The organism is Arthrobacter sp. 01T428, assembly GCF_056398685.1.
Map to the genome: position 1 here is coordinate 1 of NZ_JBFTPW010000018.1, position 53,997 is coordinate 53,997.

General features: G+C 64.4%; 56 protein-coding genes, 1 pseudogene and 3 riboswitches (1 of these 60 only partly in view). Of the genes and pseudogenes, 27 read left to right on the forward strand and 30 right to left on the reverse strand.

Annotation, left to right across the window (positions count from 1 at the left end; translation table 11 throughout):
* Both AC1DJB_RS17500 and trmB read right to left on the reverse strand, forming a co-directional pair.
* Window positions 1-150, reverse strand: a pseudogene (locus tag AC1DJB_RS17500) (lipoyl synthase); the annotation flags it as partial.
* Between the two features lie 49 nt (window positions 151-199).
* Window positions 200-303: riboswitch (glycine riboswitch) on the reverse strand.
* Window position 304: 1 nt separating this feature from the next.
* Window positions 305-403: riboswitch (glycine riboswitch) on the reverse strand.
* Between the two features lie 86 nt (window positions 404-489).
* On the reverse strand, window positions 490-1,413 hold the full coding sequence (gene trmB / locus AC1DJB_RS17505) for a tRNA (guanosine(46)-N7)-methyltransferase TrmB (RefSeq protein ID WP_284991880.1): 924 nt from the start codon (window positions 1,411-1,413) through the stop codon (window positions 490-492).
* A 102-nt stretch (window positions 1,414-1,515) separates the two neighbouring features.
* On the opposite strand from trmB, the gene AC1DJB_RS17510 reads away from it, so the two are divergent.
* Window positions 1,516-2,802, forward strand: coding sequence for an MFS transporter (locus AC1DJB_RS17510; RefSeq protein WP_441433506.1), 1,287 nt, complete (start codon window positions 1,516-1,518; stop codon window positions 2,800-2,802).
* A gap of 81 nt (window positions 2,803-2,883) precedes the next feature.
* Here AC1DJB_RS17510 and AC1DJB_RS17515 read toward each other — a convergent pair whose 3' ends face one another.
* Both AC1DJB_RS17515 and AC1DJB_RS17520 read right to left on the reverse strand, forming a co-directional pair.
* Entirely contained in the window at window positions 2,884-4,176 is a 1,293-nt protein-coding gene (locus AC1DJB_RS17515; protein WP_307055425.1) for an MFS transporter, read from the reverse strand.
* A 28-nt stretch (window positions 4,177-4,204) separates the two neighbouring features.
* Window positions 4,205-5,425, reverse strand: a complete 1,221-nt coding sequence (locus tag AC1DJB_RS17520) for a M20 metallopeptidase family protein (RefSeq protein WP_441433507.1) — start codon at window positions 5,423-5,425, stop codon at window positions 4,205-4,207.
* A 143-nt stretch (window positions 5,426-5,568) separates the two neighbouring features.
* On the opposite strand from AC1DJB_RS17520, the gene AC1DJB_RS17525 reads away from it, so the two are divergent.
* On the forward strand, window positions 5,569-6,597 hold the full coding sequence (locus AC1DJB_RS17525; RefSeq protein ID WP_476910599.1) for an Lrp/AsnC family transcriptional regulator: 1,029 nt from the start codon (window positions 5,569-5,571) through the stop codon (window positions 6,595-6,597).
* On the opposite strand, the gene AC1DJB_RS17530 is transcribed toward AC1DJB_RS17525, so the two are convergent.
* Both AC1DJB_RS17530 and AC1DJB_RS17535 read right to left on the reverse strand, forming a co-directional pair.
* On the reverse strand, window positions 6,594-7,745 hold the full coding sequence (locus AC1DJB_RS17530) for an alkaline phosphatase family protein (RefSeq protein WP_441433508.1): 1,152 nt from the start codon (window positions 7,743-7,745) through the stop codon (window positions 6,594-6,596). The genes AC1DJB_RS17525 and AC1DJB_RS17530 overlap by 4 nt on opposite strands.
* A complete protein-coding gene (locus AC1DJB_RS17535; RefSeq protein WP_441433509.1) occupies window positions 7,742-9,007 on the reverse strand; it encodes an alkaline phosphatase family protein in 1,266 nt (421 codons plus the stop codon). The genes AC1DJB_RS17530 and AC1DJB_RS17535 overlap by 4 nt, the downstream gene beginning before the upstream one ends.
* A gap of 152 nt (window positions 9,008-9,159) precedes the next feature.
* Between AC1DJB_RS17535 and AC1DJB_RS17540 the strand changes: the two genes are divergently transcribed.
* The gene (locus AC1DJB_RS17540; protein WP_476910600.1) at window positions 9,160-10,644 is read left to right on the forward strand and encodes an MFS transporter; all 1,485 of its coding nucleotides are present in this window, start codon (window positions 9,160-9,162) and stop codon (window positions 10,642-10,644) included.
* Here the strand turns inward: AC1DJB_RS17540 and AC1DJB_RS17545 are convergent.
* Window positions 10,641-11,363 (reverse strand): SAM-dependent methyltransferase, encoded by a 723-nt coding sequence (locus tag AC1DJB_RS17545; RefSeq protein WP_476910601.1) that lies wholly within the window; start codon window positions 11,361-11,363, stop codon window positions 10,641-10,643. The two genes, AC1DJB_RS17540 and AC1DJB_RS17545, sit on opposite strands and share 4 nt — an antisense overlap.
* Window positions 11,364-11,778: 415 nt before the next feature.
* On the opposite strand from AC1DJB_RS17545, the gene AC1DJB_RS17550 reads away from it, so the two are divergent.
* Window positions 11,779-13,512 (forward strand): DEAD/DEAH box helicase, encoded by a 1,734-nt coding sequence (locus AC1DJB_RS17550; RefSeq protein ID WP_476910602.1) that lies wholly within the window; start codon window positions 11,779-11,781, stop codon window positions 13,510-13,512.
* Between the two features lie 37 nt (window positions 13,513-13,549).
* Here AC1DJB_RS17550 and AC1DJB_RS17555 read toward each other — a convergent pair whose 3' ends face one another.
* The 5 genes from AC1DJB_RS17555 to AC1DJB_RS17575 all read right to left on the reverse strand — a co-directional run bounded on the left by AC1DJB_RS17555 (window position 13,550) and on the right by AC1DJB_RS17575 (window position 16,810).
* On the reverse strand, window positions 13,550-14,200 hold the full coding sequence (locus AC1DJB_RS17555) for an MBL fold metallo-hydrolase (protein ID WP_476910603.1): 651 nt from the start codon (window positions 14,198-14,200) through the stop codon (window positions 13,550-13,552).
* A 36-nt stretch (window positions 14,201-14,236) separates the two neighbouring features.
* Window positions 14,237-15,256, reverse strand: coding sequence for an aldo/keto reductase (locus AC1DJB_RS17560; protein ID WP_476910604.1), 1,020 nt, complete (start codon window positions 15,254-15,256; stop codon window positions 14,237-14,239).
* Window positions 15,257-15,325: 69 nt separating this feature from the next.
* On the reverse strand, window positions 15,326-15,691 hold the full coding sequence (locus tag AC1DJB_RS17565) for a DMT family transporter (RefSeq protein WP_059389909.1): 366 nt from the start codon (window positions 15,689-15,691) through the stop codon (window positions 15,326-15,328).
* A gap of 2 nt (window positions 15,692-15,693) precedes the next feature.
* The gene (locus AC1DJB_RS17570; protein WP_059389910.1) at window positions 15,694-16,008 is read right to left on the reverse strand and encodes a DMT family transporter; all 315 of its coding nucleotides are present in this window, start codon (window positions 16,006-16,008) and stop codon (window positions 15,694-15,696) included.
* Between the two features lie 9 nt (window positions 16,009-16,017).
* Window positions 16,018-16,083: riboswitch (guanidine-III (ykkC-III) riboswitch) on the reverse strand.
* Window positions 16,084-16,159: 76 nt separating this feature from the next.
* Window positions 16,160-16,810: a HutD/Ves family protein gene (locus AC1DJB_RS17575; protein WP_059389911.1), complete on the reverse strand. Its 651-nt coding sequence runs from the start codon at window positions 16,808-16,810 to the stop codon at window positions 16,160-16,162.
* A gap of 133 nt (window positions 16,811-16,943) precedes the next feature.
* Here AC1DJB_RS17575 and AC1DJB_RS17580 point away from each other — a divergent pair, with 133 nt between their 5' ends.
* The 7 genes from AC1DJB_RS17580 (at window position 16,944) to poxB (ending at window position 22,613) form a co-directional block, all read left to right on the forward strand.
* Complete coding sequence (locus AC1DJB_RS17580) at window positions 16,944-17,540, forward strand: phosphoribosylanthranilate isomerase (protein ID WP_476910605.1); 597 nt, start codon at window positions 16,944-16,946, stop codon at window positions 17,538-17,540.
* Window positions 17,541-17,733: 193 nt separating this feature from the next.
* Window positions 17,734-18,084, forward strand: coding sequence for an ArsR/SmtB family transcription factor (locus AC1DJB_RS17585; protein WP_059389912.1), 351 nt, complete (start codon window positions 17,734-17,736; stop codon window positions 18,082-18,084).
* Complete coding sequence (locus tag AC1DJB_RS17590; protein ID WP_059389913.1) at window positions 18,081-18,542, forward strand: SRPBCC family protein; 462 nt, start codon at window positions 18,081-18,083, stop codon at window positions 18,540-18,542. Before AC1DJB_RS17585 ends, AC1DJB_RS17590 begins: the two co-directional genes overlap by 4 nt.
* 138 nt (window positions 18,543-18,680) lie before the next feature.
* Entirely contained in the window at window positions 18,681-19,157 is a 477-nt protein-coding gene (locus AC1DJB_RS17595; RefSeq protein WP_306962060.1) for a hypothetical protein, read from the forward strand.
* Between the two features lie 65 nt (window positions 19,158-19,222).
* Window positions 19,223-20,299 (forward strand): ATP-dependent DNA ligase, encoded by a 1,077-nt coding sequence (locus AC1DJB_RS17600; protein ID WP_441433516.1) that lies wholly within the window; start codon window positions 19,223-19,225, stop codon window positions 20,297-20,299.
* A gap of 65 nt (window positions 20,300-20,364) precedes the next feature.
* Window positions 20,365-20,766 carry a YccF domain-containing protein gene (locus AC1DJB_RS17605; protein ID WP_059389916.1) on the forward strand — a complete coding sequence of 134 codons (402 nt, stop codon included), beginning with the start codon at window positions 20,365-20,367 and terminating at the stop codon, window positions 20,764-20,766.
* Window positions 20,767-20,876: 110 nt separating this feature from the next.
* A complete protein-coding gene (poxB, locus tag AC1DJB_RS17610) occupies window positions 20,877-22,613 on the forward strand; it encodes a ubiquinone-dependent pyruvate dehydrogenase (protein ID WP_332602932.1) in 1,737 nt (578 codons plus the stop codon).
* 22 nt (window positions 22,614-22,635) lie between these two features.
* Here poxB and AC1DJB_RS17615 read toward each other — a convergent pair whose 3' ends face one another.
* The 9 genes from AC1DJB_RS17615 to AC1DJB_RS17655 all read right to left on the reverse strand — a co-directional run bounded on the left by AC1DJB_RS17615 (window position 22,636) and on the right by AC1DJB_RS17655 (window position 29,362).
* Complete coding sequence (locus AC1DJB_RS17615; RefSeq protein ID WP_441433517.1) at window positions 22,636-24,378, reverse strand: sialidase family protein; 1,743 nt, start codon at window positions 24,376-24,378, stop codon at window positions 22,636-22,638.
* 41 nt (window positions 24,379-24,419) lie between these two features.
* A complete protein-coding gene (locus AC1DJB_RS17620; protein WP_284991899.1) occupies window positions 24,420-25,181 on the reverse strand; it encodes an ABC transporter permease in 762 nt (253 codons plus the stop codon).
* Complete coding sequence (locus AC1DJB_RS17625; protein WP_441433518.1) at window positions 25,178-25,978, reverse strand: ABC transporter ATP-binding protein; 801 nt, start codon at window positions 25,976-25,978, stop codon at window positions 25,178-25,180. Before AC1DJB_RS17625 ends, AC1DJB_RS17620 begins: the two co-directional genes overlap by 4 nt.
* Window positions 25,975-26,355 carry a DUF1048 domain-containing protein gene (locus AC1DJB_RS17630; RefSeq protein WP_284991900.1) on the reverse strand — a complete coding sequence of 127 codons (381 nt, stop codon included), beginning with the start codon at window positions 26,353-26,355 and terminating at the stop codon, window positions 25,975-25,977. Before AC1DJB_RS17630 ends, AC1DJB_RS17625 begins: the two co-directional genes overlap by 4 nt.
* 2 nt (window positions 26,356-26,357) lie before the next feature.
* A complete protein-coding gene (locus AC1DJB_RS17635) occupies window positions 26,358-26,687 on the reverse strand; it encodes a PadR family transcriptional regulator (protein ID WP_059389920.1) in 330 nt (109 codons plus the stop codon).
* Between the two features lie 100 nt (window positions 26,688-26,787).
* On the reverse strand, window positions 26,788-27,567 hold the full coding sequence (locus AC1DJB_RS17640) for a 2-phosphosulfolactate phosphatase (protein ID WP_441438015.1): 780 nt from the start codon (window positions 27,565-27,567) through the stop codon (window positions 26,788-26,790).
* A complete protein-coding gene (locus tag AC1DJB_RS17645; RefSeq protein WP_441433520.1) occupies window positions 27,564-28,433 on the reverse strand; it encodes a DUF4031 domain-containing protein in 870 nt (289 codons plus the stop codon). The genes AC1DJB_RS17640 and AC1DJB_RS17645 overlap by 4 nt, the downstream gene beginning before the upstream one ends.
* A gap of 16 nt (window positions 28,434-28,449) precedes the next feature.
* Complete coding sequence (locus tag AC1DJB_RS17650) at window positions 28,450-28,917, reverse strand: SRPBCC family protein (RefSeq protein WP_441433521.1); 468 nt, start codon at window positions 28,915-28,917, stop codon at window positions 28,450-28,452.
* 106 nt (window positions 28,918-29,023) lie between these two features.
* Entirely contained in the window at window positions 29,024-29,362 is a 339-nt protein-coding gene (locus tag AC1DJB_RS17655; protein WP_441433522.1) for a YciI family protein, read from the reverse strand.
* Between the two features lie 228 nt (window positions 29,363-29,590).
* Between AC1DJB_RS17655 and clpB the strand changes: the two genes are divergently transcribed.
* Window positions 29,591-32,260, forward strand: coding sequence for an ATP-dependent chaperone ClpB (gene clpB, locus AC1DJB_RS17660; protein ID WP_476910606.1), 2,670 nt, complete (start codon window positions 29,591-29,593; stop codon window positions 32,258-32,260).
* On the opposite strand, the gene AC1DJB_RS17665 is transcribed toward clpB, so the two are convergent.
* Complete coding sequence (locus AC1DJB_RS17665; RefSeq protein ID WP_307055462.1) at window positions 32,261-32,977, reverse strand: septum formation family protein; 717 nt, start codon at window positions 32,975-32,977, stop codon at window positions 32,261-32,263. It lies immediately after the preceding gene.
* Window positions 32,978-33,198: 221 nt separating this feature from the next.
* Here AC1DJB_RS17665 and AC1DJB_RS17670 point away from each other — a divergent pair, with 221 nt between their 5' ends.
* Window positions 33,199-33,432, forward strand: a complete 234-nt coding sequence (locus tag AC1DJB_RS17670; RefSeq protein WP_028265518.1) for a DUF3073 domain-containing protein — start codon at window positions 33,199-33,201, stop codon at window positions 33,430-33,432.
* A gap of 156 nt (window positions 33,433-33,588) precedes the next feature.
* Here the strand turns inward: AC1DJB_RS17670 and AC1DJB_RS17675 are convergent, their stop codons facing one another.
* On the reverse strand, window positions 33,589-34,215 hold the full coding sequence (locus AC1DJB_RS17675; protein ID WP_059389925.1) for a GntR family transcriptional regulator: 627 nt from the start codon (window positions 34,213-34,215) through the stop codon (window positions 33,589-33,591).
* A 112-nt stretch (window positions 34,216-34,327) separates the two neighbouring features.
* Here AC1DJB_RS17675 and AC1DJB_RS17680 point away from each other — a divergent pair, with 112 nt between their 5' ends.
* The 7 genes from AC1DJB_RS17680 to AC1DJB_RS17710 are packed head-to-tail and all read left to right on the forward strand — an operon-like array spanning window position 34,328 to window position 40,229.
* Window positions 34,328-35,362: a succinylglutamate desuccinylase/aspartoacylase family protein gene (locus AC1DJB_RS17680; RefSeq protein ID WP_476910607.1), complete on the forward strand. Its 1,035-nt coding sequence runs from the start codon at window positions 34,328-34,330 to the stop codon at window positions 35,360-35,362.
* On the forward strand, window positions 35,349-36,293 hold the full coding sequence (locus tag AC1DJB_RS17685; RefSeq protein ID WP_441433526.1) for an ABC transporter substrate-binding protein: 945 nt from the start codon (window positions 35,349-35,351) through the stop codon (window positions 36,291-36,293). Before AC1DJB_RS17680 ends, AC1DJB_RS17685 begins: the two co-directional genes overlap by 14 nt.
* On the forward strand, window positions 36,290-37,246 hold the full coding sequence (locus AC1DJB_RS17690; RefSeq protein WP_441433527.1) for an amino acid ABC transporter permease: 957 nt from the start codon (window positions 36,290-36,292) through the stop codon (window positions 37,244-37,246). Before AC1DJB_RS17685 ends, AC1DJB_RS17690 begins: the two co-directional genes overlap by 4 nt.
* Complete coding sequence (locus AC1DJB_RS17695; protein ID WP_476910608.1) at window positions 37,243-38,043, forward strand: amino acid ABC transporter ATP-binding protein; 801 nt, start codon at window positions 37,243-37,245, stop codon at window positions 38,041-38,043. Before AC1DJB_RS17690 ends, AC1DJB_RS17695 begins: the two co-directional genes overlap by 4 nt.
* 46 nt (window positions 38,044-38,089) lie before the next feature.
* Window positions 38,090-38,437, forward strand: coding sequence for an ArsR/SmtB family transcription factor (locus AC1DJB_RS17700; RefSeq protein ID WP_476910609.1), 348 nt, complete (start codon window positions 38,090-38,092; stop codon window positions 38,435-38,437).
* Complete coding sequence (locus AC1DJB_RS17705) at window positions 38,434-39,414, forward strand: TIGR03086 family metal-binding protein (RefSeq protein WP_332602944.1); 981 nt, start codon at window positions 38,434-38,436, stop codon at window positions 39,412-39,414. The genes AC1DJB_RS17700 and AC1DJB_RS17705 overlap by 4 nt, the downstream gene beginning before the upstream one ends.
* Window positions 39,415-39,443: 29 nt before the next feature.
* Complete coding sequence (locus AC1DJB_RS17710; RefSeq protein ID WP_332602945.1) at window positions 39,444-40,229, forward strand: VOC family protein; 786 nt, start codon at window positions 39,444-39,446, stop codon at window positions 40,227-40,229.
* A 70-nt stretch (window positions 40,230-40,299) separates the two neighbouring features.
* Here the strand turns inward: AC1DJB_RS17710 and purM are convergent, their stop codons facing one another.
* From purM to AC1DJB_RS17725, 3 genes are all read right to left on the reverse strand, one after another.
* Entirely contained in the window at window positions 40,300-41,460 is a 1,161-nt protein-coding gene (gene purM, locus AC1DJB_RS17715) for a phosphoribosylformylglycinamidine cyclo-ligase (protein ID WP_236813108.1), read from the reverse strand.
* Window positions 41,457-43,076 (reverse strand): amidophosphoribosyltransferase, encoded by a 1,620-nt coding sequence (gene purF / locus AC1DJB_RS17720; protein WP_284991916.1) that lies wholly within the window; start codon window positions 43,074-43,076, stop codon window positions 41,457-41,459. The genes purM and purF overlap by 4 nt, the downstream gene beginning before the upstream one ends.
* A gap of 62 nt (window positions 43,077-43,138) precedes the next feature.
* Window positions 43,139-43,522 (reverse strand): hypothetical protein, encoded by a 384-nt coding sequence (locus tag AC1DJB_RS17725; protein WP_306962021.1) that lies wholly within the window; start codon window positions 43,520-43,522, stop codon window positions 43,139-43,141.
* A gap of 136 nt (window positions 43,523-43,658) precedes the next feature.
* On the opposite strand from AC1DJB_RS17725, the gene AC1DJB_RS17730 reads away from it, so the two are divergent.
* From AC1DJB_RS17730 to AC1DJB_RS17755, 6 genes are read left to right on the forward strand one after another with little or no spacing between them, the layout of a single operon-like run.
* Window positions 43,659-45,203 carry an amino acid permease gene (locus AC1DJB_RS17730; RefSeq protein ID WP_306962019.1) on the forward strand — a complete coding sequence of 515 codons (1,545 nt, stop codon included), beginning with the start codon at window positions 43,659-43,661 and terminating at the stop codon, window positions 45,201-45,203.
* A gap of 58 nt (window positions 45,204-45,261) precedes the next feature.
* Window positions 45,262-45,996, forward strand: coding sequence for a FadR/GntR family transcriptional regulator (locus AC1DJB_RS17735; RefSeq protein WP_284752949.1), 735 nt, complete (start codon window positions 45,262-45,264; stop codon window positions 45,994-45,996).
* Window positions 45,993-47,405, forward strand: coding sequence for a glutamine synthetase family protein (locus AC1DJB_RS17740; RefSeq protein ID WP_441433532.1), 1,413 nt, complete (start codon window positions 45,993-45,995; stop codon window positions 47,403-47,405). The genes AC1DJB_RS17735 and AC1DJB_RS17740 overlap by 4 nt, the downstream gene beginning before the upstream one ends.
* A gap of 3 nt (window positions 47,406-47,408) precedes the next feature.
* A complete protein-coding gene (locus AC1DJB_RS17745; protein WP_059389935.1) occupies window positions 47,409-48,209 on the forward strand; it encodes a gamma-glutamyl-gamma-aminobutyrate hydrolase family protein in 801 nt (266 codons plus the stop codon).
* Window positions 48,206-49,570: an aldehyde dehydrogenase family protein gene (locus AC1DJB_RS17750; protein WP_441433533.1), complete on the forward strand. Its 1,365-nt coding sequence runs from the start codon at window positions 48,206-48,208 to the stop codon at window positions 49,568-49,570. The genes AC1DJB_RS17745 and AC1DJB_RS17750 overlap by 4 nt, the downstream gene beginning before the upstream one ends.
* 43 nt (window positions 49,571-49,613) lie before the next feature.
* Window positions 49,614-50,396: a 3-oxoacyl-ACP reductase gene (locus tag AC1DJB_RS17755; RefSeq protein ID WP_171983479.1), complete on the forward strand. Its 783-nt coding sequence runs from the start codon at window positions 49,614-49,616 to the stop codon at window positions 50,394-50,396.
* 53 nt (window positions 50,397-50,449) lie between these two features.
* Here AC1DJB_RS17755 and uraH read toward each other — a convergent pair whose 3' ends face one another.
* Together uraH and uraD are read right to left on the reverse strand one after the other, a co-directional pair.
* Window positions 50,450-50,791, reverse strand: coding sequence for a hydroxyisourate hydrolase (uraH, locus tag AC1DJB_RS17760; RefSeq protein ID WP_265979873.1), 342 nt, complete (start codon window positions 50,789-50,791; stop codon window positions 50,450-50,452).
* Complete coding sequence (gene uraD / locus AC1DJB_RS17765; protein ID WP_284991923.1) at window positions 50,788-51,318, reverse strand: 2-oxo-4-hydroxy-4-carboxy-5-ureidoimidazoline decarboxylase; 531 nt, start codon at window positions 51,316-51,318, stop codon at window positions 50,788-50,790. The genes uraH and uraD overlap by 4 nt, the downstream gene beginning before the upstream one ends.
* A 343-nt stretch (window positions 51,319-51,661) precedes the next feature.
* On the opposite strand from uraD, the gene AC1DJB_RS17770 reads away from it, so the two are divergent.
* Window positions 51,662-52,756, forward strand: coding sequence for a pyridoxal-phosphate-dependent aminotransferase family protein (locus AC1DJB_RS17770; protein WP_441433534.1), 1,095 nt, complete (start codon window positions 51,662-51,664; stop codon window positions 52,754-52,756).
* Between the two features lie 223 nt (window positions 52,757-52,979).
* Here the strand turns inward: AC1DJB_RS17770 and bcp are convergent, their stop codons facing one another.
* On the reverse strand, window positions 52,980-53,447 hold the full coding sequence (gene bcp, locus AC1DJB_RS17775) for a thioredoxin-dependent thiol peroxidase (RefSeq protein WP_306962004.1): 468 nt from the start codon (window positions 53,445-53,447) through the stop codon (window positions 52,980-52,982).
* Between the two features lie 67 nt (window positions 53,448-53,514).
* Window positions 53,515-53,997, reverse strand: the 3' portion of a protein-coding gene (locus AC1DJB_RS17780) for a winged helix-turn-helix domain-containing protein (RefSeq protein WP_332602951.1). Its footprint extends 234 nt past the window's final position; 483 of the gene's 717 nt are visible here — the last part of the coding sequence; its start codon lies beyond the right edge, outside the window — the gene reads right to left on this strand; its stop codon occupies window positions 53,515-53,517.

Below are 53,997 nucleotides of genomic sequence, written 5' to 3' on the forward strand. Positions count from 1 at the left end.
GCCTTCTTTTTTCACGAGGTTCTTCAGGCCCACGAATTCCGGGCCCATCTGGACCTTGGCCTTGATCCACTCGGGCTTGCGTTCGACCGGGACGGCTTTGTTGCGCTGTTCAACGCGCAGCAGCTTACGGCCTTCAGGTGCCAGGGTCATGAGGAACTCCATAATTCAGGTGGCGCGGACGCACCACGATGATTCGGTTCCTCCCCGCTCTGTATTGGACCTGAGAGTTTCCGCGTCCCTGCCTTGCGGCTGGACGCTTGCACCGTCGGTGAGTCCGGTTGCCCGGGCTGCTTTCCAGAGTTGCCTTGCCGCGGCGGTACATGGGCCTGAGAGATTCCTGGGGAGGATTTGCTCCTACGGCGCCTGCTGAAACGTACCGGCAGGGCTCTCCCGCCGCAGATCATAAGCGTGTGCCGCCTTCCGGTGACACGTCTCACATGGTATCCGGTGCCTGTGCGGCACGCAAAGGGCACGTGAGCATTCGTGAAGCTAAATCCTGCGGTAACTAAGGTCGAAGATCATGCGCCCGGCCTCGTGGGCCTTGTTTTCGAAGCTGGTGCGGATGCGGCCATCGAAGCGCGGAGCCCATCCGCCTACGTGGTCCACTCCCTCGTTGGGGCCGGTGTGCTCGGTGCTGACCGGTGCCCGGCCTTCCTTGACGGGGGCCCCGCCCACCATGGATTCGACTCCGGATTCCCACACTTGGGTGAGGGGGCTGTCCGCGCCGGCCCGCTCGCCGTCGTGCAGGTTTTCAAACTCGGTTGAGCCGGCCAGGACCTCGCGGACGTGGACGGCGTAGTTGGACCAGTCGGTGGCGATCCGCCACAGGCCACCCTTCTTGAGGGACCGCGCAGCGAGTTCGGCGAACGCGGGCTGGATGAGGCGGCGTTTGTGGTGCCGGGACTTGTGCCAGGGGTCGGGGAAGAAGACCCAGAGCTCGCTCACCGAACCGGCAGGAAGCATGGTAGCCAGGACCTCGGGCGCGTTGGCTTCGACCACCCGGACGTTGCTGAGCCCGCGGCTGTTGATCTTGATCATGGTGTTGGCCAGGCCCGGGGTGTAGACCTCCACGGCGAGGAAGTCCTTGTCCGGGTTCTCCTCCGCAGCGTGGCATACGGCATCGCCGAGTCCCGAACCGATTTCAACGATCAGCGGTGCCTTGCGCCCGAACTCCGCTTCGGCGTCGAACACGTAGTCCGGGTGCACCGAGGTGTTGGCGACATGCCGCGGGACCTGGATGGCCCAGCGGTCCGAGTGCTCTTCCCACGCTGCCTGGCGGCGGCCCTGGAGGCGCGTCCCGCGGCGCACGAAACTGACCGGCCGGCCGCCGTAGGTGCCGAAGGAGGCCTGGCTCCCTGGGGTCACGGGGCGCGAAGACTGCGGTGTTTCAGGGGATTCTGGGGTTTCACTCATCCCCTCCAGAATACCGTTGCAGGACCAAACGCCCGCGGCGGAACCTGCGCACTCTCCCGTCACGAGGCGCCCGCCCACGGGAGTGACTGCCAGAATGGGTTGGTGACCCCCGCTTCAAGCGCCCCCAAGAACACCAAGCCACACTCCGGCGTCGCCGAGGTACTTGTCGACGCCGAGATCGACGAGCTCCCCGCCGCCGAGCCCACCCAGGTCAAGACGCGCGGCGGACTCGTCTTCCTGGGGATCTGCCTGGTGCTCATAGGGCTGAACCTGCGGACGGTCTTCTCGAGCTTTTCGGCTGTCCTTCCGGAAGTCACCGCCGACGCCGGTCTGCCGGGCTGGGCGGTGGTTGTCCTCACCACCGTGCCGGTGACCTTGCTGGGTGTCTTCGCTCCGCTGGCGCCCATCCTGGCCCGCCGTTTCGGTGCCGAGAGGGTGCTGCTCGGCGCGATGGCCGTGCTGACAGCGGGGCTGCTGATCCGACCCGTGGACCTCGCCGGAGCGGGGCACTTGCCCGCACTGCTCACCGGAACCGCGGCGTGCGGCGCCGCGATCGCCCTGTGCAACGTGCTGCTGCCCGGCGTGGTCAAGCGCGACTTCCCGCATCGGCTCGGACTCATGGGCGGTCTGTATACGACGGCGATTTGCGCGTCTGCCGCGCTTGGTGCCGGTTTCACCTACCCCGTCTTCACGGCGGCCGGGCACTGGACCTCGGCGCTGTGGTTCTGGGCGCTGCCCGCCGCCGTCGTACTTTTGCTTTTCCTGCCGCTGGCGATCCGCCAGCACCCCGTCCGCCACAACGCGGCCGACGGCGGTGCGAACGTCTGGCGTTCCGCCGTCGCCTGGCAGGTCACCGCCTTCATGGTGTTGCAGGCGATGATGTCCTTCAGCGTGTTCGCCTGGTTGGCGCCGATCCTGCGTGATCGCGGGATCGACGGCGGGACGGCCGGCTTGATCGTGTCCGTGTCGATTGTCCTGCAGATGCTTGGTTCGTTCGTTGCTCCGGGGCTAGCGGCCCGGTTCAAGGATCAGCGCGTCATCAACACCGTGGTGGCGCTCATGACCGGGGGTGGCTTTGCCTTGAGCATTTTCGGCCCCACGGACCTGATCTGGGTGTGGACCGGACTGTTGGGCCTTGGCCAGGGGAGCCTCACGGCCGTGGCGTTGACCATGATCATGCTGCGTACCCGCGATTCGCACACCGCCGCGCACCTTTCGGGCATGATGCAGGGCGTCGGCTATGGCTTGGGCTCCACGGGAACACTGATGGTCGGCCAGTTGCACCAAGCGACCGGTGGCTTCGCCGCAGCCGGCATCCTGTTCCTCGTGGTGGGGTCCCTGGCGGCCTTCTTCGGGTTCCGCGCCGGTCGGAACCGCTACGTCGGCTAGCCCGACTGACTCGCAGTTGTTGTCGTTTTCAGGGCTCAAAACGACGTTAACTGCGAGTCAGTTGGGTCCGAAAGGGGGAGGTTAGTGCGTCAGGTCCTTGCCCTTGGTTTCCGGGATCATGAAGGCGAACGCGATACCGATGGCCAACAGGATCACGGCGTAGACGTTGAACATGTTGGCTTGGCCGATGCTGCCGAGCCACGTCTGCAGGTACGGGGCCGTCCCGCCGAAGACCGCAACGCAGATGGAGTACGGGACGCCGACGCCGACGGTGCGGATCTTGGTCGGGAACAGTTCGGCGTACACGGCCGGGACAATCGAGGCGCTGCCGGCAATGAAAAACAACATCACGGACATCGAAACGGCAAGCTGCCAAGGGGAGTCCTTCAGGAGCCACGTCATGGGGAAGTGCAGCAACGCCGCCCCGGCGGAACTCACGATCAGCACGGGCTTGCGGCCGATGCGGTCGGACAGCTTGCCCCAGAACGGCAGCGACGCGATGAACGCGACGTTGCCGATGACGCCGGCCCACAAGGCTGCGCCACGATCCATCTTGAGGCTGCTGGCCGCGTAGCTCGGCGCCACGACGCCCCAGATGTAGTAGACAACGGTGAGGCCGACGGTCAGCCCGATAACCTGCAGGGCCTGCTTGCGGTATTTGACGATCTGCGGCCACATGGGCTCGCGCTTTTCCTTCGGAGCTTCGGCTTGGAACGCCTCGGTCTCCTTCATTTTGGCCCGCATGACCAAGGCGTAGATGCCCAGGGCGCCGCCCACCAGGAACGGCACGCGCCAGCCCCAGGCGTTCATGTCGGCCTTGCTCAGCACACCGGTCAGGATGGCGCCCAGCAGCGTCCCGGCAAGGATGCCGGCTGTGCCGGAGGTGTAGATGAGGGTCGCCCAGAAGCCGCGCTTTTCCTTGGGCGCCATTTCGGACAAATACGTTTGCGACGACGGCAGCTCGCCACCGTGGGCGAGGCCCTGGATGAGGCGGGCCACCAGGAGCATGACGGATGCCAGGGCCCCAACGGCCTGGAATGTCGGGGCGATACCGATCAACAGGCTGCCGACAGCCGCGAGGCCGACGGCGATGGTCATGGACGTCTTGCGGCCGATCCGGTCGCCGATCCAGCCGAAGACGAAGCCGCCGAACGGCCGGGCCACGAATCCGACGGCGAAGATCGCCAAGGTGGAGAGGACCGCGGACGTGGGGTCGGCGCTGCTGAAGAGCGCGCTGGCGATGAAGGGCGAGAACGTGGCGTAAATGGCCCAGTCGTACCATTCGACGGCGTTGCCGATGCCGGTGCCGATGAGGGTTCGCAGATGGGACTTGTGAACCTGGGCTGTGGCTGAAGCGCCTACGGTTGCGGTCATGTCTTGCTCCAAGGTCTGGGGGTGGTGGTTAGTTGCCGGCGGCGAGGGTGGCGATACGAGAGACCGCGAGCTCTGCGTAGAGCGCCGCACCATCGGACAGGACGCCGTCGTCGAACGTGGCGTAGGGAGAGTGGTTGAACGGTGAGGTGGTGTGGTCCACGCCCCGCGGCACGGCGCTGAGGCCCACGAAGGTTCCCGGAACTTCGGCCAGGACCCGGGAGAAATCCTCCGAGCCACCGATCGGCGTGGCCCAGCGGGAGAGCCGGGAATCGCCGAACATTCCCGAGATGACGTCCTCGGCGGTGTGCGTCTCGTCCTCGTCAGTGACGGTCATGGGGTATTCGCCGCGGTAGTCGACGTCCACCTCAAGGCCGTGCGCGGAGGCAATGCCCTTGAGGAGCTGCGGAATCGCAGTCATCATCCGCTCGCGGGAGGCTTCCGAGAATGTGCGGATGGTGGCTTCGAAACGCGCGGATTCGGGGATGACGTTGCGTTTGGTACCCGCCTGCAGCACCCCCACGGTCAGGACTACGGGATCGAACATGTTGAACTGCCGGGTGATCATGACCTGCAGCGCCGTCACCATTTCCGCGGCCGCGGTCACGGGGTCCTTGGCCGAATGCGGCGCCGAGCCATGGCCGCCGGCGCCCAGGACCGTGACGAAGAGTCCGTCCGAGGCGCTCATCATCACGCCAGCTTTGGTGCAGAACTGGCCGTGAGGTTCCAGTGAGGAGAAGACATGCATGCCGTAGGCGGCGTCAACACGGCGGCCTGCGGCGTCCAGGACGCCTTCGCGGATCATGTGGCCCGCGCCGTCGAAGCCTTCCTCGCCGGGCTGGAACATGAGGACGACGTCGCCGGCCAATTGATCGCGCCGCTCGGCCAAGAGGGTTGCGGCTCCGGCGAGCATGGACGTGTGGAGGTCGTGGCCGCAGGCGTGCATGGCGCCGTCGATCTTCGAGGAGAACTCGACGCCGGTGCGCTCCTGGACGGGGAGTCCGTCCATGTCGGCACGGAGCAACACAGCCGGCTTCTGCGCTGAGGCGTGCGCCGCCCCGCCCCGCAGGACTGCGGTGACCGACGTCGTGCTCTCGCCAAGGGTGATTTCGTACGGGAGTCCGTCGAGCGCCTTGAGCACCTTTTCCTGGGTGCGCGGGAGGTCCAGGCCGATTTCCGGTTCCTGGTGGAGCTCGTGGCGGAACCGGGCGATTTCTCCCTGCATCTCTTGGGCGTCTGAGGCGATCGACATCTGTTCTCCTGTTTCCTGAACGATTGGTAGGTATCCATAGCCATTGTGGAGTGACTAGCCTCACATTCTTCCAAAGCCCTGTAAAAATTCAGGAACATGCCAGAATTAACAAGAATCGCGCATCGACAAGGAGAGGATCGCTGATGGAACTCAGTGAAGAGGACCTCCGGCTGATCAATGCCCTCCAGATCTCGCCGCGGATCAGTTGGTCCGACGCCGCGGAGGTCCTGGGCGTCCATGCCACCACGTTGGCCTCCCGATGGGACCGCCTGCGGGAATCCGGAGCCGCTTGGACCACGGCGCACCTCATGGGCGACCCCAAGCATGCCTGCCTTGCCCTGTTGGACGTGGACTGCGAAATGCACCTCAGGCCAGAGGTAACGGCCGCGCTCGCGGCGATTCCGGAGATCATCACGGTCGAGGAGGCCGCCAGCAACCGGGACCTCATGCTGACCGTCATCACGCAGGACCTGGGCGAGTTCAGCAGCCGGCTATTGCCCCAGCTCAAGGAAATCCGGGGGCTCACCAAGTACCGGACCTCGCTCTGCACCCGGATCCACACGAGCGGCTATGCGTGGCGGCTCAACGTCCTGAGCCGGGCGGAGCAGCAGGCCCTGCGCGCCCTCGCCGGGCCGGAAGCGCTCAATCCGTCCGCCCCTTATGCGCAGGTCACCCCGTTGCCGGCGAGCCATATGGAGCTCTTTCCCTTCCTCGCCCGGGACGGACGGGCTTCGGCCGCGGAAATCGCACGCGCACTGGGGCGGCACCCTGCAACGGTGCAACGGCAGCTCGGCCGGGTGCTAGCAAGCCGGATGCTGTCCTTCCGCTGCGAAATCGCCCAGCAATTCTCCGGCTATCCCATGACGTGCCAGTGGTTCGCGAATGTTCCAGCAGGCCAGCACGAGGCCGCGGCCGCCGAGTTGCGGGCCGTGAGGAACGTCAGGTTCACGGCCTCCACCACCGGCAGCACCAACTTTGTGATCATCATGTGGCTGCGCTCGCTGGCCGAGGTCATGGAGATGGAACTCGCCATCCAGCAACGCATTCCCGGGATCGAACTCGTCGAAAGCGTCGTGATGCTCAGCACGGCCAAGCGGGTCGGCTGGATGCTGAACCCGGACTCGACGGCGACCAGCGCCGTAGTGCCGACCGCCGCCGTCGGCTTGGCTTAGAGGGCGGCGTTGTAGACGTCTAGTCCGAAGCGGTTCAGCCCAGGGGTGCCTGCGTAGCCGAGATACGGGAGGCCGAAGGTGTCTTCAATGCTGGCCAGCAGACTGTAGTGGTTGTACGGCGTGGTGGACCAGGTGCCGCCCTTGGTGAAGGGGGAGATGACCAAAGCGCCGACCCGGCCGCCGCCCTGTCCGACAATCCCGGGAAGCGGGGAGTTGGGCCCGGGGCCCTCGCCGCAACACGCTGAAGCGTCTGATTGGGGGCTGTCGGATTCGTCGAAGGTGATCATCAGGACGCCGTCCTGGCGGAAGGCGGGAGACGAGGTGATCAGCGGAACGTACTGCTTCAGCCAGGCATCGGCGCTGGTCAGGCCGCCGGGCTGTCCGTCAACGCAGGGGGAGTCGTGTCCGTCATGGCAAAGGTTCGGCGTGATCATGGACAGGTTGGGCGTGGTGGAGACCGAAGCGAGATCGGTCTTCAGGTCTCCGAGGTCCACGTTGTTCTTCGCACAGTCCGGCGACCCCGTGATCCCCGCGAAGTAGACAAAGGGGTTGTGGCGGGCCGCGTACTGGTCCCCGACCCTTGCTTTCTGGGTGTCATCGGGTGCGCCGAGGGCCGGGTGGCGGCACGGTGTGCCCATGTCCTCCATGTAGCCCTTCCAGGTCTTCCCGGCTGCCGTCAACTGGCCCGCCACCGTGGGCACATCGGCGGGGAAAACGCAGCCGTCCCCAACGGCCTGGCCGGGATCTGCTGTTCCGGTCTTCGCGAACGGGGAGTACGTCTGGCAATCGGCCTGCATCTGCGGGTTGGGTCCTTGACCGGAAATCTGGGCGACGTAGTTCGGCTGCGAATTGTGTGCCGTGCCGAAATACTGGTTCAGCAGGACGCCTTGGTTGCGCAGTGTGGTGGAAAGGTACGGTGCCGCCGAACCCGGTCCCCATGTGGTGTCGTACCCCTTGTTCTCGAGGTTGATCACGAACACGTGCTTGGCTCCCGGGAGGTACCCGGAGCTCTGGACGGTTTGGGGTTCGCTCGCTTGTGCCTCGGTCTGCTGCAATCCGAAGGCGATGCAGGAGGCGCCCAGCAGGACGACCAGCAGCGCAGCGAATCCGAGCCGCATCTTGGAAATGGCGAAGTTCTTGAAGGTCATGGCAGGGTCCATCCGTCCGCAAGTGCTTTCTGTTTCAGGCCGGCCCACTCTTCCTCCGCCGGCGGCCCGACAGGCGAGCAGGCCGGTCCGGCGGCATAAGGCGGCACGAGGTACGTGGGAGCGGTCAAATTGGGTGCTGATTGGAAATCAAGCACTTCGGCGATGTTGCGCGCGGCATTGTCCCGAGGCGTCAGGGCTTGAAGCCCCCAGCGCCACTCGATGGCCTTCAGGATTGAGGTGTGGTCGTAGGTATCGTGCGCCACGTATTGCCTGCGGGCGCGCGGAGAAATGACCATGGACGGGACGCGGAAGCCGCGCCGTGCGGTATCCGGATTGCTGTCCGGTGCCGTTTCCGGTGGCACGTGGTCGTAGAACCCGCCCCATTCGTCGTAGTTGACCACCAGCATGGTGTTCGCCCAGTTGGGGCTTTTGGTCACGGCGTTGTAGACCTCCGCCAGGAAGAGCTCGCCGGAGCGGATGTCCGCATGCGGGTGGTCATCGCCTGAGGTTCCGCTGGACTCATCCGTGAAGCGCGGATCCACGAAGGACACCGAGGAGAGCTTGCCGGAACTGCAGTCGCTGAGGAACTCGGCGTAGGGCCTGGAGATGCCGAGGTACTTTGTTCCCCAGAGGGCGGTAAAGGGAACGTCGCCGTAGTAGTACTTTCCCTGAACGCCGGCGGCTGCCAAGCGGTCCCAGATCGTGGGCAGGGTGCTGGTGACGGTCGAGTTATGGAGCCTGTCCGTGGCAGCAGAGTGCTGGTAGAAGCGGTTCGGATACGTTTCGGCGAGGGTGGCTGCGAAATAGCGGTCGCAGACGGTCCAGTCGGGACCCGCTTGGCGCCAGAAGTCGAGGTCGCTCGAATCGTAGTATCCCACGGCGAATTCATCGTTCTCGCCTGCCCGCAGCCAGCCGTCGTTCTTGCCGTTGTTGAACTGGATCCTGCCGCCCTCGTAGGAATGGTCAGGGTCCGGATGCCCACAGCCCTGGAAATCCGTCAGGTGGTGGGTTGTATGCGGAATGCCGTAGCGGTCAACGAACGTCAGTCCGGCCTGTTTTCCGTCCGCGCCAGGCATCCAGCCAAGGAAATGGTCGAACGAGCGGTTTTCCATCATCACCACGATGATGTGGTCGATGCCTGAGGAACCGGGCTGTGGGAGTGCGGTTGCGGCGGGCACGGTCCTCACGGTGGCGCCGCTGACAAGCGTCGCAGCCGTGGCAGATCCGGCAACGGACAGGAAGTTGCGTCTTGTGAAGTTCACGCCAAGCAGTGCATCACGGAATGATTACGGGAACAACCGATAGTCGGCTATTTAGTACAGAGTTTGCCCAGAGTTAATTTCAGGTGAATATTAATCACTTGAATGGATTTTGAAGGTGGCCCCAAACTCGTTTGGGCTTCTAGGCTGGGATGATGACAAGCCACGACGCAACAGCCGGCATACTGCAACGCCCCTATCTCCTGGCGACGGCGGGTGCCTGGGCGTTGGTCTTCCTGGCAGCGTTCGAATCCATGGCCGTCACTACCATCATGCCGCTCGTGAGCCGCGATCTGGACGGTGCCGGACTCTATGCGTTGGCCTTCGCCGGTCCGCTCGCCACGGGCGTGATCGGCATGGTGGCCGCAGGAAACTGGGCGGACAGGCGTGGGCCGGCCGCCCCGCTGTACGCATCCGTTGCGCTGTTCGCGGCCGGGCTGCTCATCGCCGGTACCGCGCTTTCCATGCAGATGCTCGTGGCCGGCAGGCTGGTCCAAGGCCTCGGCGGAGGCGCCATGACCGTGGCGCTGTATGTGGTGATCGCCCGGGTCTACCCCGCCAGGTTGCATGCCCAAGTCTTTGCCGCGTTCTCGGCGGCCTGGGTCATTCCCTCGATGATCGGTCCCTTCGCCGCCGGCGTGGTTGCCGAGTTGAGCAGTTGGCACTGGGTGTTCCTCGGGGTCGTGGGTTTGGTGGTTCCGGCCTTGGCAATGATCCTTCCCGCCATGCGGGGGGTGCGGTCCACGCCGGACGCGCGGGAGGCGGGCTCCTCGGAGCCAGGCTCCCCCAAGGCGGGCGCCGGAGAGGCGAAGCCTGGAGGCGCCGATGTTCCCTGGGCCTTCGGCCGCATGGGGTGGGCCGCGCTCGCCGCCCTTGCGGTTCTCGGCCTGAACCTCTCCGGACAGCTGCCCGGCGTCGGATGGATGATCGCCGCCGTCGCGCTCGTCATCGCCATGCTGGCAGTGCGGCCGCTGGTCCCGCGCGGCACGCTCGGCGCGCACCGCGGATTGCCAAGCGTCATCCTCATGCGCGGAGTTGCCTCAGCAGCCTTCTCCGGTACCGAGGTTTACGTGCCGTACCTCCTCACGGAGCGGTACTCGTTCTCCCCGGCATTCGCCGGACTTGCGCTGACGGGATCGGCGATTGCCTGGGCAGCGGCGTCCGCAGTCCAGGGCCGCATGGGTTCCCGGCTCGGCAACGCCCTTGCAGTCAAGATCGGGTCTGCGCTGGTGCTCGGTTCGGTGGTCATCGTCCTCGTGACCACGGTGCTCGCGTGGCCCGCCGGAGTGGCGATTGCGGGCTGGCTGTTCGCGGGCGCCGGGATGGGTCTGATGTACCCGCGGTTGAGTGTCATGACCCTGGCGCTCTCCAAGCCCGAGGATCAAGGCTTCAACAGTTCTGCGATGTCCATCTCCGATTCCCTCGGCGGCGCCCTCTCGCTCGCCGTGACGGGTCTCGTCTTCAGTGCGCTGACGACGACGGCGGGTTCCTTCGCGGGGGTGTTCGTCCTGACGTCGGCCATCGCCGTCGTCGGGCTCGTCATTGCGCCACGGGTCGCGGCCCGGCGGCCTCCTGGTGCTGAACATGCGGTGGACGCCGAGGCGCACCGCGCAGCCGAAGCGGACGACGTGCGGGCCTAGGACGTGTGAGCCCCGGATGTCCGGGTGGCCCGGAGCACGCTGTCGATGGTGGTGGCGTGTTGGCCGTCAGGGCCCGTCACCGCGCGTTCGCGGGAATCGGCAACGTTGATCCGCCACGTCCCCGGACCGTTTGTGAGCGCCTCGACCAAGTCCTCGGGCGTGAAGAACTTGTCTTTCATGTCCTTGTGCCCGCTCCACGGAGTCAGGCCATCCGGATGATGCCCGACAACCAACAAAGCGCCGCCGGGAGCCACGGCCGCCGCAGCCGAGGCCAGGAAATCGCGCCACGGAAGAAGCGGAGAATGCAGGAACTGGGAGGACACCAGATCGAAGCCCGCTTCCGGGTGCCACGAGCCGAAATTCCGTTGCAGCCACGTGATCCGGTCCGGTAGCCCGATGTCGACGGCATGGGCTTCTGCCCGTTCAAGCGCGACGGCGGAGACGTCCACCGCGGTCACCGTCCAGCCATGCTGGGCGAGCCAGATGGCGTCCGCACCCTCCCCGCAGCCGAGATCCAGGGCGGTGCCGGGAGCCAGTCCCTTGGCTTCCGCGATGAGCTGCGGATTGGGATTCCCGCTCCACCTCTTCGCCTTCTCCCGGTAGACCTCGTCCCAAAACTGCGCCGGGTCGGCGTCCTGGTCAGGGTTGCTGTGAAGGTGGGCTCCGCTGTCGCGGATTTCGCTGTGAAGGTGGGCTCCGCCGTCGTGCTGGTGCGTCATGGCTCAAGCCTGCCCTGACGTGCGCCGCGAGGCAACGCCTGTCCCCACCCAACTGACTCGCAGTTGTTGTCGTTATAAGCCCTCAAAACGACAACAACTGCGAGCTACTTGGGGGAACACCGCCTGCGTGAACCTGCCCTGTGGAAAGGCCCGCGGCCCGCGGATGCTAGAATGGATCTACTTGATGTGCAGTGATGCCCGCTTAGTCCCCGAATTTGGCTTGGTTCCAAGCTTGGGAAGTGGGCTTTTTTCATGTGAGAGGCACATCCTGCGTCGATGAACGCGTTTTCTCTGGTCCCGGCCACGGCTTATTGCCTACCGGTCGATCACTGACTTTTTCCTCGGCGAACCCTTGGCCCAACCGGCGTCGGGGGACGATGTCCGTTGGACACCGCCAGAAAGACCCTTGAAGCACATGACTACTTTTGCTGCCCTTGGCACGCCCAAGGCCATTGCCGACTCGCTCGCTGCAGATGGCATCGAAGAAGCCTTCCCCATCCAGGTCAAGACCCTCCCGGATACGCTCGCAGGCCACGACGTCCTGGGCCGTGGCCGCACCGGCTCCGGCAAGACCATCGCTTTCGCTATCCCGCTTGTGGCACGTCTCGCCGAGCGCGAAGCCAAGCACTTCCGCAAGCCCGGCCGCCCCATGGGACTGGTCCTCGCGCCGACCCGTGAGCTGGCCACCCAGATCAACGCCACCATCGAACCGATGGCCAAGGCCATGGGCCTGAACACCACGGTCATCTACGGCGGCATCTCGCAGGCACGCCAGGAAAAGGCGCTGCGCGCCGGCGTCGACATCGTCATCGCTTGCCCGGGCCGCCTCGAGGACCTCATCCGCCAGCGGATCCTGACCCTCGAAGCCGTCGAGATCACCGTCCTGGACGAGGCCGACCACATGGCAGACCTCGGCTTCCTCCCGGTGGTCAAGAAGCTCATGGACATGACCCCCACCCAGGGCCAGCGCCTGCTCTTCTCTGCGACGTTGGACAACGGTGTTGACAAACTGGTCAACCGTTACCTGTCCAACCCGCTGACCCACTCCGTGGACGACCCCCAGGCCGCCGTCACCACCATGGAGCACCACGTCCTGGTGGTCAACGACCAGACCGTCAAGAAGCAGCTGATCGTGGAGCTGGCCTCCGGCGCCGGCCGCCGCGTCCTCTTTATGCGGACCAAGCACCACGCCCGCAAGCTTGCCAAGACCCTGACCGACTGCGGCATCCCTGCCGTCGATCTTCACGGCAACCTGTCGCAGAATGCCCGTGACCGCAACCTCGCCGAGTTCTCCAGCGGTGAGGTCCGGGTCCTGGTGGCCACCGACGTCGCTGCCCGCGGCGTGCACGTCGACGACGTCGAACTCGTCATCCACGTGGACCCGCCCACAGAGCACAAGGCTTACCTGCACCGCTCAGGCCGTACGGCCCGCGCAGGTTCCGACGGCACCGTGGTCACGCTGACGCTCCCCGAGCAGCAGTCCGACGTCAAGAAGCTCATGAAGGCTGCCGGCGTCGACGTCTCGTTCGAACGTGTCACGGCCAACTCTCCCCTGATTGCCGAGCTCGTGGGCCAGGTCGCCGACAAGGTTGATCCCCGCACTCGTGCGGCACTGCTCGCAGCGAAGACCCAGCAGCCGGGCGGCGGCACCTCCACCGGTGCCAACGCCCAGCGCAAGCGCAACCGCCGCACCACCCAGGCTGCACCCACTGCGGGTGGCCGTGGTGGTCGCGGTGGCCGTGGCAAGGTTGCGTCCGAGCCCGTGCGCACCGACATCAACCGCGCTGAGCGCCGCGCAGCAGCGAACGACGACGTCGCCCGCAGCACGCGTGGACGCGGCAACGCAGCTTCCGCTCACCGCAACGACGTTCCTGCTGCTCGTGGCCAAGGTGCGCAGGGTGGTCGCAGCGGACGCCCGGCAACCGGCCAGCGTGCAGCCGCAGGCAACCGCTCGGCGTCGGCCCCGCGCACGGAATCCGCAACTTCAACGCGCACCGGTGGCAACAAAGCTGTCTGGTCCTCGAACACGGGTGGCAACTCCGGTGGCTCCTACGGCTCGGGCTCGGGCAATTCAGGTGCCGGTCGTCCGGCCCGCAGCGGCCCGCGCCGTGCCTCGGCTCCGGCGTCGAACGAGCGCCGCGGCCGCTAAGCCGCGCGGGGTCTAGGGGCTCCCGTCCCCGTAGGGACTACCACCCGCGTTCGCGCCATTCCGCAAGGTGTGGCCGCTCTGCACCGAGCGTGGTCGGATCTCCATGGCCCGGATGCACCACGGTGTCGTCCGGGTAGGCCTCGAACAGCCGTTCGCTCACATCGTTCAACAGCGACGTGAAGCGGGCGGCATCGTTCTGCGTGTTGCCAACTCCTCCGGGGAACAACGAGTCGCCGCTGAAAATGTGCGCTGCCCCTTCGGGGTCCAGGTACACGTAGGCGATCGAACCCGGGGTGTGGCCGCGCAGGTGCACAGCGGTGATGTCGAAACCGTCGAAGTTTCCCACGTCCCCATGGTGCAACTGCACGTCCACGGGCACTGGGAGCGCGTCGGCGTCGTCCACTCCGGCCGAGGTCTTCGCGCCCGTAGCTTCCACTAACCCGGGCAGCGCGCGGACGTGGTCCCAATGCTGGTGGGTGGTGGCGATGAGGGCAAGTTTCGGCGGCGATGCGGCGTCGGCGACCGACTCCGCAAGCATTGCTTGGATCGCCGGAAGGTCGTCCGCGGCGTCGATCAGGAGTTGCGCGCCGCTTGCCTTGGCGGTGAGCAGGTACACGTTGTTGTTCATCTCGCTGACCGAGATTCGCCGGATGGTGATGTCACGCAGTGAATGAATGAGTGAGTCCATTCGTCCACTCTACGGAAGCCCCCTGCGGCTCACCGACTACTCGCGGCCCTGCGAAACCCAGGTGGGATCCGCGGACCGTGAGCCGACGACGGCATCCGCGGCGCCGTCGAGCACGTCCAGTTGGGCGGCACTCAACTCGAGCGACAAGGCACCCAGGTTCTCATCGATCCGGTGCGCTTTGCGCGTTCCGGGGATGGGGACCACGCTGAGCTGGAGGCGGCGGCCCTGGGCGTAAAGCCAGGCCAGAGCCACCTGGGCGGGAGTTGCCTCCCGGCCGGTGCTCTCGGACAGCTCGGCGGCCACGGCCCGCACTGCGGCAACAACTGCCTGGTTGGCGTCGAGTGCTCCGTCGGCAAAACGGGGGATGCGGTGCCGGAAATCGTTCTCGCCGAGTTGCTCGGCGCTGACGGTGCCGGTGAGGAATCCCCGGCCAAGCGGCGAATAGGGTACGAAGCCCACACCCAGCTCTGCCGCGGTCGGGACGACGTTGCGCTCAACGTCCCGGCTCCAGATGGACCACTCGCTCTGCACGGCTGCGATCGGGTGCACGGCGTTGGCTTCCCTCAGCTCCTCGGCTGTCACTTCCGACAGGCCAAGGTGCCGGACTTTGCCGGCCCGGACGAGCTCTGCCATGGCCTCCACGGTTTCCACAATCGGAACGCGGAGGTCGCGGCGGTGCATGTAGTAGAGGTCGATGACGTCGGTGCCCAGGCGGCGGAGGCTCGCTTCCGCCGCCTGGGCCACGTACGCGGTATCTCCCCGGACATCGGTGTAGCCCTCGCGCGGGTTGCCCACGATGCCGAACTTGGTGGCCAACTGAACCTCGTCGCGTCGGTCCCTCAGCAGCTTCGCGATCAGTTCTTCGTTGTCGCCCGCGCCGTAAATGTCGGCGGTGTCAATGAAGCTGATGCCTGCATCCACGGCGTGATGCAGCGTCTTGAGGGATTCGGCGGGATCCACCTCGCCGTACACGGGGGTCAATGCCATCCCGCCGAAACCGAGGGGGCTCACGGTCAGGCCGTCACCGAGTTGTACGTTCGTGGTTTCCGGGCTCATGGTGCTTCTCCTTCGCCGAGTGTTCGTCTCACTGCTGGCAACCCCGTGGCGCGGGGGAGTATTCCGCGCTTATCGTTGGGCGGGCTCGCTCACTTCTTCACGCTTCTCCGTGGGAAGGGCCTTCAACCCGGCCGCGCAACCCACGATTCCCGCAATGAACAGCAGCTTGAGCGGGCTGGCCGGTTCGACGCCGGTGGCCATCGCCCAGCCAACGGTCAGTGCTGCCCCGATCCCGACCCAGACGGCGTACGCCGTGCCCAAGGGAATCCGCTTCACCGCGATGCCGAGTCCGATCATGCTGAGGCTTGCCGTGACGGCGAAGACCACGGTGGGGAGGGCTTCGCTGAAGCCGTCGGACAGCCCGAGAGCCGTCGCCCATACAGCTTCGAGCACGGCGGAGGCCAGCAGAATGGCCCATGCGAACTTGGCGGTCATGGCTACGCCACCACTTTCAAGCCGACCACGCACACACCGATTCCGGCGAGCAGGAGCAGCCGGGCCGCCGTCGGGCGCTCAACTTTGGTGATCATCGCGTATGCCGCCGTGAGGACGACGCCGACTCCCACCCACACCGCATACGCGGTTCCGGTGGGGATGGATTGCATCGCGAAGGCCAGGCCCGCGGTACTCGCAACCACGGTGACGAGGAAGACGGCTGAGGGCAGCGGCTTGCGGAAGCCCTTGGAGCGGTGGAGAGCTGCGGCCCAGACGGCCTCTAGAGCGCCGGACAGAATGAGGATTAACCACGACATGACAGATCCTTTGGCCAGTCTTGTCGCGTGCCGGGTACTGAACCGTCGTCCGGAGGTCCCTCTGCGGGCCTTCCTTCGAGGCTAGCAAATCCCGACGCCGGGTGGCCAGCTTTGGTGGCGAGCCGCACCAAGGGACATGTCGCCGCTGGGACTAGGAGTGCGCATGCTCCACGCGGTCGATGGAGATGACGGCGAGGAAGCCACGGCCCAGGATTTCCGGGCTGCGGGTATCGGAACCTACTACCGCGTCGTAGCGCGCCAGTTCCACGGACTGGGGCTCTGCAGGCGCGGCGGCAGCCACACCATCCGGGCCGTCCCCGGACACAGCCGATTCCGCGGGCTCCGCGCCGGGACTAACAGAAGCCTTGCCCTCCAAGAGGACTGCCAACTGACCTTGGAACACCGGGTGTGCGCGCTTCTTGGAGAGCTCGATGATGGACGTGTAGCCCTTGAATTCGCCGGCCCTGGCGATCACATTGAGGTCCCGGATGTCGCCGGTCGGGAGTGCGCTGGCCGAAGCCGCCTCGCCGGAAAACCGGAAAGGCCGGTACTTTTCCAAGGGGTGCTCTTCGCCGTCCACCGTGAGCAGCAGCAATTCGCCGTCGATCACGGTGATGACGCGCTCCATGCCGGGGAACGTCGAGAAATCGCCGGCCGATCCGACGTCGGCGATGCTGACCCGCCAGTCCCATGCTCCGTCCTGCGCCGATGCCGCTTTCGGATGGCTGGCGAGTTCGCGGGTCACCCCGCCTCCGTTGCGCCACGGTTCGGGTTTGAGCTCGGCAAAGCGGATGATCTCCATGCGCTCCAGCCTAGCCCGGGCCCGCGGTTGGCCGGCTGAACGCTGGCGTAACATCGGTGCAATCTTGGCGCGGTTCAACAATCCCCGAGGCGCTTGCTAACGTCATAGGGAGGGAAACGGTTGGAGGCGCGGCATGTTCGTCAAAGTGTGTGGTTTGAGCACGCCCGAATCCGTGCAGGCCGCTGTCGAGTCGGGCGCGGACGCCGTAGGTTTCGTGCTGACGAAGAGCCCGCGCGAGGTATCGCCCGGCCGTGCCCGGGATCTACTGGCCCATGTACCGGAAGGTGTCGCCGCCGTCGGGGTCTTCCGCCACGAGACAGCCGCCGATGCCGTCGCAACCGCGCGCGAGGCCGGCCTCGAGTGGGTCCAGCTCCACGGCAGCCGCTCGCCGGAAGACGTTAAGACCGTGCACGACGCCGGCATGCGGCTTATCCGGGCCGTCACCATGGGTGCCGCCCCGGACGAGTTCGAAGAGTGGGGCGAGGAACTTCTCCTGATCGACGCCGCCGTGCCGGGATCGGGCGAGGCATGGGACTATGCCTCGGTCCGGAACCTGGGCCTTGGTGCGCGCCACTGGTTGTTGGCCGGAGGATTGACCCCGTCCAACGTCGGAGCCGCGGCGCTCGAAGCCGAGGCTTGGGGCGTCGACGTGTCCAGCGGCGTGGAGTCCTCCCGCGGAGTCAAGGACCTCGACCTCGTGCGCGCCTTCGTCCAAGCCGCCAAAGCCTGACGTCCCCCCAACGCTCGCTCACCTTTAACGCCCTTTCTCCCAAACGCTCGCTCAGATGATGTGAGCGGGCGTCTGCGGTTTTGCCCCCAAAAGTGAGCGAGCGCCGCAAGAAGCCCTTGACAGCCGCCGTCCGTCGTCGCATATTTAACACATCGGCTAATTAACCGAGGTGTTAAATATAAAGGCGCAAGAAATGTCCACAGACCGGCTCAGTCTCATCTTCTCGGCACTTGCCGACCCCACACGAAGGGCCATTTTGGCCCGGCTTTCGGAGGGTGACGCCACCGTGAACGAGCTTGCCGAACCGTTCGACATCAGCCTTCCCGCCGTCTCCCGGCATCTCAAAGTCCTGGAAAAAGCAGGGCTGATCAGCCGGAGCCGGAGTGCGCAGTGGAGGTCTTCCAAGCTTGAAGTGGAACCACTGCGCGAAGCCACCGAGTGGATGGACAAATACAGGCGCTTCTGGGACGCCAGTTTCACCCGCCTCGACGCCCACCTACGCAAGATTCAGCACGATTCAGAGGATCCAGGAGTCAAACCATGAACACCGAACAGCACATCCTTACCATGACCCGCGATTTCGATGCGCCACGCGAGCTCGTCTTCGACGCCTTTGTGGACCCCGAGCAGCTCGCCGCATGGTTCGGGCCTGTCGGAGTGGATTCGCCGCGCGAGCGGATCGTCGTCGACCCTCGTGTGGGCGGAGCCTGGCAGCTCGTCATGACCTGGGACGAGAACGGGGTCGCCAAGGAATCACCCATCGACGCGGTCATCACCGCATACGACCCGCCCGCCCTGCTGGTCGCCACCCAGAAAGCAGAGCCCGACGCCGGAATCACACTCTTGCTGGAAATGCGCCTTGAGTTCGAGGTACTGGATGGCGGCCGCACCCGGCTTCATCTCACCCAGGGCCCCTTTGACTCCGACGAATGGGTGGACATGACCCGCGAGGGATGGGGCACCTCGTTCACCAAACTGGACACGTTGCTGGTGCGGGAATAGGGAAGCGGTCCAAAAAGGGGCCGAAGTCAACTTGGAAGGTCGGTGCCCATCCGGGCTACACTCCACGGCGGGGACAGAATGCCATTGCTCTGGAGACCGAACGGTTCCGGAGACCGACGATCAAGCAGAATGCGACCTTTGAAAACTTCTTCCAAACCTCTTAACGGCCCTATCCGATACCTGACAGTCGCCCTCTTCGCCGCACTGGCGCTGTCCGGATGCTCCACACCAGGAGGGGGATCCGCAGCGGCGGGCACGCCGTCGTCCTCTTCCACGGGCGACCCGGCATCCGCAAGTGCAAGCCCGACTCCATCATCGGGGCCATTCGGGGGCTTCGCGTCGGCGGCCGAAATGTGCTCCACCATCTCCAAAGAAGCTACGGGAGCGTCGTTGTTGCCAATGTCGGCGGCGCAAGGCAAGACCGCCGAGCTGGAGCAATACAAGGCCGAGCTCGCCGCAACGGCGGATCGTGTCCCGGACGCGCTCAAGGCTGATTTCACCAACCTCAAGGACACTGCGATTGCCGGGTTGAAAGACCAGACCGTCTACTCAAGCGGCAAGTTCGAAAAGGCGATGGCTCCCGTTACCACTTGGCTGAGCGCCAACTGCAAGTAGCGGTTTTATCCACTTAAGCGAATAAACAGCTAGCGCAGTCCCGTTGCCGCGGCAAGAATGGCTTCATGCAGCTGCCAGTCATGCCTCCTGTCGCACCCATGCTTGCCAAGGCGGTTGGTGCCGTCCCGGATGGCGCCATGAGCTACGAACCCAAATGGGATGGTTTCCGCTCCATCGTTTTTCGTGACGGTGACGACGTCGAAATCGGTAGTCGCAACGAGAAGCCGATGAACCGGTACTTCCCGGAGCTCATCGAGGCGTTGAAGGCAAACCTGCCGGAACGCTGCGTCCTCGACGGCGAGATCATCCTGGTCGGCAGGTCCGGTGACCGCTTGGACTTTGAAGCCCTCCAGCAACGCATCCATCCGGCAGCCAGCAGGGTCAAGCTGTTGTCCGAGCAGACGCCGGCGAAATTCGTGGCCTTCGACCTGCTCGCCCTTGGCGATGAGGACTTCACGGGACGGCCCTTCGCCGAACGGCGGGCAGCGCTTGAACAAGCGCTCGCAGACGCCGCCGCTCCCATCCACCTCACTGCGGCAACCCGGGACAAGGGAACTGCGGAGCAGTGGTTCAACCAGTTCGAGGGCGCAGGCCTGGACGGCCTGCTCGCCAAGCCGCTGGATGGTACCTACCAACCGGACAAGCGCGTGATGTTCAAGGTCAAACACCAGCGGACCGCCGACTGCGTCGTGGCCGGCTACCGGGTTCATAAGACGGGTGACGATCTTATTGGTTCGCTATTGTTGGGGCTTTATGACGACGGCGGCCGGCTTTCCAACGTGGGCGTGGTGGGATCCTTCTCGATGCAGCGGCGCAAGGAACTGTTCGACGAACTCCAACCCCTCGTGACCGGGTTCGAGGGGCATCCCTGGGCATGGGCCGAGCAGGAGGAAGGCAGCCGGACACCCCGCAACGCCGAAGGGAGCCGCTGGAGCGCAGGGAAGGACCTGTCGTTCACGCCCCTGCGGCCAGATCTCGTGGTGGAAGTGGCTTACGACCATATGGAAGGGGAGCGGTTCAGGCACACAACGCAGTTCGTGCGGTGGCGGCCGGACAGGCATCCGGAGTCGTGCACCTATGAGCAGCTTGAGGAACCCGTGAAGTTCGATTTGTCAGCGGTCCTGGACACCGGGAAACCATAAAATCAGGGGGATTTCAGGGCGAACCCTTAGGCCCAGGCCGCATCCAGCAAGGGACAATGGGAGATATGAAAACGCTGCTCAACATCATCTGGCTCGTCTTCGGCGGCTTCGTCCTGGCCTTGGGATATTTCATGGCCGGAATCGTCTGCTGCTTGTTGATCGTCACCATCCCGTGGGGCATCGCGTCGTTCCGGATTGCCTCGTACACGCTGTGGCCGTTTGGCCGCATGGTGGTGGACAAGCCCGGGAGCGGGGGCGTCTTTACGCTCCTAGGCAATGTCATCTGGTTGCTGGTCGCGGGCATTTGGATCGCGATCGGGCACGTGGTCACGGCCTTCGCCATGGCCATCACCATCGTTGGGATCCCGCTGGCCATAGCCAACCTGAAGCTCATTCCGGTATCGCTCATGCCGCTGGGCAAGCAGATCGTGCCGAGCAACCGACCGTTCGTCAGCACCTACCGCTAGCACGGCGACGCCGGCCACCCGAACCCCGGCGTCGGGCAGCGGGGCGCCATGGAGTGTTCCGGAGTAGCGTAGGCGGTGTCTGCACTGCCTCCCCTCGAAAGGAACAGTCCATGTCCGCCGCCAGGAACACTGTTGCCAAGAACATCGTCTCCACCCTCAAAGCCAACAATGTCCAACGCGTCTACGGGATCCCCGGGGATTCGCTGAACGGTTTCACGGACGCGCTGCGGGAAGAGGAGAGCATCCGTTGGGTGCACGTCCGGCACGAGGAAGCCGCGGCGCTAGCGGCCGCCGCCGAGGCGGGCCTCACGGATGAACTCGCGGTGTGCGCCGGATCCTGCGGCCCGGGCAACCTTCACCTGATCAACGGCCTCTACGATGCCAACAAGTCCAGGGTTCCGGTGCTGGCCATCGCCGCCCACATTCCCAGCGAAGAGATCGGCAGCCAGTACTTCCAGGAGACGCATCCCCAGGAGTTGTTCCGGGAGTGCAGCGTTTATGTCGAGCACGTCGCGCATCCTTCCCAGATGCCCAGGGTCTTGGAAATCGCCATGCGGACGGCCGTCGAGAAGCGGGGCGTCGCCGTCGTCGTGATTCCCGGTGACGTGGCCCTCGCGGAGGCGCAGAGTGACCGGACCTCCGTGATCCGGGCCGCCCGGCCGCAGATCCGGCCCAACCCCCGGGAGCTCGCCGAGGCAGCGAACATCCTCAACGCGGCCGGCAAAGTCACCATCCTGGCCGGTGCCGGCAGCGCGGGTGCGCACGCCGAGGTCATGGCCCTGGCGGACGCACTGGGCGCGCCAATCGTCCACGCCATGCGCGGCAAGGAGCACATCGAATACGACAACCCGTTCGACGTCGGCATGACCGGCCTTTTGGGCTTCAGTTCCGGCTATCGCGCGATGGAGAGCTGCGAAGCCTTGCTCATGCTGGGCACCGATTTTCCGTACCAACAGTTCTACCCGGAGAACGCAAAGATCATCCAGGTGGATATCAGGGGCGAGCAACTCGGCCGGCGGTCCCGGATCGATCTTGGCCTGGTGGGCACGGTCAGGGACACTGCAGCCTCGCTTCTGCCCTTGATCGAGCGCAAGGTAAAGCGCACACACCTGAGTACCTCGCTCAAGCATTACGCCAAGTCGCGCGCCAAACTCGATGACCTGGCTTCGCCGGCGAAGGACGGCCAGCCGATCCACCCGCAGTTCGTGGGCAGGCTCGTGGATGAGTTGGCCGGCCCGGATACGGTTTTCACGTGCGACGTCGGATCCCCCACCGTGTGGGCGGCCCGGTACTTGAGCATGAATGGCCGACGCCGGCTGCTCGGCTCGTTCAACCACGGAACCATGGCCAATGCACTGTCGCACGGAATCGGTGCGGCGGCCGCGTATCCCGGGCGCCAGGTGGTGGCCCTCGCGGGGGACGGCGGCCTGACCATGCTTCTCGGCGAGCTGATCACCTTGGTGCAGAACAAGCTCCCGGTCAAAGTGGTGGTTTTCAACAACTCCTCGCTGAACTTCGTGGAGCTCGAAATGAAGGCCGCCGGATTCGTCAATTTCGGCACTGAGCTCGAGAATCCGGACTTCGCCAAACTGGCAGAATCGCTGGGCATCCGCGGAATCCGGGTGGACAACTCCTCCGGGTTGAAGGCGGGGCTGGCTGAAGCCTTCGCGCACGACGGTCCGGCCCTCATCGACGTCCGCACGGCCCGGCAGGAACTGTCCATTCCGCCGGCGATCAGTGCCGAGCAGGTCAAGGGCTTCACGCTCTACGCGATCCGGACGGTACTCTCCGGCCGCGGCGACCAGCTCATCGACCTCGCGAAGACCAATATCCGCCAGATTTTCTAGTCGGAACCGCTACCGCACGGGACTAGCCAGCCGTCACGGCTCCGGTGCGCAGATCGAAACTGAAGCTGCGCTTCACCACCCGGGCGCCGCCGTCGTGCGCCACCGCAAAAGTCAGCTCAAGCGAGTCCCGCGCCAGATCCTCCTCAGTGACCGTGTAAACCGGCGTGAAATACAGTGCTTCAGCGCCGGATGCCAGATCAGCGGGCGGGAAGTCCGCCGGGTTCGCGTGCGGTCCCAGGAGTACGACGCCGGATGCGGCCTGGGTGCCGAGGTTGCGGGCGCGTCCGGTGAACGCGAGGATGTCCCCGGCTTTGTAGCCCGGAATGATGGGCCCGTAGTTGAGGTCCTGGGCTTCGCGGGTTCCGAGGATCTGCGCCTGCTCCGCTGAGTATCCTTGGCCGATTTCCTTCCACGTCTGAACGTCCCAGTCACGATCGTTGTCACAGGGGAGGACATGGAATTCACCGGCGTTCTGCCACACAGGGGGCCGGCCGGGAGTGATGGAGCGCAGTTCCATGTGAAACTCGAGGTGGTCGGGCTGGGTTCCCGGCGCACCCGCCGCACCAGGCGCACCCGGCGCACCCGCCGCACCCGCCGCACCCGCCGGGCCCGAAAGCTGCTCCGTCAGCTGCTCCACCGGCACGGAAACGAAGACGATCTCGCGGTATCCCTGCCGCTCGTACAAGACGCCGATGTTGCCGTCCGGAAGCCGCGCCGCAGTCGAGTAGGCCGAGCTTCCCTCGCAGAGGACCAGCTTGGCGGGCCAGCTGGCCCCGTTGTCCGTGGACAGGCTGAGGACCGTATTGCGGCGCAGGGAAGTGTCCTGGTTGTTGCTCGCGAGCAGCCAGCTGCTCGTGGCCGGGGTGGCCAGGGATGCCACATTCGGCAGGCCGTCGAAGCGGACAAGCGAGCCGTTGTCGCTCGGGTCGGGGAGGTCCCCGACCGGTTCCAACCGGCTCCACGTCTCGCCTCCGTCATGGGAGATTGCCGCCAGCCGCCGGGGCGTGGCGCGCGAGTGCAGGAGGAGGCGGCCGTCGTCGAGGCATGCCACTTTGTTTTCGTTGGGGCCGACCCCATCCGGACCCTTTCCGATGAGCGATCCGAGCGTCCAGTTCTCGCCGTGGTCGTCGCTGTATGCGGAAGCCGCCATGATTTCGCCGTCGACGAGCACCACGAACTGCTGGACCAGTCGCCCGGCGAACGGACCGGCGTGCATCTGGATTCCCTGACCGGCTGCTGCGAAAATCCCCGTGATGCCGCGGTCGCCGGCACGAGCGCCCGGAACACCGCCCCGCTTGAGCTGTCCGGTGAGCCGCCGATGCTGCCAGGTGACGCCGTCGTCGTCGGAAAAGCTGACATCGCAGTGCTGCACGTCGTCATCGGGTTCCAGGCCGCCTACCGCTTCGAAGAAACCGGCATGCGTCCCCGCGGCATGGAACATGAAGATCCGCCCGGTCACTGCGTCCACCAAGAGGCTCGGATCGCCGTAGCCATTGAGCCCCGAGCCGCTGCGGACCACGCGCTGTTCCTCCCAGCTGCGGCCATTGTCCGTGCTGCGCCGCAGCAGGAGATCGATCGGATTGGGCAGGTCGTCCAAGTTCGGCCGGCCGTCATAGGCGGCGAGCACTGTCCCCGCCGTCGAGACGGCCAGCGCCGGTATGCGGTACTGCCGGTAGCCTCCCGTGCCGCGCACCGCCAGGACGTGCTCGACGTCGGGACGGGCTTGGGGGAGTGCGGCACCACGGCGCTGGAGGTAGGAGGTCACACCTCCATGATACGAGACGACGCCTTCGGCTAGAACGACCCTTAGCTGATCCTGCGCCGGTAGGCGGCCGTGGCGAAGAAGTACGCGATAATCAGGATGCCGAGGCACCATGCGAGGGCGACCCATATGTCGTTTCCGATCGGCCGTTGTTCAAACAGATCCTGGATCGTGTTGACGATCGAAGTGACCGGTTGGTTCTCGGCGAAGGCGCGCACGGGACCCGGCATGGTGGCCGTCGGGACGAAGGCCGAACTGATGAACGGCAGGAAGATGAGCGGGTAGGAGAACCCGCCGGCACCGTCCACTGACTTCGCTGTCAGGCCTGCAATGATCGCGAGCCAGGTGAGTGCCAGGGTGAACAGCGCCAGGATTCCAACGATCGCGAGCCATGCCAGCAGGCTTGCGGAGGTGCGGAATCCCATCAGGAGGGCCACCAGCATGATGATCACGAGCGAGAGCCCGTTCGCCACCATGGAGGTCAGCACATGTGCCCACAGGACCGATGATCGTGCGATCGGCATGGAGTGGAACCGCTCGAAAATGCCGCTCTTCATGTCGGTGAACAAGCGAACAGCGGTGTACGCGATGCCCGAGGCGATCGCGATCAGCATGATTCCCGGCAGCAGGTAATTGACGTAGTTCTCCGTGCCTGTCCTGATGGCGCCGCCGAACACGTAGACGAAAAGCAGCATGAGGGCGATCGGCGTGATCGCGGTGGTGATGATGGTGTCCGCGCTGCGGAAGATGTGACGCATGGAGCGGCCCAGCAAGACCGCCGTGTCTCCGAAGAAATGTGTGCTCATGACTGCTCCTTACTTGACGCGACCTTGCCCTCGTTCCCCACCAGTGCGAGGAAGATGTCCTCCAGGCTGGGCTGTTTTTCGACGTACTCGACCTTCGCCGGTGGGAGTAGTTGCTTGAGCTCGGCGAGAGTCCCGTTCGCGATGATGCGCCCTTGATGGAGGATGGCGATGCTGTCCGCGAGTTGTTCTGCCTCGTCGAGATATTGCGTGGTGAGCAGGACGGTGGTGCCCCGTTTCGCGAGCTCCTGGATTACCTGCCACACCTCGATGCGTGCTTCGGGGTCGAGCCCGGTGGTCGGCTCATCGAGGAAGATCACCTCGGGCTGCCCGATCAGGCTCATGGCGATGTCAAGGCGACGGCGCATGCCTCCGGAATACGCGGACACCTTTCGGGACGCTGCCTCGGACAAGTTGAAGCGCGCCAGGAGATCGTCCGCCGCTTGCCCGGGGTCCTTCAGGTGCCGCAACTTGGCAACCAGCACCAGGTTTTCCCTGCCCGAGAGGATTTCATCGACCGCTGCGAATTGTCCGGTGAGGCTGATGGATTCCCGGACCCGCAGCGGGTGGGCCACGACGTCGAATCCGTTGACGGTAGCCGTGCCGGCGTCCGGACTCAGCAGCGTGGACAGGATTTTCACCATCGTGGTCTTTCCTGCTCCGTTGGAGCCGAGAAGGGCGAAGATGGTGCCCGGTGCCACGTCGAAGTCCACGCCGCGCAGCACGTGCAGCTCTTTGTAGGACTTTTCCATGCCCTGCACGCGGATCGCGGGTTCGCGGGTGGTGGATGCATTGCTCATGATTCCCGCTCCTTCCCATCGTCTCCGGCAGCGGCGTCGATCGCCTTGACCAGGCGTTCGCGCTCCTTGTTGATCCACTGACCGACCGTGTAGTTGCGCATGAACGTTTCGGCGAACTCCACGGGGTCGTCACCAACGATGTCGCGGATCGGCGTCCCGTCTGCGGCGCTCTGTTCGAAGAGATCGGTGAGGTCCCCGAGCATCCGCAGCAGCACATCGCCCTTGGTGATGGCACCGAAGTACATCAGGTACCGTTCCAGCGCGGTCGCCGCCGCGCGATATTCCGCGGGAAGCTGCTCCACGCGTGCCTTGTTTTGCCGGTATTGCTTCTTCTGTTCGAGCGATCCCGTAAGCTGCTCGATCCACCCTGCGGCCATGTTCACTTTCCTCCCTTTCGGAGCTGTTCCAGTCGCTCGGACAGGAAACTCCATGTGTTCCAGAATTCGTCCAGTTCCTTTTCGCCCTGCTCGTTGAGCGAATAGACCTTGCGCGGCGGGCCCTTCTCGGACGGCCGTTTCTCGACGTCGACAAGGCCTTTTTGCTCGATCCTGACGAGCAGCGCATACACGGTGCCCTCGGCGATCTCGGTGAAGCCCTGGCCTCGGAGCAGCGTCGTGATTTCGTACCCGTACGCGGGATTCCCGGTCAGGAGGGCGAGAACGATGCCCTCGAGGGTCCCTTTGAGCATCTCCGTCATTTGCCTGCCCATCGGACACCTCCTTCCACTACTCAGTGTTACTAGCTACTGGTACATAGTACCGCTAAGTAGTGGAAGCGCAAGCCCCTTCGGAAACCGCACCGAAGTGCACTCAGGGCTGCTGGAACGCGCCGTCCCTCAAGAGGGCCACGGCGGTCCCGGCGTCAAGTTCGGCGGCAATCTCGACGTCGTCCGCGTGCCCTGCGCCGATCAACTCCCGGCCGCTGGAGCAATCCCGCAACGCGTGATGGAGCCGCGGCTCGACGGCGTTGAAAACAGCCATCGCCGCATCAGCCTCCGGCGAGAAACCTTCCCTGCCGTCTTCCGGCGTGAAGCCGCCCCGCCCGGCGGCAGCGAGTCCGGCAATGAAGGCGCCGGCCCCGATCTGATCCTCCAGGGCGGGCCGGAGGGAGCCGCCTGGCCACAGTTCACCGGCCGCGATCACCGCCACCACTAAATCCGGAGGGAGTTCGGCGGCCACCCACTCGGCGGTGGCGGCTGCGTTCCGCAGTGACACGGCCGCGATGAGCGGGACTTCCTGGGCGAGCTCATATGCGATCGAAGAGCCGTTGGGCGATGGCAGCACGACGCGGCTCAACGACCGCGCGTCCCGCAGGCTCGACGGCGAGAGGCTCAGTCCGCCTCCACCCCGCGGACCAGCCAGCTGGGCATCGTGGTGGGCGGCGAAATCCTCGGCCCCGGCGTCCTTCCACGCGTAGGGGAACACGATGGCACCGCGGTCGACGGCGACGCTGACGCATGTGGTGAAGGTGAGGACGTCAACCACGACGGCGAGGTCCGTTCCGGACGCAACCGCACGGGCGCCGTCGAGCCCCCATTCAAACCTCACGGTGAACGGAAGCTGCCGGTGCACCGTCCCTGGCGCGCTCATGACAGTTCGGCGTCCAGGTTGCGGCGGGCGGCATCCAGCCACAGGCTCCGCGCGCGTTCGCTGTGGAAGAGTGGATCCAAGGCGAGCAGATGGCGGACGACGGCGGCCCGGCCGGCAGCGAAGTCGGCATCGCTGACGTGGGCGTAGTCCTCGCGGACAGCAGCAAGGTAGCGGGCGTAAGCCGTTGGTTCCGCGCCGAGGATGGAGAGATCGGCGTCGCACAAGAGGGCGCCGAGTCGGTCTCCCGGTTCGGGGCTGTGGGTGGAGGTCAGCCTGACCAGCCGGGCAACTTCGTGGATCGTCGGTTCCGGGAGTCCCGCAAGAGCCAGGCGGTCCTCGGCCAGCCGGGCCGATTGCTCTTCGTCCTGCCCTGCGATTCCCTCGTAGACGGCGTCATGGAACCATGCGGCCAACGTCACTGAGCGCGCAGGCAGAGAGGGTTCGGTGAGGAGATCCAAGGCTTCCAGGACCGCCAGCAAATGCGTGCGGCTGTGGTATTTCCGATGGTCCTCGCCCCAGCGTTCGAGGAGCTCAAAACCCAGCTCCTCATGTCCTGGAAGAGCCGAATTCCAGCGCTCCAGCAAGGGTACGGTGAGCGCCTTGCTGCGTTGGCGGGCGGGGATCCGCAAGCCGCTCGCGATCAGTTTCCGCACAAGAATGCGCGCCTCCACGGGGATGGCGCCTGCGGACAGGAGGTCCTGGTAGCGGCGTTCCGGGACGTCGTAGTGGTCGCCGTCGAAGGCGCGCCCGGGAATCCCCGTGGCTTCGGCGAAGGCATGCAACTCCTCGAGCGAGGTGTCCGAGACGAGGTGGGAAAACACGGTCCCGTGCGCGGGCCACAGCGGCGGATCAACGTAGACGGCCATGGCCCGCGCCAGAGAACTAGGAGTTTTTCCGGGTGGCTACCGCAGAGAGAGCGGTCAAACCCTTTTCGAAGTCGCCGCCCACCATCTTGTCCATGTTCATGAACAAAGCGAAGATTTTGCCGAGGCCTTTGTTCTCGCCGGTCATGGTCCAGGTGACGCGGGTGCCGTCCCCTTCGGGTACGAACGTGAAACCCGTAGGATTGACTGCCTTCATCGGCTTGGTGAACTCGAGGCGGATGTCGATCCTGCCGGGCTCCTCCGAGCCGACGATTTCCATGGTTCCGGTGCCGGCCTTGTTGTTGCCGCTCCAGGCATACTTTGCTCCGACGCCGGATTCGTTGCCGGAATAGCTCCGGTTCAGCTTGGGGTCCACGGCTTCCCACGGAGACCACTTGGTCCACTCGTGGAAGTTGTTGACGAAGGGGAAGACGTCGGCGGGTGCGGCGGGGATCAGCGCATTGCGAGTGACTGTGAAGGGTGCCATGTGCATATCGTACGGCGCTTTGCCGGGATCGTGGGCGCGGGCCGAGTGCTGCGTTCCGGCACGCAGCGCGCGGCCCGGATCCACGATTTCGACGGCGGGTGCTCCCTTACATGCCCGGGACGTCGAGCGCTTCGTAGACGGTGATCGAGGCTTCGGGGGCCATGAGGAAATGCGGGTGGCCTTCGAGGAGCTTCAGCGCTCCGTCCATGTCTTCGGCTTGGAGGACGCTGTAACCGCCCACGCCGGTCTCTGCATCGGATACTCCAGAGTTCCCAACCACTTTGCCGCCACCGAGGGGTGTGCCAAGATCGGCAAGCCCAGCGCCAGCCTTCGCGGCCCAGTCCATCCACAGCTTCATGCCTTCGGCTGCTGCCTCAGGGGAGCTGCCAGCCATCATCGATTCCGCCGATTGTGGTGCATTGTAGAGAACTACGAACTTCTTCATTGCGTGTCCTTTTTCTCATGCGCGCCCGGGGGGGGTGTTCCACCCGGTCACACCTGATCCTAGGGCCAGGGAACGCAAACAGCGAGGGACTTTTCACCGTAAGCGGGGAAGGCTATGGACAGCAGTTTCGCCGTCGGCAAACATGGAGCAGGAGGGACGCTTCGCCAAAGTTGAGCATAGTAGACTCAACTTTGAGAATTAGTCATCTTTCCCGAGAGGAGCTCTTCCATGGACGTCAAATTCACCACCAAGAGCCAGGAGGCTCTTTCCGCGGCGGCCATGAACGCCTCCACCGCCGGAAATCCGCAGGTGGAGCCAGCCCACTTGCTCAAAGCCCTCATGGATCAACGCGAGGGCGTCGCGGTGGCGCTCTTGCGCGCCACTGGAGCGGACCCGGATGCCGTGAGCGTCCAGGCGAGTTCGGCCATCAAGGCCCTGCCGTCGTCGTCGGGCAGTTCAGTGCAGCAAGCGCAGCTTTCCCGCCCTTCGATGCAGGCCATCCAGGCCGCCCAGAACGAGGCCGAGAAACTCGGCGATTCCTTCGTGTCCACTGAGCACCTCCTCTTGGGGCTCTCTGCCGGTAGCGACGCCGTGGGGAAGCTATTGCGCGACGCCGGCGCCTCCCACGAAGCGCTCCTCGCCGCCTTGCCGGGTGTCCGCGGTGACCGGAAAGTCACCTCGCAAGACCCGGAAAACACCTTCCAGGCGCTTGAGAAATACGGCACGGACCTCACCGCCGTCGCGCGCTCCGGCAAGCTGGATCCCGTGATCGGGCGGGACAGCGAAATTCGCCGAGTGGTCCAGGTCCTGAGCCGCCGCACCAAGAACAACCCCGTGCTGATCGGCGAACCCGGCGTCGGCAAGACCGCCGTCGTCGAAGGCCTTGCCCAGCGCATGGTGGCAGGTGACGTCCCGGAAAGCCTGCGGGGCAAGACCCTCATCGTGCTGGACCTCGCATCCATGGTGGCCGGCGCGAAGTACCGCGGCGAATTCGAGGAACGGCTGAAGGCCGTGCTGGAGGAGATCAAGAACTCCAACGGGCAGATCGTTACGTTCATCGACGAAATCCACACTGTGGTGGGCGCCGGTGCCACCGGTGAAAGCGCCATGGACGCAGGGAACATGCTCAAGCCCATGCTGGCCCGCGGCGAGCTGCGGCTCATCGGCGCCACCACCCTGGACGAGTACCGCGAGAACGTTGAGAAGGACCCTGCCTTGGAACGCCGCTTCCAGCAGGTCTACGTAGGCGAACCAAGCGTGGAGGACACCATCGGCATCCTCCGCGGCCTCAAGGAACGCTACGAGGCCCACCACAAGGTAGCCATCGCGGACTCCGCCCTGGTAGCCGCCGCCACGCTCTCCAACCGCTACATCTCGGGCCGTCAATTGCCGGACAAGGCCATCGACCTCGTGGATGAGGCGGCGTCCCGGCTACGCATGGAAATCGACTCGGCTCCCGAGGAAATCGACCAGCTCCGCCGTGCCGTGGACCGTCTCACCATGGAGGAATTGGCACTTGAGCGCGAGACGGATGCGGCCTCCATCGAACGCCTCGCCGCGCTCCGCGCGGACAAAGCGGACAAGAAGGAAGCCTTGGGTGCGCTGAACGCCCGCTGGGAAGCCGAGAAGGCCGGGCTCAACCGCGTGGGCGACCTCAAGGCAAAGATCGACGAATTGCGGTCCGCCGCCGAAAAGTACCAGCGCGAGGGCGACCTTGAAGCTGCCTCGCGCATTCTCTACGGCGAACTGCCCGCGTTGGAGCGCGAGCTCAGCGCAGCAGCCGAGGAAGAATCCGCCCGGGAAGCGCGCGGTGAAGCGAAGCCCGCCCTGATGGTCGCGGACGAAGTCACGGCGGACGATATCGCGGAGGTTATTTCGGCCTGGACGGGCATCCCCGCCGGCCGCATGCTCCAGGGGGAATCCCAGAAGCTGCTGCACATGGAAGAGGAGATCGGAAAGCGGCTGATCGGCCAGTCCAAGGCCGTGGCCGCCGTCTCCGACGCCGTCCGCCGCGCCCGCGCGGGCATCAGCGACCCCAACCGCCCCACGGGTTCGTTCCTGTTCCTGGGCCCCACCGGCGTCGGTAAGACCGAGCTCGCCAAGGCACTCGCCGACTTCCTGTTCGACGACGAACGCGCCATGGTGCGGATCGACATGTCCGAATACGGCGAGAAGCACTCCGTGGCCCGGCTGGTCGGTGCCCCTCCCGGATACGTGGGCTACGAGGAAGGCGGCCAGCTCACCGAAGCGGTCCGCCGTCGCCCGTACTCCGTGATCTTGCTCGACGAGGTGGAGAAGGCCCACCCGGAAGTGTTCGACATCCTCCTTCAAGTGCTCGACGACGGCCGCCTCACCGACGGGCAGGGCCGCACCGTGGACTTCCGGAACACCATCCTGGTGTTGACCTCCAACTCGGGTAGCCAGTTCCTTGTAGATCCAACGCTGGACTCCACGGCGAAGCGGAATGCGGTCATGGCCGTGGTCAACGCCTCCTTCAAGCCGGAATTCCTCAACCGGCTCGACGAGATTGTGCTGTTCGATCCGCTCAGCGTCGACGAGCTCGCCAGGATCGTCGAATTGCACGTGGACGAGCTGACCAAGCGGCTGCACGACCGCCGGCTCACCCTTGAGGTCAGCGACGGCGCCCGTGCCTGGCTCGCGATGTCCGGTTACGATCCCGCCTACGGCGCCCGTCCGTTGCGAAGGCTGGTTCAACGCGAGATCGGTGACCGCCTGGCCAAGGAAATCCTTGCCGGACAGATCGCGGACGGCGACACGGTACTGGTGGACACCGCGGCCGACGTCGACGAACTCACCATCGAGGGTCTCGAGGCTTTGACGGGTCCCGACGGCGGTGCTCTGGCGGGTAGCGGCCTGACGGTGAGGCGGAAGGAATAGCTACTTCTGCAGCACGGATTCCTTGAGCGTGTTTCCCGAGTTCACCACGATGAAGCAGTCCACGCGGCGGTCGCCGTTGTCCCAGCTCGTGGCACTCGGGTACACGTTCTGCTGCAGGAGCGCGTACTTCGTGGATGCCTCGTTGAGCACCAGGTCACGGCAGATTTCGCGGCCTTTGTCACGCAAGGCAGTGGCGCCGGGGAAGGTGTCGTCAGCCTTGTACCGGAAGATGGCGCCCAGCTGGGCCGAATGGTCGGTAGTGCAGTCCACCACCTTGGACTTGATGGCGTTGGAGTCGAAATCGGCGAAGCAATCTCCCAGTTGGTAATCCTTTGCCTCCACATCCGCCGGGAGGGGACCGCGGCTGGTGGACGTGGCCGGCGCGGGGACGGGTGCGGCCGCCGGGCGGTTGGCCAAGGCCCCGACGAGGACCCAGATCACTACGCCGATCAGGATCAGCACGGCCAGCACGATGCCGCCAATGATGAGCCGATACCGCGTTATGGCGTCCAGGGCAGTCCGCAGGGACGAGCCTTTCTCGGAGGGAGCAGGGCCCTCGGGCCCGGTTTCGCCAGGCATGCCTGCATCGGGGTACGTGCCCGAAGTCCCGGAATACCAGGTCCCGGAACCAGGGTCTACCGGCGACTCATTGTCGCCCGTACCGTTGTTGCCCTGGATCATGTTGTCCTGGCCCATGTCTGAGTTCGCGCCTTTCATGCCTGCCGCCCCATATTAGGGCGACTCTACCCAAGTTTTTCATGCCAATGAATGGAGATACTGCCAGGTGGAACTGTGACGGCGCTTTCGCGAAGCAAGTGGCAAGCAGTTGCTCCGGAAAGCATGTAATCTAGACATACGACAAATTGACCAAACATTCCGGGGCCTCACCGATCGCCAAGGTGACCACCTCCGGTCCAAGTACAAAAGGGGGTCACGCCATGGGGCGCGGCCGTCAAAAGGCAAAAGCTACCAAGCAGGCTCGGGACATCAAGTACTACTCCCCGAACACTGACTATTCGGCCCTTCAGCGCGAGCTGACTGGGCCATCAAGTCGTGCGACGAGCCGATTCGCGGATGATCCGCCGGAGCCGGACTACTCGGCTTACGAGGACAAGTACGCACAGGACTTGGAAGACGATGACGACGAGGTAGACACCCGCCGTATCGGATAGCTGTAGCAACAATCAGGTGCCTTTCGGCATCGAGTTGCGTACCGCCGTCGTACACGAGGTCGTTTGGCATCCCCGGATGCCTCCCAAAACGATAGAGCCCGTAGGGCGCGCCATGATTGGCGTGCGCTACGGGCCTTTTTCGTGCCCTTTGGCCGGTCAGTCCTTCTCGTGGCACAGATCCAGCAGGGGGATCAGTGTTTCGAGGTCGTTGGCGCGCGCTGCGGCCAGGATCTTCCGGTGGGCGTCCGCCACGCGCTCAAGCTTGGCGTCGTCCAAGGGGTACGAGCGGCTGATGAGCCGTTGAACAGGGTTGTCCCAGACGGATTCGAGGGTTTTCAGCAAGAATCCGTTGGGCGCAGGCGCCGCCAAGCCCAAATGGAACGCCCGCGTGGCGGTGAACAGTTCCTCCGGGTCGGCGCTTGCCGCACCCTCGGCGATAAGCAGCTCCAGCCTCGCAAGCTGAAGGTTGGTGTATTTTGCCCCACACTGCCTGATGGCCATGATCTCGAGGGCCTTGCGTACTTCGTAGACTTCCTCGACGGCTGATCGGGTCAGCGTCGTCGCGAAATACCCCGAGCCCGGGACCAAAGTGGCGAGTCCTTCGTGGACCAAGCGGTTCAGGGCGTCGCGGACCGGCGTCCGGGACACGCCGTATTCTTCGGCCAGCTGTTCCTGGACCAGGGGAGCGCCAGGCTCGACCACTCCGTTGACGATCTCATTGCTGATCCTGTCGTAGACGTGCTCGCTCAGCGGCCTCATCCCCTTGGCAGCTTGCGTGGCCATTCGCCTCATCCCCTTTTTCGTATCAAAACTCGTTCAATCCTACGTGCTTTACATCACAGGATTCACTGTATACAGTGAATCCAATTCTACCAACCCTGAAGAAAGTTGCCCTATGAGCCTGCGCATTCCACGCATACCCGGCATCGATTTTGCCGCCGTCGGCAAGCAGCTGGGTTACCTGGAGATCGAACATTCGGACAATGAGAATGACGCCGCTGTCATCCCTTCGCCGATCGCGGTCCTGAGTGGTGGGGACGGCCCCACGGTCCTCCTGATCGCCGGTACGCATGGCGACGAATATGAAGGACAGATCCTTCTCCAGGAACTCATCCGCACCTTGAACCCTGATGAGGTGACCGGGAGATTGATCATCCTGCCCGCCCTCAACATCCCTGCTGTCCGCGAAGGAAGACGTGTTTCCAGCGTGGACCGGGTCAATCTGAACCGTGCCCTCCCGGGCCGCGCCGACGGCGGACCGGCACTGCAGATCGCCTCGATCGTGGCCCAGGAACTCATCCCCATGGCCGACTTTGTGATGGACATCCATTCCGGGGGGATCGCCTCGGAGTATGTGCCGTCCGCGTTCGTCTACCAAGGACCGACGCCGGAGCTATGGGCTGCGAAGGTGGCGGCGGTCGCCGCATTCAATGCCCCTTATTCCGTCGTGGTGAAGCCCATGCTGAAGGCGGACTCCATCAGCGGCGCGGCCGATCGGGCCGGCGTGCCGATGATCTCGACCGAACTCGGTGGGAGGGGAACCGTATCCCTGCCGATCCTCGCAAGGGCCCGGACGGGACTTCATTCGCTGCTTGGGCACTGGGGCGTGCTCAAGGACGCCGGCCTCTCAGGGATCGGAGAGCCGATCCAGTGGGTCGAACTCACGGCCCAGTCCGCGGTCCATTCCACCATGGCAGGCATCCTCGAGCCGGTGGTCGGACTTGGCCAGAAAGTCGCGGCCGGAGAGCTCGTGGCCCGCGTTCACTCAGTGGAAGAACTCGAGCGTCCTCCAAAAGACTTCTTTTCACCGATGGACGGGGTGGTCGCAATCATTCGGCATCCCGCCCTCGTCAATATCGGCACCACCGTGGTCAACATCGCCGTTGACCATGGAACAAGCTATGCGAAAGGCAATCATGAACCGTCCTAGATACATCTCCACATCCGCTCTGCTGCTGGCCGCCGCCGTCGGGCTCAGCGGCTGCACCACTGCGTCACTCGACGCCGGCAAGGAAGCCGCCGCCAGTTCGATTCCCGGCAAGGACGCTGCGATTCCGGCGGCGCCCTTCAACAAGTCCGCCGCGAATCTCTTGCCCCCGGACGTCAAGGCCAAGGGGACATTGGTGGTCGGTACCGACCCCACCTTCGCGCCTTATGAGTTCTACGCGGCTGACAGCAAGACGGTTGTCGGCTGGGACGCGGACTTTGCGAAAGCAGTCGGCGAGACGCTGGGGCTCGAAGTCAAGATGGTTCCCGCGACCTTCGACACCATCCTCCCGGGCGTGAGCTCCAACAAGTACGACGTCGGCATCTCGGGTTTCAATGTCACGGCCGAGCGTAAGATGAATGCCGATTTCGCCTCCTACCAAAGCAGCGGCTCCGGCCTTGCCGTCAAGGCCGGCAACCCCAAGAAGCTGGCCCTCGACGCGATGAAGCTGTGCGGCACGAAGGTGGGTGGCGAAAAGGGGACCACGCAAGGGATCGAGACCCTTCCGGCGTTTTCGAAGCAGTGCGTCGTCGCCGGCAAAGCGCCGATCGACATCCAGTTGTTTCCCTCCCAGAACGAAGCCAACCTGGCACTCATCTCCGGCCGCGTGGACAGCGTCCTCTCAGGCCTTGTTGGCATGGGTTACGCAAGCAAGCTTTCCGGCGGTGCCTTCGAGCTCGCCGGCAACCAGGACTTCGAACCGACGCCGGTAGGTATCGCCATGCCCAAAGGCTCGCCCCTGACCAAGGCGATCGTCGCGGCGGTCAGGGCGCTGATCGCTGGCGACACGTACAAGGCGATCAATGCGAAGTACGGAATCCCGGACTCGGTGACCATCAGCGCTGATGCCGTGGACGCGAGTGGTGCGAAATGAGCACCGTGATCACCGTCCCGAAGATGGGAACAACGGACCGCCGACAGTTCACCGTGGTCTCGGCCAGGCACCCCTGGCGATGGGTGGCTGGCACTGCGGTAGGCGCCGTCGTGATCCTGTTGCTTATTTCCGCGGTGAGCAATCCCCGTTTCGGCTGGGACAAGGTGGCCCTGTATTTCCGTGACGTTGCCATAGTCAACGGGATCGGCATCACCCTGTTCCTGACGGTTGTCTGCATGGCTGTCGGGGTGGGGCTTGGCGTAGTGCTTGCGGTCATGCAGCTTTCGGCAAACCCCGTGGTCAAGGCCTCGGCAAGCGCCTATGTGACGATCTTCCGAGGCACCCCCGTCCTGGTCCAGCTGTTGTTCTGGTTCAACTTGTCGGCGCTGTATCCGGTGATCACCTTTGGTATCCCCGGCGTCAGCCTCGACGCCAACCAGATCATCACACCCCTCGCCGCGGCGATCCTTGGCCTGGGCCTCAACGAGGCTGCCTACATGTCGGAGATCGTCCGGGCAGGAATCCAGTCCATCGATCAAGGTCAAGGCGAAGCCGCGGGTGCCCTCGGCATGTCCCGCATCCAGACCCTCATCAGGGTGATCCTGCCGCAGGCCATGCGCGTCATCATCCCGCCTACGGGCAATGAGTTCATCGGCATGCTCAAGATGACCTCGCTGGTCAGTGTCCTGGCGGTCCCCGAGCTCCTGTACTCCGCCCAGATCATCTACTCGAAGAACCTGCAGGTTGTCCCGCTGCTCCTGGTCGCCAGTATCTGGTACATCATCGTCACCACGGTGTTCACGGTGGGCCAAGGCTACCTGGAACGGCACTTCGCCAGGGGAACGTCCCGTTCCGTCCCGCCGACCGCCGCCGAGCGGTTGCGGAAATTCTTCAGGGTACATTCCGCGCAAGGCTCAGGAAAACAAGGCTCAGGAAAGGAAGGCCAGTCATGACTATCGAGACGAAGGAAAGCCGTAAGGCGCCGGAGGCGCTTCCGCTGGTACGCGCGGAAGGCGTGCGCAAGAGTTTCGGCGACAATGAGGTCCTCAAGGGAATCGATCTGCACGTCCAGAGCGGCGAAGTGGTCTGCCTGATCGGCGCCTCGGGCTCCGGGAAAAGCACCTTCCTGCGGTGCGTGAACCACCTGGAGAAGATCGACGGTGGCCTGCTGTGGGTGGGGGACAGGGCCGTGGGCTACCGGATCAAGGGGGACAAGCTCCATGAACAGTCCCACAACGAAATCTGCGCCGACCGGACCGATATCGGGATGGTCTTCCAGCACTTCAACCTCTTCCCGCACATGACCGTGCTGGAGAACCTGATGGAAGCCCCGATCAGGGTGCTCAAGCACCGCAAGGCGGATGTCCGCCGTCGGGCGTTGGATTTGCTGGAGAAGGTGGGCCTGTCGGAGAAGACGGGGACCTATCCGCGGCACCTCTCGGGCGGGCAGCAGCAGCGGGTGGCGATCGCCCGGGCCCTGTGCATGCAGCCGAAGCTGATGCTGTTTGACGAGCCGACGTCGGCGCTGGATCCGGAGTTGGTGGGCGAGGTCCTCAGGGTGATGAAGGACCTGGCCCGGACGGGAATGACCATGATTGTTGTGACGCACGAGATGGGCTTCGCCCGCGCCGTGGCTGATCGGGTGGTGTTCATGCACGGCGGCCGGATCATTGAGGAAGGTCCCGCCGAAGAGGTCATCGGTAACCCGCAGCATGAGCGGACCAGGGCGTTCTTGTCTGCGGTCCTGTAGTTGTTGATAGTGCGCTCTCGGAAGCGATTGACAGAATGCGTTAGTGATGGCTAACGTATTAATCATGCTCGACCGACTGGAAGTTGCCGCGGAGCCGAACAGGCGGCGCCTGTTGCACCTGCTTGCGGCGGGCGAGCGCACCGTGACGGAGCTGGCTGGCGAATTCACGGTGAGCAGATCCGCTGTCTCGCAGCACTTGTTGTTGCTGGAGCAGGTAGGCCTCGTTGCGGCCCGCAAAGAGGGCCGCAACCGCTACTACCGCTTGGATAACGACGGCATGAGAGAACTCCGGATGCTTTTTGAGCAGTTCTGGACCGCTGAGCTGGACATGCTCCTCGCTGACGCACAAAACTTCACCACCGACCGCCTTCAAACAACAGAGGAATCATCATGATTTACGACAAGACCGTTCTTCTTCCCCTCAACGTCGACCAGGCGTTCGAACTCATCACGCAGCCCGCACGCCTCCGCCGCTGGCAGACCGTTGCCGCCCGCGTCGACCTCAAGGTTGGCGGCGAGTACCGCTGGACCATCACCCCGGGTCACCACGCGGCGGGAACGTTCACGGAAATCGAGCCGGGCAAGCGCGTCGTCTTCACTTGGGGCTGGGAGCAGCCCGAAGCGCCGGCGGATAACGTCTCCACGGTAGCCATCACCCTTGAGCCGGCCGATGGCGGCACCTCCGTGCGCTTGGTGCACGAAGGCCTTCCGACTCCGGAAGCCCTTGCAGGCCACTCCGAGGGCTGGAACCACTACCTCGACCGTCTCCTCGCCGAGGCCTCCACGGGCGACGCCGGTGCCGACGAATGGGCAGCTGCACCTGCCGACCTCAACGAGCTCACCTCCGCGGACGCCACGCTCGCCATCGTGCAGCGCGTACTGGCGCACGTGACCGAGGCCGACGCGCAGACCCAGACTCCGTGCGCCGATTTCAACGTGTCCCAGTTGCTTGACCACCTTGCCGGCTCAATTGCCAACATCGCCAAGGCCCTTGGCGCCGAAGTAGCCGACGACGCCGGGAAGTCGCCCGAGGTGCGCATCGCCGACCTCGCCCAGCCGACGCTGGAAGCCTTCTATCGCCGCGGACTCGAAGGCACCATTGACATGGGCTTCGCCGAACTGCCGGCCACGATGGTCGCCTCCATCCTCAACCTCGAGTTCCTGGTCCACGCTTGGGACTTCTCCAAGGCCCTGGGCTTCGAGGTGTCGGTGGCGGATGAGCTCACCGACTACGTCGAGGTCCTCGCGCAGAACACCATCAGCGAGCAGGTCCGCGCAAGCGGCAGCTTCGCCCAGGCCAAGGAAGTCGCCGAGACGGCATCCAGCCTGGAGCGCCTGGTCGCTTTCACCGGCCGGACTGTTCACGCCTAAGCTCGAGGCTACTCAACGAAGGGATAGCAATGCCGCAGGTTGATAGCTACAAGCAGGGAACCCCATGTTGGGTGGACCTGTCGTCGTCGGACATCGAGGCCTCCAAGGCCTTTTACAGTGATCTGTTCGGCTGGGAATTGGACGCGATGGATGCCGGCAACGGCATGACCTACTACATGGCCAAGCTGCAGGACCGCTACGTGGCGGGCATGATGCAGCAGATGCCGGACATGGCCGCGGCCGGCGCACCGTCCTTCTGGGCCAACTACCTCGCCGTCGATTCGGTAGATGACGCCGCTGAGCGCGTCACGGCGGCAGGCGGCAACGTTCTCTTCCCGCCGGACAGCGTCCCCAACGGAAGCGGGCGGATGTTCTTCGCAGCCGATCCTACGGGTGCACAGATTGGCTTCTGGGAGGCCGGAACCCACCACGGCGCCGGGCTGGTCAATGAACCGGGCACGGTGGTCTGGAACGAACTGCAGACGAACGACGTCCCCAAGGCCGTCGCCTTCTACGAATCCGTGACGGGATGCTCCAGCGAGACGGCCGCGGCCGGAGACCTGCAGGAATACACCCAGCTCGTAGTGGACGGGAAGTCCGTAGGCGGCGCCATGAAGCAGCCCGTCGAGGGAATGCCGCCGTTCTGGATGACCTACTTCAATGTTGCGGACGTGAACGAGTCCGTGGCGAAGGCCGTCGAGCTCGGCGCCCAGGTCTTCGCGCCTGCCTTCGACGTCCCTGGCGTCGGCCGCATGGCAGTCCTCGGTGATCCAGCCGGAGCAGCCTTCAGCGTCATGGCCGCCGAAAGCAACTAGGCCTCAAACAAAAGTGCCCACCCAACTGCCTGATCGGCAATGGGGTGGGCACTTTTTGCGTGAAGAACCCTTAGGCGTAAGCGTTCACGAGGCGCACGGCGCCGCCGTCGACGCCCTTGGCGCCCTGGACGTAGTCCGGACCGCTCTTGATGATCGAGTCGGAGTCCGCGGCCACCGTACCCATGACCCACGACGGCAAGCCGCGCTCGTTGAGGCGGGCCACGGCGGCGTCGGCGATTTCGGGAGACACGATGGCCACCATGCCGACACCGAGGTTGAGCGTGCGCTCGAGGTCGGCAAGGGGAACATTGCCGAGCTCGGACACCAGCTTGAAGATGGCCGGCAGTTCCCAGGTGGCGCGGTCAACCGTGGCCACGAGGCCCTGCGGCAGGACGCGGGCCAGGTTGGCTGCGAGGCCGCCGCCGGTGACGTGGCTGAAGCCGTGCACGGCGCCGGGCGCAGTACCCAGGCCGCTGACCGGGAACGCGCGGGCGAGGTCCAGGCAATCGGCGGCGTAGACGCGGGTGGGCTCCAGCAGTTCTTCGCCCAGCGTGCGGCCGAGTTCGGAGACCTGGCGGTCAAGGGCCCAGCCGGCGTGGTTGATAACGCGACGGACCAGGGAGTAGCCGTTGGAGTGCAGGCCCGAGGAAGCCATGCCGATCACGACGTCGCCGGCGCGGACGCGGTCCGGGCCAAGCAGGGCGTCGGCTTCGACAACACCGGTAGCTGCACCGGCGACGTCGTACTCGTGCTCACCCAGCAGGCCCGGGTGCTCAGCGGTTTCGCCACCCACCAGGGCAGTGCCCGCCACGGAACAAGCGGCGGCGATGCCGCGGACGATGTCCGCGATGCGCTCGGGGACAACCTTGCCGCACGCGATGTAGTCGGTCATGAAGAGCGGCTCTGCGCCGACTACGACGATGTCGTCCACCACCATGCCCACCAGGTCGAAGCCGATGGTGTCGTGGATGTCCATGGCCTGGGCGATGGCCACCTTGGTGCCGACGCCGTCCGTGGACGTGGCCAGCAGGGGCCGCTTGTACGTGAGCAGCTTGGAGACGTCGTACAGGCCGGCGAAACCGCCGACGCCGCCGAGCACGGAGCTGTTGTGGGTCGCCTTGACGGCGTCCTTCATGAGTTCGACGGCGCGGTCACCCGCTTCGACGTCGACGCCGGCGGACGCGTAGGTGATGCCGGTTGTGTTCTCAGCGGCGGAGGATGCGGAGGTCATACGGACTCTTTCTTATCGGCGTCGGTCAGCAGGTTCTCAAACTCGGCGTCGGGTCCGGGATCGCAGCCCGTGGCGCCGGGCTTGTTGGCCGGGTCGTCCGAGTCCGCGGTTACGGCTTCGGCGGAGATGCCCGACGTCGGCAGCCCGCCGAGGTCGGTGCGCTCCAGGAGGTTCTTGCCCAATTTGTCCGAACCCGGAAGTGCGATGGGGTACTGGCCGGTGAAGCAGGCGGTACAGAGGCGTTCGCGCGGTTGCTGGGTGGCGCCGATCATGCCGTCTTCGGAAATGTAAGCCAGCGAATCCGCTCCGATGGCCTGGGAGATTTCCTCGATGGTGGCGCCGTTGGCGATCAGTTCAGCGCGGGACGCGAAGTCGATGCCGTAGAAGCAGGGCCACTGGACGGGCGGGGAGGAGATCTTGACGTGGACAGCTGCGGCGCCGGCCTCGCGGAGCATCCTGACGATGGCGCGCTGGGTGTTGCCGCGGACGATCGAGTCATCCACTACCACCACGCGCTTGCCGCGGATCACGGATTCGAGGGCGTTGAGCTTGAGCCGGATGCCGAGCTGGCGCAGGGTCTGCGAGGGCTGGATGAACGTGCGGCCCACGTAGGAGTTCTTGACGAAGCCGTGCGCGAACGGGATGCCGGATTCTTCGGCGTAACCGACCGCTGCCGGGGTTCCGGATTCGGGGACCGGGATGACGATGTCCGCTACCTGGGTGTTTTCGCGGGCCAGCTGGCGGCCCATCTCCACGCGGGACTCGTACACGGAGCGCCCGGCAATCGAAGCGTCGGGGCGCGCAAGGTAGACGTACTCGAAAACGCAACCGGCCGGCGTCGCTTCCGCGAAACGCTGGGAACGGACGCCGTTTTCGTCAATGGCGATGAACTCGCCAGGCTCGATCTCGCGGATGAAGCTGGCCCCGACGGTTGCCAAGGCGGACTGTTCCGACGCGACGACCCAGCCGCGCTCGAGGCGGCCAAGGCACAAGGGGCGGATGCCGAAGGTATCGCGGGCCGCGTAGAGGGTGCCTTCGTCCATGAACACGAAGCAGAAGCCGCCCCGGATCTTGGGAAGCAGCTCAAGCGCGGTCTGTTCGAGGGTCTTGCCCTCTTCGCCTTCGAGGAGGGCAGTGACCAGGGCGGTGTCCGAGGTGTTGCCCTGCTTCATTTCGCCGGTCAACTGACCGCCGTTGAGTTCGAGGATCATTTCCCGGAGCTCAGCCGTGTTGGTCAGGTTGCCGTTGTGCGCGAGGGCAACGGTGCCGGTGGCGGTTGCGCCCAGGGTGGGCTGTGCGTTGGCCCAGTGGCTTGCTCCGGTGGTGGAGTAGCGGCAGTGGCCGACGGCAAGGTGCCCGGTGAGGGTGTTTAGGGTTGTCTCGTCGAAGACCTGGGACACGAGGCCCATGTCCTTGTAGACATTGATGCGCTTGCCGTCACTGGTAGCAATACCAGCCGATTCTTGTCCGCGGTGCTGCAACGCATACAGCCCGTAATAGGTGAGTTTTGCTACTTCTTCGCCCGGCGCCCAGACCCCGAAGACGCCACAAGCGTCCTGAGGTCCTTTTTCGTCGGGGAGAAGATCATGAGAAAGTTTTCCGTCGCCACGTGCCACTGGTCAATTGTCGCATGATGTTGGCGTGGTACTTTCCCTCACGCGACATTGTGACCGGGATCCTATGCCCCGGCGTCGTCCTCTGTGGGGCTGGGCACGGACTCGACGACGGCACGCTGGGAACGCCGCACGCTGACTTTGTCGAGGACGAGGGCCGCGACGGCGCCCAGCAGCACGCCGCCCGCGGCGAAGGACACAAGGAAAAAACCGAAGACCGCCCCCGTGTCGAAACTTTGGTCGCCGGGGATCCCGTAGGCAACGAACGCGGCAACAATGATGCCGAGCACCCCGCCGAGTCCCATGAAGGGAACGAACTTCGGCGCACGGCGGACCGTGATCCCGCGGCGTTCCGGAGTGCCGTTGTCTGCCGCGGCGTTGCGTGCCGGGCTGTTGTGTGACGTGCTGTTTTGCGATGTGCCGTCGGCGTTCGCGCCCTCAGAAACCATGCCTTCCAGCTTACTGTTCCGAAGAGGTTGGTTTGTGGTCTGAAGTCAGACCATTGACAGATTGATGTGAATTGGGTCACTATCGATGCGAGCGGTGTCGGCCCGTTCCCCCCTTCCGTTTAGAAAGAGAATAATCATGAGTGATCGTTCTACGGCAGCGAAGGTGCAGGCTGTGCAAGACGCAGATGCTGCGGCCCTCGCCGAGCTTGGCTACAAGCAAGAGTTACATCGCGGCATGTCCGGCTTCTCCAACTTCGCAGTCTCGTTTTCCATCATTTCGATTTTGGCTGGCTGCATTACCTCCTTCAGCATTGCGCTCAAGTCCGGCGGTCCGGCTGCCATCAACCTGGGTTGGCCGCTGGTTGGTGTTCTGGTCCTGTGCGTGGCGCTCTCCATGGCCGAGGTTTGTTCGCGGTACCCGACCGCCGGTGGCTTGTATTTCTGGGCCGGCAGGCTCGCCAAACGCAACAAGCGGGCCTGGGCCTGGTATGTCGGGTGGTTCAATTTCCTCGGTGAAGTGGCCGTCACGGCCGCAATCGACTTCGGCTGCGCCACAACAATGATGGCTTTCGCGGCGCTGACTTTCGGCGTTGAGCCCACCCCGGGCGGTACGTTCGCGCTGTTTGTCGTCCTCATGGTTATCCACGCCCTGCTCAACAGCTTCGGCGTCAAGATTGTCAGTTTCCTGTCCAATGTCTCGGCCTGGTGGCACATCGTGGGTGTTGCGATCATTGTGGCGGCGCTGTGGCTCATGCCCACGAGCCACCAGTCCTTTGACTGGACGATGACCGCGTGGCACAACGAAACCGGCTTCACTTTCGGGCCGTACGTCTTCCTCATGGGCCTGCTCATGTCGCAGTACACCTACACCGGCTACGATGCTTCGGCCCACGTTGCCGAGGAGACCAAGAACGCAGCCATTGCGGCTCCCAAGGGGATTGTCATGAGCGTCGTCATCTCCATCATTGGTGGCTGGATACTGCTCTACTCACTCGTCGCGGCGATCCCGGACGGCTCAGAGGAAGGCCTGACCACTCTTGGCGCTACGGCAACAGGCTTGCCCCCGGCGCAGATTTTCCTGGATGCATTGGGCAACCCCGGCGTAGCGAAATTCCTGCTGGCCATCGTGGTGGGCGCACAATTCTTCTGTGGCATGGCCTCAGTGACCGCCAACTCACGCATGACCTACGCTTTCTCCCGCGACAATGCACTGCCAGGCTCCCGCATCTGGGCCAAAGTCAACGCCCGGAGCGGCACCCCCACAAACTCCATCTGGCTCTGCGTTGGCTGCGCGATCGTGCTCGCCTCACCAGCCCTGTTCAACACCACCGCGTACTTTGCCGTAACGAGCGTGGCCGTCATTGGCCTCTACATCGCGTACATCACCCCGGTGTTGCTCCGCAGGCTCAATAAGAACTTCGTACCGGGCCCGTGGCACCTCGGGAAATGGAGTCCCATCATCAACTGGGTAGCGATTGTGTGGGTCGCCATCATCGTGATCCTCTTCGTTCTTCCGCCCGTCGCAGACATCACCATCGACACGTTCAACTACGCGCCGATCGCCGTCGTCGTCGTGTTCCTCCTTGCCACCGTGCTTTGGTACACCACGGGGCGCCGGACATTCATGACGAGTGCCGAACAGGAGCACCTGACGATCGACGCCGATAAGCTGCTCAACTAGCAACACACGCGGGCCGCCGGCGGTTCTCGCCGGCGGCCTCCCACCAAGGAAGGCCACCATGTTGTTCGCCGAACCGATTGAATCCCCCCTCCTGGAGACGGTCTTGCTTCCCGTGCGCGGACACATGGCGTTCGAGTCATGCGTTGAGCACTTGGGATCGGCAATCCAGTTGGGGATCTTCAAAACCGGTGAGCGCCTCCCGCCCGAGCGCGACTTGGCCGAGCGCATGCAGGTCTCCCGGGCCACGCTGCGGGAAGCGATCAGCGCGTTGCGAGCCGCGGGCTTCGTCACGACCGTCCGGGGGCGGGGCGGCGGAACCATCGTGGAACCGGTCGGCAACGCCCGGCCGCCGGAGCGCCTCGACAACAAGGACAGGCAGGGGGAAATCAGCGACATCCTCATCTTCCGTTCCGTGATTGAACCCGGGGCTTGCCAGCGGGCGGCCTCGATGCGGCTCAGCGAGGATCAGCGTCAGCTCCTGATTGATTCCTTGGCCGAGGTTGAAAACGCGGGTTCCCCGGTGGAATACAGGCAAGCCGACGCCCGCCTCCACCTGGCTTTCTCCGCTGTTGCGGGGTCGTCCGAACTCAATAAAGCCAGCACTACCATCCAGACAAAGATCCACGAGTTCCTCGCGGAAATCCCCTTTCTGCAGCGGAACATCGAACATTCAAACCAAGAGCATCGATTGATAGTGCAGGCCATCCTCGACGGCGAGCCTGCAGCGGCCCGAAGCGTCATGGAATTGCACTGCGAGTCCACTGCCGCACTACTCAAGGGACTACTGAAATGAGCAGCACTATGAACGACATTTCGAACACCGCGGACACCACTGTTCACCCCCGCAATGACCGTATGCTCACCGTTGAGCAACTCAAGGCGCGGATTGCCGAGGGCGCCATAGACACCGTGATTCTCGGCTTCACCGACATGCAGGGCAGGCTTCAGGGCAAGCTCCTTCACGCGCAATTCTTCCTGGATTCCGTCCTGGAGCACGGCACTGAAGGCTGCAACTACCTCCTCGCCGTTGACACCGAAATGAACACCGTGGATGGCTATGACATTTCCTCGTGGGAAAAGGGCTATGGTGACATGCTCTTCGACATGGATTTGGACACCATCCGTGTCCTTCCCTATCGCGAGGGGAGTGCGCTGATCCAGTGCGATCTGTCCACGACCGACGGCACTCCGGTCTCCGTTTCGCCCCGCGCCATGCTCAAGCGCCAGACGGCCAAGGCGGCCGAGCGCGGTTGGAAGGCACTTGCCGGAACCGAGCTTGAATTTGTGGTCTACAACGACTCCTACGAGCAGGCATGGGAGCTGGACTACAAGCACCTCACTCCTGCCAATCAATACAACGTGGACTACTCGCTCCTCGGATCCGGCCGCGTGGAACCCCTGCTTCGCCGGATCCGGAACGAGATGTACGCAGCCGGCATGACCGTGGAATCAGCCAAAGGTGAATGCAACTTCGGCCAACACGAGATCGCGTTCAAGTACGACGAGGTGGTCACCACGGCGGACAACCATTCCGTCTACAAGACCGCGGCCAAGGACATCGCCCATGACATGGGCCAATCCATTACCTTCATGGCCAAGCCCAACGAGCGCGAGGGCAATTCCTGCCACATCCACCTGTCCCTTCGCGGACTCGACGATGAACTGGTCTTCTGGGACAAGGCCACCGGCGCCCGCACCAAGACCTACGATCACTTCATCGCCGGGGTGCTTGCCACGATGCGGGAATTCACGCTCTTTTACGCTCCCAACATCAACTCCTACAAGCGGTTCGTCAAAGGCTCGTTCGCTCCGACGGCGGTGGCCTGGGGCCTCGACAACCGCACCTGCTCAGTGCGCCTCGTGGGCCACGGTCAGAGCGCCCGGCTGGAAAACCGGCTACCGGGTGGTGACGTCAACCCGTACTTGGCGCTGTCGGCCATGCTTGCCGGCGGGCTCTACGGAATCGAAAACGAGCTCGAACTCGAGCCCGGAACCCTTGGCAACGCCTACACCTCGGGCGCTCCCACCGTGCCGACGACGATGCGGGAAGCGCGGGATCTGTTCGCCAACTCCGTGATCGCCAAGGAAGTCTTCGGCGAGGAAGTGGTGCGGCACTACGTGAACTACGCCGACGTCGAACTGGCAGCTTTTGAGTCCGCCATCACGGACTGGGAGCTCCGCCGCGGCTTCGAAAGGCTGTAGGCGATGACTCAGAATCAGACACAGGCTCCAGGTTCAAGCCGGCCTCCTCGCATCGCGTTGACCACTTATCTTCAAAACGCGAAATGGGGGATTTGGGACGCGCGGGCAGCGGTACTGCCGGCAACGTATTTGGAAGCCGTGGTGGCGGCAGGCGGCACCCCTCTCCTGCTGCCGCCCATCGGCACCGATACTTCCGTCCTTGACCTCGTGGATGGCCTCGTTGTGGTGGGAGGCGCCGACGTCGACCCCGGAAATTACGACGCCGAGCCCCACCCGAGCACACGCAGCCAGCCCGAGCGGGACGAGCACGATATCTCGTTGACGCTGGCGGCCTTGGAGAAGGGCATTCCGCTCTTCGCGATCTGCCGCGGCGCGCAAATCCTCAACGTGGCCCTGGGCGGAAACCTCATCCAGCACGTGCCGGACGTGCTGCCCGAGGCGAACTACCAACCTGCTCCCGGAGTCTACGGGGAGGTTGAGTTCGATACTCGGCCGGGCAGCATCAGCGCGCAACTACTAGGTGAAAAGGCATCGGCGCCGGTCTATCACCACCAGATTCTTGACCGGGTTGCCGAAGGCCTTTGCGTCACCGCGCGTGCGGCGGACGGGACGGTCGAGGCCGTCGAATCGACCCAAGGAAGTTGGGCGTTGGGCGTTCAGTTTCATCCTGAACAAAATCGTTCCGACGTGCGGCTCTTCGAAGGATTCATTGAGGCTGCCAGAAGGTACCGGGACGGGGAACTCTACGCTGAGCGCCTCAACCCATCGACGGAATTCACAGCGACAGAAAAGAGCTGGGCGTGAGTGCCACAATTTTTGACATCATCAATCCGGCCACAGAAGAGTTCCTTCAAACCGTTGAGCTGGCATCCCTCGCCGAAACGGACGCGCTGATTGCCCGCGCGGCCGCTGCCTTCGAGACCTGGCGGAACGTGTCGCCGTCGGACCGGGCACTGCTCCTGCGCCGGTTCGCGGCCGCCGTCGACGCCGATCTGGAGAACCTCGCGCAACTGGAAGTCCGCAACGCGGGGCATACGATCGGCAACGCCCGCTGGGAAGCGGGCAATGCGCGCGACGTCATCAGCTACTACTCGGCGGCTCCTGAGCGGCACTTCGGGCGGCAGATCCCCGTTGCCGGAGGCCTCGATGTGACGTTCCACGAGCCATTGGGCGTTGTCGGCATTATTGTGCCGTGGAACTTTCCGATGCCGATCGCGGCGTGGGGCTTCGCTCCGGCGCTCGCGGCGGGCAACACGGTGGTACTCAAACCCGCGGAACTTACGCCGCTGACCGCGATGAGACTCGGGGAGCTGGCGCGCGAGGCCGGCCTGCCCGATGGCGTGCTGACTATCATCCCCGGGAAGGGCTCCGTTGTGGGGGCGCGCTTCGTCACCCACCCTGCGGTGCGAAAGGTCGTCTTCACCGGGTCCACCGGGGTTGGCAAGCAGATCATGGCCGGTTGTGCCGACCAGGTGAAGCGCGTGACGCTCGAGCTGGGTGGGAAGAGCGCGAACATCGTGTTCGCCGACGCCGACCTTGAGGCCGCTGCTGCCGCAGCACCAGGCGGCGCGTTCGACAACGCCGGCCAGGACTGCTGTGCCAGGTCCCGGATCCTGGTGGAAAAATCGGCCTACGACAGCTTCTTGGAGCTTCTCGAGCCCGCCGTTCGGGCTGTCAAAGTCGGCGACCCGGCGGATGAAAGTACCGTCATGGGGCCCTTGATTTCCGCCCGGCAAAGGGAAACCGTTGCAGGCTTTGTGCCCTCGGGAGCGCCCATAGCTTTCCAAGGCGAGGTGCCCGAAGGGCCGGGATTCTGGTTCCCGCCCACGGTCCTGGCTCCCGACTCCTTCGACGACCCGGCAGTGCGGGAGGAGATCTTCGGACCGGTCGTCGTCGTCGTTCCCTTCAACGACGAGGGGGACGCGGTACGGATTGCCAATGACACCGAATACGGCCTCTCCGGATCGATCTGGACCCAAGACATTGGCCGGGCCTTGCGCGTGGCCCGCGGGGTGGAAGCCGGAAACCTTTCGGTGAACTCCCACTCTTCAGTCCGGTATTCGACGCCGTTCGGCGGCTTCAAGCAATCGGGCCTGGGCCGCGAACTGGGTCCCGATGCCCTCGATTCCTTCAGCGACGTAAAGAACGTCTTCATCGCGCACTGAACCCACCAACTTTGGAAGACCCATGATTCAAGGAGAGATCACCATGACCGAATTCATTTCACACCGACTCAAGGACCGCACAGCCGTTATCACCGGCGGCGGCAGCGGGATCGGTTTGGCCACGGCAAAGCGTTTCGCCTCGGAGGGTGCCAACGTGGTCATCGCCGATATCGATCCGGCAGCCGGAGAAGCAGCCGCGGCCGCCGTCGATGGCATCTTCGTGAAGGTCAATGTCACAGACGAGCAGGAAGTCATCGACCTCTTCGCCGCGGCCAAGAGCCACTACGGCAGCGTCGATATCGCGTTCAACAACGCGGGCATTTCGCCGCCGGACGATGCATCCATCCTCGACACCGGAATCGACGCCTGGCGCCGGGTCCAGGAGGTCAACCTGACGAGCGTCTACTACTGCTGCAAATACGCGCTGCCTTACATGTTGGAGCAGGGCAAGGGCTCGATCATCAACACCGCGTCCTTCGTGGCCGTGATGGGTGCGGCGACCTCGCAGATCTCCTACAGCGCCTCCAAGGGCGGCGTGCTGGCCATGACCCGTGAGCTCGGCGTCGAATTCGCGCGCAAGGGGGTGCGAATCAACGCGCTGTGCCCGGGACCGGTCAACACTCCGCTGCTGAAGGAACTCTTCGCCTCCGATCCGGAGCGGGCCGCGCGGCGCTTGGTCCACGTGCCCTTGGGCCGCTTCGCCGAGCCCGAGGAACTGGCCGCTGCGGTCGCCTTCCTGGCGAGCGACGACGCCTCGTTCATTACCGCGTCGACCTTCATGGTTGACGGCGGAATCTCCGGAGCCTACGTCACGCCGATCGACTAGCGGAAGCTTCCAGGTCGGTTCCCCACTCCAGCTGTGGGTGGGGAACCGATGGGTTAGCTGCCCCGGTACGTGGAGAACGCGAAGGGGCTGAGCAGGAGCGGCACGTGGTAGTGCTCACCGGCGTCGGACACCGTGAAGCTCAAGTCCACCTCCGGGAAAAAGGTGTCAACGCCTTGTGCCTTGTAATACGGACCGGTCGCGAAGTTCAAGCGGTAACTGCCGCCGTCGACCCTCTCAGGGCCAAGGTCCTTGATCCGGCCGTCCGCGTCCGTGGTGCCGCTAGCTACGTGGCGCCAGTTGTCGCCGTCGCGCACGGAGAGAACGACGGCGACGCCGGCCGCCGGGCGCCCGGAACCGGTGTCCAGGATGTGGGTGGTGATCTGGGAAACACTCATTTGCTGGGTTCTCCTTCGCTGCTCCCGCTGTCTTCGCTGATCACGCCGGCAAGACGCAGCAGGGCGATTTCGCGCAATTGTCCGGCCACGATCAGGTCTTCTTCTTCCGCGGTATGGGTCAGGCGCTCGTGGAGGGAGGCCAGGATGTCGTTGGCTGTCCGTCCTGCTGCCCGGATGAGGAAGACGCGGCCGAACTTGGCCTCGTACTCTCGGTTGCCTTCGGCCAAAGCGGTGACGACTCCGTCATCGCCGGGGTCGACGCCCGCCTGTTCGGAGCGGGACATCGCGGCTTCGGTGGTCTGCGCCTTGGGTCGTTCGCCGATCCGCGGGTGATGGGCCATCGCGGCCGCCACTTCGTCCGACGTGAACGGCTCGGCGGTTTCCCGGGCGAAATCGAGCAAGGAGTCCAAGCCGCTGAACGGACGCGCATCTGCGACGTGCTCCACCCAACGCTGGATGTCGAGGCATGGGCGGAGGACGTCGATGGCGTCCGCACGGTCCACGCTGTTGAATACTTCAAGCTGCATGCTTGTTCATTCCTCGTGCGAGTGCTGGCATCCATGGTGTTGGCTATGCGGAACTCCGGCGATTCCTGCCGGATGGACCTGCGCGCCTCCGCACTCCAGGCCTTCCACATCATGGAACTGTTATTTCAGCATACGTAATAGTGAATCCAATGACAGCCGTGGTGTCAAGAGAATACCGCACCCCGGTCCTCCCTCCTTCCCGCTTTGGCCTCTCTGCGACGCTCGCTCACTTATGCCGCCGTTTCCCGAAACGCTCGCTCACCTTCGGTGGGTTCTACCGAAACGCTCGCTCACCTTCGTCGCCTGGTGGACAATGTCAGCAACGAGCCAAAGGAGTTCCGCCATGCCAGAGGTCCTGACATCCCGGTATCTGTTCGGGCCGGGTCCCAGCAATTGCTATCCGGAAGTGACGGCCGCATTGGGGTATCCGGTGATCGGGCACCTGGATCCCGTGTTCATCGAGCGACTGGACCGGACATGCGCGGGGCTTCGGACGGTGTGGGGGACCCGGAATGCCCGCACCCTGCCATTGAGTGCCACTGGTTCCGGCGGCATGGAGGCTGCCTTTGTTAATACAGTGTCCGACGGCGACGTGGCAGTCATTGCCGTCAACGGGCTTTTCGGGGAGCGCATGTGTGAGGTCGCCCGGCGGTGCGGTGCCACGGTGGTCCGCGTCGACCATGAATGGGGCCAACCGGTGGATTCGGAGCGGGTCCTCGCCGCGCACCCCCATCCCAAGGTGATTGCCGCTGTCCATGCCGAAACCTCCACGGGTGTCCTGTCCGACGTCGCGCCCCTTGGCGCCGGCAAGGGCGATGCCTTGCTGATCGTGGACGCGGTGACGTCCATCGGCGGACTGGAACTCCTGGCCGACGACTGGGGGATCGACGTCGGGTATGCCGGGACGCAGAAGTGTTTGGGAGCGCCCCCTGGCTTGTCCCCGTTCACAGTGTCCGAGCGCGCTTTCGAGCGACGCGTCAGGGAGCCTCGTTCGTGGTACCTGGATATCGGCCTTCTGGGCGGGTATGTCGGCGCGGCGAGCGGCAGCCGAACGTATCACCACACGGCGCCGGTGACCATGATCGCGGGGCTAGAGGCGGGACTTGACCGCATCTTGGCCGAGGGGCTCGCGGCTGTTCAAGCGCGGCACCGTGCCGCCGGGGCCGAGTTGCGCGACGGCCTCGAAGCGATGGGGCTCGAGCTGTTTGCCGCGGAGGGCTCGCGATTGCCGAGCCTCACCACGGTCAAAGTGCCCGACGGCGTGGACTCGGCCGCCGTCCGCGCCTACCTTCTGGAGAACTTCAGTACGGAAATCGGCTCCGGTGCGGGTGCGTTTACGTCGACCGTTTGGCGGATCGGCATGATGGGGCCGAATGCCAACAGGGCGTCGGTGAAGCTCGTGCTTGGCGCGCTGGAAGAAGCGATCGCGAAGGCATGACCCTCGCTCACATATCGACGCTCATGCCGTGACGCCCGCTCACATATGAAGGCCAATTCCGAAATGCCCGCTCACTCCTGGCCGCCGAAAATAGAGAGTCCTCCTGCAGATCATGATCTGCAGGAGGACTCTCTATTTGGCCTCATAGGTGAGCGGGCGTCGGCCCGGGAGTCGTCATATGTGAGCGGGCGTCGGCCCGGACGGCCTTGTTTGTGAGCGGGCGTTACAGTCCGAGTTCGGCCTTCAGGGCTGCTACGTGGCCCTGGGCCTTGACCTGGTACTGGGTCAGCTTGACCTTGCCTTCGCCGTCGAGCACTACGGTGGAGCGGACCAGTCCGTCGACTACCTCGCCGTTCACGAGTTTCTCGCCCCAGGCGCCGTAGGCCAGCGCTACTGCGTGGTCTTCGTCGGAGAGGAGCGGGAAGGTCAGGGAGAAATCGCCGGCGAAGTGTGCGATCTTTTCCGGGGCGTCGGGGGAGATGCCCAGGACTTCGTAGCCGGAGGACTGCAGGCTGGCAAGGCTGTCGCGGAAGTCGCAGGCCTCGGTGGTGCAGCCGGGGGTGGCGGCTTCCGGGTAGAAGTACACGATGACGTTGCGTCCGCGGTAATCGGACAGGGAAACTTTCTGGCCTTCGGAGTTAAGCAGCGCGAAATCGGGGGCCTGGGTTCCGGCGAGGAGTTTCTGGGTCATGTTGCGATCCTTGACTTGTCGGGCAACCGCCGTGGCCGGCGATCAATCTAATGGTGTAACGGGCTGCCTAGATGCAGTATTCCGCAGGTCCGCGGACGGTGGAGCCTGGTCCGGGCACGAACTGGTAGCCGCCTCCACGCACCGTGGCGATGACATGGCGGGCTGAGCCCAGCTTGCGCCGGACGCGTCCAACATACACGTCGATCGACCGAAATGCCGCGCCGGGACAGTCAAGTGACTCCAAAAAGCGTTGCAATTCTTCACGTGGGATGGGGCGGGACAGGTTTTCCACGAGGTAGCGGAGGAGGCTGTGTTCCATCGCGGTGAAGCTGACAGGCACACCGTCGAGGAGGACGGTATTCGCGGCCAGGTCTACTGCCACGGTGCTGCGTCGTCCGGCCAGGGAGACCGGCGACGGAGCGGTTGCGCGGTTTTCGGCGTCGGGCACTTCCGACGCCGAACCGCCGTCGGACGCTGCCGCACCGTCGGACGAGCCGGAAGAATCACCGGACGTTGCAGCTCCGGCGGCGGGCCAAAGGAGGACTTCCGC

What these genes read in the sequence shown, in the direction of transcription:
- trmB (WP_284991880.1), bottom strand. Translation starts at nt 1,413, where the DNA reads ATGAGTGAAACCCCAGAATCCCCTGAAACACCGCAGTCTTCGCGCCCC.
- AC1DJB_RS17515 (WP_307055425.1), bottom strand. Translation starts at nt 4,176, where the DNA reads ATGACCGCAACCGTAGGCGCTTCAGCCACAGCCCAGGTTCACAAGTCC.
- AC1DJB_RS17520 (WP_441433507.1), bottom strand. Translation starts at nt 5,425, where the DNA reads ATGTCGATCGCCTCAGACGCCCAAGAGATGCAGGGAGAAATCGCCCGG.
- AC1DJB_RS17525 (WP_476910599.1), top strand. Translation starts at nt 5,569, where the DNA reads ATGGAACTCAGTGAAGAGGACCTCCGGCTGATCAATGCCCTCCAGATC.
- AC1DJB_RS17530 (WP_441433508.1), bottom strand. Translation starts at nt 7,745, where the DNA reads ATGACCTTCAAGAACTTCGCCATTTCCAAGATGCGGCTCGGATTCGCT.
- AC1DJB_RS17540 (WP_476910600.1), top strand. Translation starts at nt 9,160, where the DNA reads ATGACAAGCCACGACGCAACAGCCGGCATACTGCAACGCCCCTATCTC.
- AC1DJB_RS17545 (WP_476910601.1), bottom strand. Translation starts at nt 11,363, where the DNA reads ATGACGCACCAGCACGACGGCGGAGCCCACCTTCACAGCGAAATCCGC.
- AC1DJB_RS17550 (WP_476910602.1), top strand. Translation starts at nt 11,779, where the DNA reads ATGACTACTTTTGCTGCCCTTGGCACGCCCAAGGCCATTGCCGACTCG.
- AC1DJB_RS17555 (WP_476910603.1), bottom strand. Translation starts at nt 14,200, where the DNA reads ATGGACTCACTCATTCATTCACTGCGTGACATCACCATCCGGCGAATC.
- AC1DJB_RS17560 (WP_476910604.1), bottom strand. Translation starts at nt 15,256, where the DNA reads ATGAGCCCGGAAACCACGAACGTACAACTCGGTGACGGCCTGACCGTG.
- AC1DJB_RS17565 (WP_059389909.1), bottom strand. Translation starts at nt 15,691, where the DNA reads ATGACCGCCAAGTTCGCATGGGCCATTCTGCTGGCCTCCGCCGTGCTC.
- AC1DJB_RS17570 (WP_059389910.1), bottom strand. Translation starts at nt 16,008, where the DNA reads ATGTCGTGGTTAATCCTCATTCTGTCCGGCGCTCTAGAGGCCGTCTGG.
- AC1DJB_RS17575 (WP_059389911.1), bottom strand. Translation starts at nt 16,810, where the DNA reads ATGGAGATCATCCGCTTTGCCGAGCTCAAACCCGAACCGTGGCGCAAC.
- AC1DJB_RS17580 (WP_476910605.1), top strand. Translation starts at nt 16,944, where the DNA reads ATGTTCGTCAAAGTGTGTGGTTTGAGCACGCCCGAATCCGTGCAGGCC.
- AC1DJB_RS17585 (WP_059389912.1), top strand. Translation starts at nt 17,734, where the DNA reads ATGTCCACAGACCGGCTCAGTCTCATCTTCTCGGCACTTGCCGACCCC.
- AC1DJB_RS17590 (WP_059389913.1), top strand. Translation starts at nt 18,081, where the DNA reads ATGAACACCGAACAGCACATCCTTACCATGACCCGCGATTTCGATGCG.
- AC1DJB_RS17600 (WP_441433516.1), top strand. Translation starts at nt 19,223, where the DNA reads ATGCAGCTGCCAGTCATGCCTCCTGTCGCACCCATGCTTGCCAAGGCG.
- AC1DJB_RS17605 (WP_059389916.1), top strand. Translation starts at nt 20,365, where the DNA reads ATGAAAACGCTGCTCAACATCATCTGGCTCGTCTTCGGCGGCTTCGTC.
- poxB (WP_332602932.1), top strand. Translation starts at nt 20,877, where the DNA reads ATGTCCGCCGCCAGGAACACTGTTGCCAAGAACATCGTCTCCACCCTC.
- AC1DJB_RS17620 (WP_284991899.1), bottom strand. Translation starts at nt 25,181, where the DNA reads ATGAGCACACATTTCTTCGGAGACACGGCGGTCTTGCTGGGCCGCTCC.
- AC1DJB_RS17625 (WP_441433518.1), bottom strand. Translation starts at nt 25,978, where the DNA reads ATGAGCAATGCATCCACCACCCGCGAACCCGCGATCCGCGTGCAGGGC.
- AC1DJB_RS17630 (WP_284991900.1), bottom strand. Translation starts at nt 26,355, where the DNA reads ATGGCCGCAGGGTGGATCGAGCAGCTTACGGGATCGCTCGAACAGAAG.
- AC1DJB_RS17635 (WP_059389920.1), bottom strand. Translation starts at nt 26,687, where the DNA reads ATGGGCAGGCAAATGACGGAGATGCTCAAAGGGACCCTCGAGGGCATC.
- AC1DJB_RS17640 (WP_441438015.1), bottom strand. Translation starts at nt 27,567, where the DNA reads ATGAGCGCGCCAGGGACGGTGCACCGGCAGCTTCCGTTCACCGTGAGG.
- AC1DJB_RS17645 (WP_441433520.1), bottom strand. Translation starts at nt 28,433, where the DNA reads ATGGCCGTCTACGTTGATCCGCCGCTGTGGCCCGCGCACGGGACCGTG.
- AC1DJB_RS17650 (WP_441433521.1), bottom strand. Translation starts at nt 28,917, where the DNA reads ATGGCACCCTTCACAGTCACTCGCAATGCGCTGATCCCCGCCGCACCC.
- AC1DJB_RS17655 (WP_441433522.1), bottom strand. Translation starts at nt 29,362, where the DNA reads ATGAAGAAGTTCGTAGTTCTCTACAATGCACCACAATCGGCGGAATCG.
- clpB (WP_476910606.1), top strand. Translation starts at nt 29,591, where the DNA reads ATGGACGTCAAATTCACCACCAAGAGCCAGGAGGCTCTTTCCGCGGCG.
- AC1DJB_RS17665 (WP_307055462.1), bottom strand. Translation starts at nt 32,977, where the DNA reads ATGAAAGGCGCGAACTCAGACATGGGCCAGGACAACATGATCCAGGGC.
- AC1DJB_RS17670 (WP_028265518.1), top strand. Translation starts at nt 33,199, where the DNA reads ATGGGGCGCGGCCGTCAAAAGGCAAAAGCTACCAAGCAGGCTCGGGAC.
- AC1DJB_RS17675 (WP_059389925.1), bottom strand. Translation starts at nt 34,215, where the DNA reads ATGGCCACGCAAGCTGCCAAGGGGATGAGGCCGCTGAGCGAGCACGTC.
- AC1DJB_RS17680 (WP_476910607.1), top strand. Translation starts at nt 34,328, where the DNA reads ATGAGCCTGCGCATTCCACGCATACCCGGCATCGATTTTGCCGCCGTC.
- AC1DJB_RS17685 (WP_441433526.1), top strand. Translation starts at nt 35,349, where the DNA reads ATGAACCGTCCTAGATACATCTCCACATCCGCTCTGCTGCTGGCCGCC.
- AC1DJB_RS17690 (WP_441433527.1), top strand. Translation starts at nt 36,290, where the DNA reads ATGAGCACCGTGATCACCGTCCCGAAGATGGGAACAACGGACCGCCGA.
- AC1DJB_RS17695 (WP_476910608.1), top strand. Translation starts at nt 37,243, where the DNA reads ATGACTATCGAGACGAAGGAAAGCCGTAAGGCGCCGGAGGCGCTTCCG.
- AC1DJB_RS17700 (WP_476910609.1), top strand. Translation starts at nt 38,090, where the DNA reads ATGGCTAACGTATTAATCATGCTCGACCGACTGGAAGTTGCCGCGGAG.
- AC1DJB_RS17705 (WP_332602944.1), top strand. Translation starts at nt 38,434, where the DNA reads ATGATTTACGACAAGACCGTTCTTCTTCCCCTCAACGTCGACCAGGCG.
- AC1DJB_RS17710 (WP_332602945.1), top strand. Translation starts at nt 39,444, where the DNA reads ATGCCGCAGGTTGATAGCTACAAGCAGGGAACCCCATGTTGGGTGGAC.
- purM (WP_236813108.1), bottom strand. Translation starts at nt 41,460, where the DNA reads ATGACCTCCGCATCCTCCGCCGCTGAGAACACAACCGGCATCACCTAC.
- AC1DJB_RS17725 (WP_306962021.1), bottom strand. Translation starts at nt 43,522, where the DNA reads ATGGTTTCTGAGGGCGCGAACGCCGACGGCACATCGCAAAACAGCACG.
- AC1DJB_RS17730 (WP_306962019.1), top strand. Translation starts at nt 43,659, where the DNA reads ATGAGTGATCGTTCTACGGCAGCGAAGGTGCAGGCTGTGCAAGACGCA.
- AC1DJB_RS17735 (WP_284752949.1), top strand. Translation starts at nt 45,262, where the DNA reads ATGTTGTTCGCCGAACCGATTGAATCCCCCCTCCTGGAGACGGTCTTG.
- AC1DJB_RS17740 (WP_441433532.1), top strand. Translation starts at nt 45,993, where the DNA reads ATGAGCAGCACTATGAACGACATTTCGAACACCGCGGACACCACTGTT.
- AC1DJB_RS17745 (WP_059389935.1), top strand. Translation starts at nt 47,409, where the DNA reads ATGACTCAGAATCAGACACAGGCTCCAGGTTCAAGCCGGCCTCCTCGC.
- AC1DJB_RS17755 (WP_171983479.1), top strand. Translation starts at nt 49,614, where the DNA reads ATGACCGAATTCATTTCACACCGACTCAAGGACCGCACAGCCGTTATC.
- uraH (WP_265979873.1), bottom strand. Translation starts at nt 50,791, where the DNA reads ATGAGTGTTTCCCAGATCACCACCCACATCCTGGACACCGGTTCCGGG.
- uraD (WP_284991923.1), bottom strand. Translation starts at nt 51,318, where the DNA reads ATGCAGCTTGAAGTATTCAACAGCGTGGACCGTGCGGACGCCATCGAC.
- AC1DJB_RS17770 (WP_441433534.1), top strand. Translation starts at nt 51,662, where the DNA reads ATGCCAGAGGTCCTGACATCCCGGTATCTGTTCGGGCCGGGTCCCAGC.
- bcp (WP_306962004.1), bottom strand. Translation starts at nt 53,447, where the DNA reads ATGACCCAGAAACTCCTCGCCGGAACCCAGGCCCCCGATTTCGCGCTG.